The 56636-nt window shown below is 71.0% G+C and carries 50 protein-coding genes and 1 pseudogene (2 of these 51 only partly in view); 15 read left to right on the top strand and 36 right to left on the bottom strand.

Going from position 1 to position 56636, the window contains the following annotated elements:
- The 3 genes from ppdK to ABH941_RS20270 all read right to left on the bottom strand — a co-directional run.
- A protein-coding gene (gene ppdK / locus ABH941_RS20280) for a pyruvate, phosphate dikinase (protein ID WP_370130823.1) crosses the window boundary here: on the bottom strand, window positions 1-1728 show its 5' portion. 1026 nt of this gene lie to the left of the window's left edge; only the first 1728 of its 2754 coding nucleotides appear in the window; the start codon lies at window positions 1726-1728; the stop codon falls past the left edge of the window.
- A gap of 485 nt (window positions 1729-2213) precedes the next feature.
- On the bottom strand, window positions 2214-3422 hold the full coding sequence (gene dusB, locus ABH941_RS20275) for a tRNA dihydrouridine synthase DusB (protein WP_370130822.1): 1209 nt from the start codon (window positions 3420-3422) through the stop codon (window positions 2214-2216).
- 66 nt (window positions 3423-3488) lie between these two features.
- Entirely contained in the window at window positions 3489-4379 is an 891-nt protein-coding gene (locus tag ABH941_RS20270; protein WP_370130821.1) for a helix-turn-helix transcriptional regulator, read from the bottom strand.
- A 102-nt stretch (window positions 4380-4481) separates the two neighbouring features.
- Between ABH941_RS20270 and ABH941_RS20265 the strand changes: the two genes are divergently transcribed.
- From ABH941_RS20265 to ABH941_RS20255, 3 genes are all read left to right on the top strand, one after another.
- Complete coding sequence (locus tag ABH941_RS20265; RefSeq protein WP_370130820.1) at window positions 4482-5969, top strand: MFS transporter; 1488 nt, start codon at window positions 4482-4484, stop codon at window positions 5967-5969.
- 115 nt (window positions 5970-6084) lie between these two features.
- Window positions 6085-6663, top strand: a complete 579-nt coding sequence (locus ABH941_RS20260; RefSeq protein ID WP_370130819.1) for an NADAR family protein — start codon at window positions 6085-6087, stop codon at window positions 6661-6663.
- A complete protein-coding gene (locus ABH941_RS20255) occupies window positions 6660-7409 on the top strand; it encodes a VOC family protein (RefSeq protein WP_370130818.1) in 750 nt (249 codons plus the stop codon). The genes ABH941_RS20260 and ABH941_RS20255 overlap by 4 nt, the downstream gene beginning before the upstream one ends.
- Here ABH941_RS20255 and ABH941_RS20250 read toward each other — a convergent pair.
- Genes ABH941_RS20250 through ABH941_RS20240 form a run of 3 tightly spaced genes read right to left on the bottom strand, consistent with a single transcriptional unit; the run spans window position 7398 to window position 10125 of the window.
- Window positions 7398-8201, bottom strand: coding sequence for a DUF4097 family beta strand repeat-containing protein (locus ABH941_RS20250; protein WP_370130817.1), 804 nt, complete (start codon window positions 8199-8201; stop codon window positions 7398-7400). The two genes, ABH941_RS20255 and ABH941_RS20250, sit on opposite strands and share 12 nt — an antisense overlap.
- The gene (locus tag ABH941_RS20245) at window positions 8198-8845 is read right to left on the bottom strand and encodes a response regulator (RefSeq protein WP_370130816.1); all 648 of its coding nucleotides are present in this window, start codon (window positions 8843-8845) and stop codon (window positions 8198-8200) included. Before ABH941_RS20245 ends, ABH941_RS20250 begins: the two co-directional genes overlap by 4 nt.
- Window positions 8833-10125, bottom strand: a complete 1293-nt coding sequence (locus tag ABH941_RS20240; protein ID WP_370130815.1) for a histidine kinase — start codon at window positions 10123-10125, stop codon at window positions 8833-8835. Before ABH941_RS20240 ends, ABH941_RS20245 begins: the two co-directional genes overlap by 13 nt.
- Before the next feature lie 198 nt (window positions 10126-10323).
- Between ABH941_RS20240 and ABH941_RS20235 the strand changes: the two genes are divergently transcribed.
- The gene (locus ABH941_RS20235) at window positions 10324-10752 is read left to right on the top strand and encodes a hypothetical protein (protein WP_370130814.1); all 429 of its coding nucleotides are present in this window, start codon (window positions 10324-10326) and stop codon (window positions 10750-10752) included.
- Entirely contained in the window at window positions 10749-11180 is a 432-nt protein-coding gene (locus tag ABH941_RS20230; protein WP_370130813.1) for a hypothetical protein, read from the top strand. The genes ABH941_RS20235 and ABH941_RS20230 overlap by 4 nt, the downstream gene beginning before the upstream one ends.
- Before the next feature lie 87 nt (window positions 11181-11267).
- Here ABH941_RS20230 and ABH941_RS20225 read toward each other — a convergent pair whose 3' ends face one another.
- Window positions 11268-12656, bottom strand: coding sequence for a glycine--tRNA ligase (locus tag ABH941_RS20225; protein ID WP_370130812.1), 1389 nt, complete (start codon window positions 12654-12656; stop codon window positions 11268-11270).
- 309 nt (window positions 12657-12965) lie between these two features.
- Between ABH941_RS20225 and ABH941_RS20220 the strand changes: the two genes are divergently transcribed.
- A complete protein-coding gene (locus ABH941_RS20220) occupies window positions 12966-13394 on the top strand; it encodes a Fur family transcriptional regulator (RefSeq protein ID WP_370130811.1) in 429 nt (142 codons plus the stop codon).
- A 179-nt stretch (window positions 13395-13573) separates the two neighbouring features.
- Here ABH941_RS20220 and ABH941_RS20215 read toward each other — a convergent pair whose 3' ends face one another.
- From ABH941_RS20215 to leuA, 4 genes are all read right to left on the bottom strand, one after another.
- Window positions 13574-14407, bottom strand: coding sequence for an isoprenyl transferase (locus ABH941_RS20215; protein ID WP_370130810.1), 834 nt, complete (start codon window positions 14405-14407; stop codon window positions 13574-13576).
- A gap of 19 nt (window positions 14408-14426) precedes the next feature.
- Window positions 14427-15173 (bottom strand): DNA repair protein RecO, encoded by a 747-nt coding sequence (gene recO / locus ABH941_RS20210; protein WP_370130809.1) that lies wholly within the window; start codon window positions 15171-15173, stop codon window positions 14427-14429.
- Window positions 15174-15249: 76 nt separating this feature from the next.
- Window positions 15250-15921, bottom strand: coding sequence for a TerB family tellurite resistance protein (locus ABH941_RS20205; RefSeq protein WP_370130836.1), 672 nt, complete (start codon window positions 15919-15921; stop codon window positions 15250-15252).
- Window positions 15922-16108: 187 nt separating this feature from the next.
- Window positions 16109-17875, bottom strand: a complete 1767-nt coding sequence (gene leuA / locus ABH941_RS20200) for a 2-isopropylmalate synthase (RefSeq protein WP_370130808.1) — start codon at window positions 17873-17875, stop codon at window positions 16109-16111.
- A gap of 337 nt (window positions 17876-18212) precedes the next feature.
- Between leuA and ABH941_RS20195 the strand changes: the two genes are divergently transcribed.
- Window positions 18213-18482 (top strand): hypothetical protein, encoded by a 270-nt coding sequence (locus tag ABH941_RS20195; RefSeq protein WP_370130807.1) that lies wholly within the window; start codon window positions 18213-18215, stop codon window positions 18480-18482.
- 70 nt (window positions 18483-18552) lie between these two features.
- Window positions 18553-19575, top strand: a complete 1023-nt coding sequence (locus tag ABH941_RS20190) for a LacI family DNA-binding transcriptional regulator (RefSeq protein ID WP_370130806.1) — start codon at window positions 18553-18555, stop codon at window positions 19573-19575.
- 42 nt (window positions 19576-19617) lie between these two features.
- Here the strand turns inward: ABH941_RS20190 and era are convergent, their stop codons facing one another.
- The 5 genes from era to ABH941_RS20165 form a co-directional block, all read right to left on the bottom strand.
- Window positions 19618-20613, bottom strand: coding sequence for a GTPase Era (gene era / locus ABH941_RS20185; protein ID WP_370130805.1), 996 nt, complete (start codon window positions 20611-20613; stop codon window positions 19618-19620).
- A gap of 27 nt (window positions 20614-20640) precedes the next feature.
- Complete coding sequence (locus ABH941_RS20180; RefSeq protein ID WP_370130804.1) at window positions 20641-21270, bottom strand: Uma2 family endonuclease; 630 nt, start codon at window positions 21268-21270, stop codon at window positions 20641-20643.
- A gap of 44 nt (window positions 21271-21314) precedes the next feature.
- Window positions 21315-21470 (bottom strand): hypothetical protein, encoded by a 156-nt coding sequence (locus ABH941_RS20175; protein ID WP_370130803.1) that lies wholly within the window; start codon window positions 21468-21470, stop codon window positions 21315-21317.
- A gap of 91 nt (window positions 21471-21561) precedes the next feature.
- On the bottom strand, window positions 21562-21936 hold the full coding sequence (locus ABH941_RS20170; protein WP_370130802.1) for a cytidine deaminase: 375 nt from the start codon (window positions 21934-21936) through the stop codon (window positions 21562-21564).
- A 31-nt stretch (window positions 21937-21967) separates the two neighbouring features.
- Window positions 21968-22399, bottom strand: coding sequence for a nitroreductase/quinone reductase family protein (locus ABH941_RS20165; protein ID WP_370130801.1), 432 nt, complete (start codon window positions 22397-22399; stop codon window positions 21968-21970).
- Between the two features lie 214 nt (window positions 22400-22613).
- Here ABH941_RS20165 and ABH941_RS20160 point away from each other — a divergent pair, with 214 nt between their 5' ends.
- Window positions 22614-23492, top strand: a complete 879-nt coding sequence (locus ABH941_RS20160; protein ID WP_370130800.1) for an LLM class flavin-dependent oxidoreductase — start codon at window positions 22614-22616, stop codon at window positions 23490-23492.
- On the opposite strand, the gene ABH941_RS20155 is transcribed toward ABH941_RS20160, so the two are convergent.
- The 12 genes from ABH941_RS20155 to hrcA all read right to left on the bottom strand — a co-directional run bounded on the left by ABH941_RS20155 (window position 23473) and on the right by hrcA (window position 38274).
- Window positions 23473-24693 carry a M20 family metallopeptidase gene (locus tag ABH941_RS20155; RefSeq protein ID WP_370130799.1) on the bottom strand — a complete coding sequence of 407 codons (1221 nt, stop codon included), beginning with the start codon at window positions 24691-24693 and terminating at the stop codon, window positions 23473-23475. The two genes, ABH941_RS20160 and ABH941_RS20155, sit on opposite strands and share 20 nt — an antisense overlap.
- Before the next feature lie 105 nt (window positions 24694-24798).
- The gene (locus ABH941_RS20150) at window positions 24799-26133 is read right to left on the bottom strand and encodes a hemolysin family protein (protein WP_370130798.1); all 1335 of its coding nucleotides are present in this window, start codon (window positions 26131-26133) and stop codon (window positions 24799-24801) included.
- A 13-nt stretch (window positions 26134-26146) separates the two neighbouring features.
- A complete protein-coding gene (gene ybeY, locus ABH941_RS20145; protein ID WP_134009711.1) occupies window positions 26147-26635 on the bottom strand; it encodes an rRNA maturation RNase YbeY in 489 nt (162 codons plus the stop codon).
- Between the two features lie 14 nt (window positions 26636-26649).
- Complete coding sequence (locus tag ABH941_RS20140) at window positions 26650-27726, bottom strand: PhoH family protein (RefSeq protein ID WP_134009709.1); 1077 nt, start codon at window positions 27724-27726, stop codon at window positions 26650-26652.
- Between the two features lie 154 nt (window positions 27727-27880).
- A complete protein-coding gene (locus tag ABH941_RS20135; protein WP_370130797.1) occupies window positions 27881-28810 on the bottom strand; it encodes a ribonuclease Z in 930 nt (309 codons plus the stop codon).
- 7 nt (window positions 28811-28817) lie between these two features.
- Window positions 28818-29192 (bottom strand): histidine triad nucleotide-binding protein, encoded by a 375-nt coding sequence (locus ABH941_RS20130; RefSeq protein WP_370130796.1) that lies wholly within the window; start codon window positions 29190-29192, stop codon window positions 28818-28820.
- Window positions 29193-29250: 58 nt separating this feature from the next.
- Entirely contained in the window at window positions 29251-30306 is a 1056-nt protein-coding gene (locus tag ABH941_RS20125) for a tetratricopeptide repeat protein (RefSeq protein ID WP_370130795.1), read from the bottom strand.
- A complete protein-coding gene (locus ABH941_RS20120; protein WP_370130794.1) occupies window positions 30303-31544 on the bottom strand; it encodes a 26S protease regulatory subunit in 1242 nt (413 codons plus the stop codon). Before ABH941_RS20120 ends, ABH941_RS20125 begins: the two co-directional genes overlap by 4 nt.
- A 217-nt stretch (window positions 31545-31761) precedes the next feature.
- Window positions 31762-35016: a PDZ domain-containing protein gene (locus tag ABH941_RS20115; protein ID WP_370130793.1), complete on the bottom strand. Its 3255-nt coding sequence runs from the start codon at window positions 35014-35016 to the stop codon at window positions 31762-31764.
- A gap of 260 nt (window positions 35017-35276) precedes the next feature.
- Window positions 35277-36020 carry a 16S rRNA (uracil(1498)-N(3))-methyltransferase gene (locus ABH941_RS20110; protein ID WP_370130792.1) on the bottom strand — a complete coding sequence of 248 codons (744 nt, stop codon included), beginning with the start codon at window positions 36018-36020 and terminating at the stop codon, window positions 35277-35279.
- A gap of 34 nt (window positions 36021-36054) precedes the next feature.
- Complete coding sequence (dnaJ, locus tag ABH941_RS20105; protein WP_370130791.1) at window positions 36055-37200, bottom strand: molecular chaperone DnaJ; 1146 nt, start codon at window positions 37198-37200, stop codon at window positions 36055-36057.
- Between the two features lie 42 nt (window positions 37201-37242).
- Complete coding sequence (gene hrcA, locus ABH941_RS20100; RefSeq protein ID WP_370130790.1) at window positions 37243-38274, bottom strand: heat-inducible transcriptional repressor HrcA; 1032 nt, start codon at window positions 38272-38274, stop codon at window positions 37243-37245.
- 213 nt (window positions 38275-38487) lie between these two features.
- Between hrcA and htpX the strand changes: the two genes are divergently transcribed.
- Genes htpX through ABH941_RS20085 form a run of 3 tightly spaced genes read left to right on the top strand, consistent with a single transcriptional unit; the run spans window position 38488 to window position 40853 of the window.
- Window positions 38488-39408 carry a zinc metalloprotease HtpX gene (gene htpX / locus ABH941_RS20095; RefSeq protein ID WP_370130789.1) on the top strand — a complete coding sequence of 307 codons (921 nt, stop codon included), beginning with the start codon at window positions 38488-38490 and terminating at the stop codon, window positions 39406-39408.
- 45 nt (window positions 39409-39453) lie between these two features.
- A complete protein-coding gene (locus tag ABH941_RS20090; RefSeq protein ID WP_370130788.1) occupies window positions 39454-40038 on the top strand; it encodes a hypothetical protein in 585 nt (194 codons plus the stop codon).
- The gene (locus ABH941_RS20085) at window positions 40035-40853 is read left to right on the top strand and encodes a DUF3097 domain-containing protein (protein ID WP_370130787.1); all 819 of its coding nucleotides are present in this window, start codon (window positions 40035-40037) and stop codon (window positions 40851-40853) included. The genes ABH941_RS20090 and ABH941_RS20085 overlap by 4 nt, the downstream gene beginning before the upstream one ends.
- A 20-nt stretch (window positions 40854-40873) precedes the next feature.
- Here ABH941_RS20085 and ABH941_RS20080 read toward each other — a convergent pair whose 3' ends face one another.
- The 5 genes from ABH941_RS20080 to hemW all read right to left on the bottom strand — a co-directional run bounded on the left by ABH941_RS20080 (window position 40874) and on the right by hemW (window position 47939).
- Window positions 40874-42550 (bottom strand): rhamnogalacturonan lyase B N-terminal domain-containing protein, encoded by a 1677-nt coding sequence (locus ABH941_RS20080; protein ID WP_370130786.1) that lies wholly within the window; start codon window positions 42548-42550, stop codon window positions 40874-40876.
- A 10-nt stretch (window positions 42551-42560) separates the two neighbouring features.
- Window positions 42561-45146: a pectinesterase family protein gene (locus ABH941_RS20075; protein WP_370130785.1), complete on the bottom strand. Its 2586-nt coding sequence runs from the start codon at window positions 45144-45146 to the stop codon at window positions 42561-42563.
- Between the two features lie 114 nt (window positions 45147-45260).
- On the bottom strand, window positions 45261-46064 hold the full coding sequence (locus ABH941_RS20070; protein WP_370130784.1) for a hypothetical protein: 804 nt from the start codon (window positions 46062-46064) through the stop codon (window positions 45261-45263).
- Window positions 46064-46624 (bottom strand): SigE family RNA polymerase sigma factor, encoded by a 561-nt coding sequence (locus ABH941_RS20065; RefSeq protein WP_370130783.1) that lies wholly within the window; start codon window positions 46622-46624, stop codon window positions 46064-46066. Before ABH941_RS20065 ends, ABH941_RS20070 begins: the two co-directional genes overlap by 1 nt.
- A gap of 85 nt (window positions 46625-46709) precedes the next feature.
- Window positions 46710-47939 (bottom strand): radical SAM family heme chaperone HemW, encoded by a 1230-nt coding sequence (hemW, locus tag ABH941_RS20060; protein ID WP_370130782.1) that lies wholly within the window; start codon window positions 47937-47939, stop codon window positions 46710-46712.
- Between the two features lie 109 nt (window positions 47940-48048).
- Between hemW and lepB the strand changes: the two genes are divergently transcribed.
- Window positions 48049-48912, top strand: coding sequence for a signal peptidase I (gene lepB / locus ABH941_RS20055; RefSeq protein WP_370130781.1), 864 nt, complete (start codon window positions 48049-48051; stop codon window positions 48910-48912).
- 21 nt (window positions 48913-48933) lie between these two features.
- On the opposite strand, the gene ABH941_RS20050 is transcribed toward lepB, so the two are convergent.
- Window positions 48934-50877, bottom strand: coding sequence for a long-chain fatty acid--CoA ligase (locus ABH941_RS20050; RefSeq protein WP_370130780.1), 1944 nt, complete (start codon window positions 50875-50877; stop codon window positions 48934-48936).
- A gap of 344 nt (window positions 50878-51221) precedes the next feature.
- On the opposite strand from ABH941_RS20050, the gene ABH941_RS20045 reads away from it, so the two are divergent.
- Window positions 51222-52955 (top strand): ABC transporter ATP-binding protein, encoded by a 1734-nt coding sequence (locus ABH941_RS20045; RefSeq protein ID WP_370130779.1) that lies wholly within the window; start codon window positions 51222-51224, stop codon window positions 52953-52955.
- On the top strand, window positions 52952-54934 hold the full coding sequence (locus ABH941_RS20040) for an ABC transporter ATP-binding protein (RefSeq protein WP_370130778.1): 1983 nt from the start codon (window positions 52952-52954) through the stop codon (window positions 54932-54934). Before ABH941_RS20045 ends, ABH941_RS20040 begins: the two co-directional genes overlap by 4 nt.
- A 63-nt stretch (window positions 54935-54997) precedes the next feature.
- Here ABH941_RS20040 and ABH941_RS20035 read toward each other — a convergent pair whose 3' ends face one another.
- Both ABH941_RS20035 and ABH941_RS20030 read right to left on the bottom strand, forming a co-directional pair.
- The gene (locus tag ABH941_RS20035; protein WP_370130777.1) at window positions 54998-55537 is read right to left on the bottom strand and encodes a sarcosine oxidase subunit gamma; all 540 of its coding nucleotides are present in this window, start codon (window positions 55535-55537) and stop codon (window positions 54998-55000) included.
- Window positions 55527-56636, bottom strand: a pseudogene (locus ABH941_RS20030) (sarcosine oxidase subunit alpha family protein) (it continues 2030 nt past the right edge of the window). Before ABH941_RS20030 ends, ABH941_RS20035 begins: the two are co-directional and overlap by 11 nt.

Here is a 56636-nt window from a genome sequence, read left to right as displayed (position 1 = left end):
CGCGTTGTCGGCGTTGGCCCGTACTCGGAGCTTGCGGCGTACGTCGGCGTGGGCCATCAGCCGGTGCACCGCCTGGACCAGGCCGCCCTCCTCGTCGGCGCCGGCGTGCAGGGTGCCCTCGAAGTACTCCACGACCGGGGAGGGGACGACCGGGACCTCGCCCAGGTAGACCTTGCCGGTGGAGCCGTCGATGGAGATCAGGTCGCCCTCCTCCACCACCTTGCCGTCGGCGGTGGTGAAGCGGCGCTTCTTGGTGTCGACCTCCAGCTCCTCGGCGCCGCAGACACAGGTCTTGCCCATGCCGCGGGCGACCACGGCCGCGTGCGAGGTCTTGCCGCCGCGCGAGGTGAGGATGCCCTCGGCGGCGATCATGCCGTCCAGGTCGTCCGGGTTGGTCTCCCGGCGCACCAGGATGACCTGCTCGCCGGAGCGGGACCACTTGACCGCGGTGTAGGAGTCGAAGACGGCCTTGCCGACGGCCGCGCCGGGCGAGGCGGCGATGCCCCAGGCCACCCGCTCGGCCTTGGTCCGCTCGTCGAAGCGGGGGAACATCAGCTGCGCCAGTTGCGCGCCGTTGACCCGGTGCAGGGCCTCGTCCAGGTCGATCAGACCCTGGTCGACGAGCTGGACGGCGATCCGGAAGGCGGCCGCGGCGGTGCGCTTGCCGACCCGGGTCTGCAGCATCCAGAGCTTGCCGCGCTCGATGGTGAACTCGATGTCGCAGAGGTCCCGGTAGTGGTTCTCCAGGGTGTCCATGATGGACATCAGCTGGTCGTAGGAGGTCTTGTCCAGCCCCTCCAGCTCGGCCAGCTGCATGGTGTTGCGGATGCCGGCGACCACGTCCTCGCCCTGCGCGTTCTGCAGGTAGTCGCCGTAGACGCCGGCGTGGCCGCTGGCCGGGTCGCGGGTGAAGGCGACGCCGGTGCCGGAGTCGGAGCCCAGGTTGCCGAAGACCATCGAGCAGATGTTGACGGCGGTGGCCAGGTCGCCGGGGATGCGCTCCTGGCGGCGGTAGAGCTTGGCCCGGTCGCTGTTCCAGCTGTCGAAGACGGCGTGGACGGCCAGGTCCATCTGCTCGCGCGGGTCCTGCGGGAAGTCACGGCCGGTGTGGTCGCGGACGATGGCCTTGAAGTCCTCGACGATCGACTTGAGGTCGGCGGCGTCCAGGTCCAGGTCGTCGCTGGTGTCCTTGGCCTGCTTGGCCCGCTCCAGCGCCTCCTCGAACAGGTCGCCCTCGACGCCCAGCACGGTCTTGCCGAACATCTGGATGAGCCGGCGGTAGGAGTCCCAGGCGAAGCGGTCGTTGCCGGACTGGGCGGCGAGGCCGCTCACCGAGGCGTCGGAGAGGCCGATGTTGAGGACGGTGTCCATCATGCCGGGCATGGAGAACTTGGCACCCGAGCGGACCGAGACCAGCAGCGGGTCGGCGGAGTCGCCGAGCCGCTTGCCCATCCGCTGCTCCAGCGCGTCGAGGTGCGCACTCACCTCGTCGCGGAGCGAGGACGGCTCGTCGCCGGTCTCCAGGTAGACCTTGCAGGCCTCGGTGGTGATGGTGAACCCGGGAGGGACGGGGAGGCCGAGGTTGGTCATCTCGGCGAGGTTCGCACCCTTCCCGCCGAGCAGGTCCTTCAGATCCTTGTTGCCCTCGGTGAAGTCGTAAACGAATTTCTGCTCTGCCGACACGGGTCTGGTCTCCTGCCGCACGGTTGCCCTGACGACCGGAAACATACCCAGATCAAAGGCGTTTCAGCGCCCCCGTTGGGCCGTCAGTGGTTTGTACCCACCGGTAACCCAGTAGATCGAATGCACCGGATCGGCCTTCGCCTAGGAAACTGAAATCGTCGCCCTGACGTTAGCCCGCCTTCAAAGGTTGAACGGACCGAAACCGCAAGATCACGTGAGCGCTACTCTGCGTTCATGATCGGTATCGCTGCCGTTGCCTTGGCTTGATTGCCTGGACGAAATCGCCTCTCGATGACGCGTGCACGTTCGGAAGACGTTTCGCCCCCCGGGCCACCTGCGCTTTTACGTCCTTCTGACGCAAAGTGAGCACCAATGTGGCCAGAGTCACGTGCCGCCGAGCCCTTCCGGCCACCTGTCGGACGTACCTTTCCTGCGGCTCACCGAGGGGAACCTGTAGACGCCGGACCCGCCGCTGCGGGTTCACGCGGGGGTACGGGGGGTCGCCCCTCGGGAAGCTGGAGCTGTAATCCTCAGCCGCCGCTGGTGTCCAGTTCGGCGTCGGCGCTGGGTACGGCGCAGTCGTAGGGGTCGTCCAGCCACCCCTCCGGGAGCACCACCCGGTTCGCCCCCGAGGTCCGTCCGCGCGGGCCGTCGGCGCTCTCGGGCCAGCGCTGATCCTGGTCGACGGCGGCGAGGTGCTCGGCCAGCTCGTCCAGGGAGGAGGCCAGGGCCAGCGCGCGGCGCAGCTCGGAGCCGACCGAGAAGCCCTTGGTGTACCAGGCCACATGCTTGCGGAAGTCCACGACGCCGTGCTTCTCGTCGCCGATCCACTCGCCCAGCAGCTGGGCATGGCGGTGCATCACGCCGGCCACATAGGAGAAGTCGGGGCGGAAGGTGCGGCGCGGAGCGCCTCGAACAAGGGTGGTGGCGGGCGACGGGCGGGCGTACTCGGTCTGGCCCTCGAACACCGAGACGAGCTCCTTGAACAGCCAGGGGCGGCCCAGGCAGCCGCGGCCGACCACCACGCCGTCGCAGCCGGTCTCGCGGACCATCCGTACCGCGTCGTCGGCCGACCAGATGTCGCCGTTGCCCAGCACCGGGACGTGGTCGGGGACGGACTCGCGCAGCCGGGCGATGGCGGACCAGTCGGCCACCCCGCTGTAGTGCTGGATCGCGGTGCGCCCGTGCAGGGCGATGGCGGACACGCCCTCCTCGGCGCCGATCCGCCCGGCGTCCAGGTAGGTCATGTGGTCGTCGTCGATGCCCTTGCGCATCTTCATGGTGACCGGCAGCCCGCCGGCGTTGCCGACCGCCTGGCGCAGGATGTCCCGCAGCAGGTTCCGCTTGTACGGCAGCGCGGAGCCGCCGCCCTTGCGGGTGACCTTGGGCACCGGGCAGCCGAAGTTGAGGTCGATGTGGTCGGCCAGGTCCTCGTCCGCGATCATCCGGACGGCGCGGCCGACGGTGACCGGGTCCACCCCGTACAGCTGGATGGAGCGGGGCGTCTCGGAGGCGTCGAAGCCGATCAGCCGCATGGTCTTCCGGTCCCGCTCGACCAGGGCCCTGCTGGTGATCATCTCGGAGACGAACAGCCCCTTGCCGCCGGACTGCTCCCGGCAGAGGGTGCGGAACGGGGCGTTGGTGATGCCCGCCATCGGCGCCAGCACGACCGGCGGCCACACCTGGATGCCGCCCAGCTTCAGCGGGGCGGTGGTGAGGGCTTCGACGGTCGTGGTCATCTCTGGCTCTTCCTGATCACTGGGCAGACCCCCCATTGTCCCACCCCGGACCGTCAGCCCCGGCCGTCAACCCTCGGTGGCCAGCTTGTGCAGCCGCTCGATCCGGTCCCGGGTCTCCTCGTCGGAAGGCGTGTAGCTGATCAGCCGGGTGCTCGGGCCCGGGCCCAGCCAGAGCGTGGTGAAGTCGAAGTGCAGCAGGCCGACATGGGGGTTGAGGAAGCGTTTGTCGCCGTTGCCGGACATGCCGACCTCGTGCTGCTGCCAGAGCGCGTCGAACTCGGGCGAAGCCAGCCGCAGCCGCTTGAGCAGCGCCTTCCAGGCCGGCTCGGCGACATGGTCGGCCATGGAGCTGCGGAACTTGGCCACCATCAGCGCCGTCGCCTGCTGGTAGTCGACCAGGCCGCGCTTCCAGTCGGGGTGGGTGAAGGCGAGCAGCATGATGTTGCGGTCCTCGGGCGCGACCTCGTCCAGATCGGTGATCAGCAGCCGGTAGGTGCTGTTGTAGCCGAGGACGTCGTACCGGTTGTTGACCGCCACGCAGGGGAAGGGCTCCAGCTGCTTCATGATCGCCTGCACCGACGGGGTGACGGTCGGGCAGCTCGCCGCGGGGGCCGGGTCCACGTTTCCGGCGAGGACGAAGAGGTGCCGGCGCTCGTTGGGGTCCAGCAGCAGCGCCCGGGCGATGGCGTCCAGCACCTGTGGGGAGACCTGGATGTCCCGGGCCTGCTCCAGCCAGGTGTACCAGGTGACTCCGACAGCGGCGAGCAGTGCCACCTCCTCGCGGCGCAGCCCCGGCGTCCGGCGGCGGCCGACGGCGGGCAGACCGACCTGCTCGGGCGAGATCCGCTCGCGCCGGCTGCGGAGGAACCCGGCCAGCTCGCGACGGCGGACGTCCTCGGGGGCGGCGGAGGGGACCAGTTCGAGGGGGGCGGCGGCGGAAGCTGCTGGGGTGGCCATGTCTACCAGGATGCGCCTTTCGGCATCCCTGTGCCAGGTACTCCTGATACCTGGATAAGTAGACACTGGTACCAGGCTAATGAGGAGCGGAAAGTAGTGGCCATGGCTACTCCACTGACCGCACCCGCAACCCGGGCGAACGTCCTGCCAACCGTCACCAGGCTCGGCGGCACCGCCGGCGGCACCACTCCCAAGCCGACGCCTGCCGCACCCCGGCTCAGCACCCTGGGCCTGTTCACCGTCCTGCTCGGCGCCTTCCTGCCGATGCTGGACTTCTTCATCGTCAACGTCGCCCTGCCCACCATCGACAAGGACCTGGTCGCGGGCCCGGCGACGCTGGAACTCTTCGTGGCCGGCTACGGCATCGCCTACGCCGTCCTGCTCGTCCTCGGCGGACGGCTCGGCGACCTCTTCGGACGCCGCCGGCTGTTCATCGCCGGCTCCCTCGCCTTCGGCCTCACCTCGCTGGCCTGCGGCCTGGCCCCGACCGCGCTGGCGCTGGTCGGCGCCCGGGTGCTGCAGGGCGCGGCGGCGGCGCTGATGCTGCCGCAGGCGCTGGCCACCATCCAGTCCGCCACCCAGGGCGAGCGCAAGGCCCGCGCCATGGGCATCTACGGCGCGGTCGGCGGGATCTCGGTCGTCATCGGCCAGGTCCTCGGCGGGGTGCTGCTCTCGGCGAACCTGTTCGGCACCGGCTGGCGCTTCATCTTCCTGGTGAACGTCCCGGTCGCGCTGGTCGCCGCGGTGCTCGCGCTGCGCTCCGTCCCGGAGACCCGGTCCGCCAACCCGGCCAAGGTCGACCTGCCCGGCACCGGCCTGCTGGCCGCAACGCTGCTGGCGCTGCTGATCCCGCTGATGGAGGGCCGCGCCGTCGGCTGGGCCTGGTGGACCTGGACCCTGCTGGCCGCCGTCCCCTTCCTCGGCTACGCCTTCGTCCGCACCGAGCGCCGCTCGGAGCAGGCCGGCAACATCCCGCTGATCCCGCTCTCGCTGCTCCGCATCGACGGCCTGCGCACCGGCCTCACCATGGCCGTCCCCTTCTTCACCGGCTTCGGCGGCTTCATGGTGGTGATGGCCGTGGCACTGCAGGTCGGCCTGCACGAGGGCCCGATCGCCTCCGGCGTGGCCATGGTCCCGATGGCCGTCGGCTTCTTCGTCGCCTCGCTGGCCGGTCCGCGGCTGCTGACCCGCTACGGCAGCAAGGTGATCCGCACCGGCGCGGTCATCCAGGCCCTGGGCCTGCTGGTACTGGCGGTCACCGTGGCCACCGACTGGTCCGGCCTCAGCCCGCTGGTGCTGCTGCCCGGAATGGTCATCGCCGGCACCGGCCAGGGACTGGTGATGCCCCCGCTGATCCGGCTGATCCTCTCCGAGATCCCGGCTGAACGGGCCGGCGTCGGCGGCGGCATCCTCGCCACCACCCAGCAGTCCAGCCTCGCCCTCGGCGTCGCCACCCTGGGCACCCTCTTCCTCACCCTGTCCCCCACCCACGGCATGCACGACGCCCTGACCCTTGTGCTGGCCCTCCAGTTCGTCCTCACCCTGGCCGTCATCGCCCTCTCCACCCGCCTCCCCCGCCGCATCGGCTGACCCGCCGAGCGGTCCGTAGCCACCAGGCCCCCTGCCGAGTCCGCTCGGCAGGGGGCCTGCCGCATGCCGGAAACCGCATGGCCGGGTGTCGGTGGCGGGTGGAAGGATCTCGGGTATGACGACGAGTGAGTTGGGGCACCCGGCGCGGGCGCGCAGCCGGGAGGGACTGGCTGCGCTGATGGCGGCCGGGGCGCGGCCGAAGTGGCTGATGTTCTGGGGGCATCGGGCGCAGAAGGACGGTTCGGTGGGGGCCGGGGCGCTGAGTCAGTGGTGGCCGTCGGTGTTCGAGGTGGACGGGGTGGCGTATGCCTCGGCGGAGCACTGGATGATGGCGGGCAAGGCGCGGCTGTTCGGGGACGAGGAGTCGGTGCCGGGGATCCTGGCCGCGCGGACGCCTGCCGGGGCGAAGAAGCGGGGGCGGCTGGTGCGCGGCTTCGACGACGCGGTGTGGACGGCGGCGCGGTTCGAGCTGGTGGTGGAGGGCAATGTGGCCAAGTTCGGACAGGATCCGGCGCTGCGCGACTACCTGCTGGGCACGCGCGACCGGGTGCTGGTGGAGGCCAGTCCGGTGGACCGGGTGTGGGGGATCGGGCTCGCAGCCGACGACGAGCGGGCCGCCGACCCGGCGCGCTGGCGCGGGCTGAACCTGCTGGGCTTCGCGCTGATGGAGGCACGGGAGAGGCTGGCGCTGTGATCCGCTGGCTGTATGCGTTCATCGACCGCCCGCTCGACCGCTTCGAGGAGAGCTGTGCCTTTTGGACGGCTGTCACCGGGACGACCCTTTCGGCCGCACGCGGGGAGCGGGGCGAGTTCGTGACGCTGCTGCCGCAGCGGGCGGGCGGGGACGCCTACCTCAAGCTGCAGGGCGTAGGTGGAGGCGGGGCCGGCGGCGCGCATCTGGATCTGGGCGTCGACGACTACGAGCCGTTCCGGGCCCGGGCGGTCGCCTCGGGCGCCGTCGTCGTGGACGACCACGGCGGGTGGGTCGTGCTGCGCTCCCCCGGCGGCCAGCTGTTCTGCGTCATGCCCTGGGACGGCGGGGCCGAGCGCCCGGAGCCCGATGTCGGCGTGCGCCTCGACCAGGTGGCGATCGACCTCGCGCCGAGCGTGTTCGACGCCGAGGTGGAGTTCTGGGCCGGGCTGACCGGTTGGGGCTCGTACCGGGGCGCCCTGCCGGAGTTCCATGTGGTGCGGCCCCCGGCGGAGGCCGGGCTCCCGGTGCGGATCCTGCTGCAGCGGCTGGACGAGGAGCGTCCGACCTCGGCCCACCTGGATCTGGCCTGCGCCGACGTCCCGGCGACCACGGCGTTGCATCTGCGGCTCGGGGCCGAGGAGGTCCGTCGGGAGCGGCTGTGGACGGTGATGCGGGATCCGGCCGGCGGGACGTACTGCCTGACCTCCCGCGATCCCTGGACCGGCACTCTGCCCTCAGCTTCGTGACCGGTAGGCGATGTCCACCGGGCCCGAGCGGCTGGTCGCCCTGACCGTGCCGGTGCTGCTCGGGTCGTTCAGGCCGTCGTCCACCGAGGCCGGCCCGCTGCGCGAACTGGCGGTCGCCTGGTAGCGGGTGTTCCGGGGCAGGGCGATGTCGATCGGGCCCGAGGTCGACTCGGCGGTGACCGCCTCCGGTGCGCTCGCGAAGTTCAACGACTGCGGCCCCGAGGAGCTGTGGGCGGTCACGGTGGAGGAGCGCAGCCCGTCGGCCTCGATCGGCCCCGAGCCGGACCACAGCGTCACCGGTCCGCTGAGATTGCTGAGGGTGAGCGGACCGGAGTGCGAGCGGAGGCTCACCGCACCCGACATTCCGTTGACGACGACGGCGCCCGAGCCGGTCTCCGCGTCGACGGCGATGCCCGCCGGAACCTGCAACCGCACATCGGCCTGGCAGTTGAGCGATCCCAGCAGGGCGACACCGGAGCAGGACACCGATACCACCAGGGTGTCCTGGTCCCAGGAGTACGCCACGACCGGCTTGGCGGTGACCCAGCCGATGTCCTGCCGCACCGTCACCCTGCCGCCGGTCGAGCCGCCGTCGACCTCGAACGTGCCCCCGGCGGCGTGGATCTTCAGCAGCGAGATCGGCCGGCTGAAGGACCGCGTCGCCGTGGCGTCCCGCCGGGCCAGTTTGCCGACCAGCACCAGCCCGGTGGCCGAGACCACCGCCAGCGCGGTGAGCAGCGCGACGATCCACCACAGCGTCCGCTTCAGCGAGTCCGGCGGTCGGTCGGTCATGACCGCTGGTCCAGGAAGCGCAGGACCGCCATCACCCGGCGGTGCTCCCCCTCGGTCGGGGAGAGCGCCAGCTTCATGAAGATGTTGTTGATGTGCTTCGCCACCGCGCTCTCGCTGACCACCAGGAACTGCGCGATGGCCGCGTTCGACCGGCCCTCCGCCATCAGCGACAGCACCTCGCGCTCGCGTGGGGTGAGCGAGTCCAGCGGGCCGCTCTGCCGGCGCAGCAGCAGCTGCGAGACGACCTCGGGGTCGAGCGCGGTGCCGCCGGCCGCGACCCGCTCCAGCGCGTCGAGGAAGTCGTCCACATTGGCCACCCGCTCCTTCAGCAGATAGCCGACGCCCCGTGTGTCGCCGACCAGCAGGTCGGCGGCGTAGCGTTCCTCCACGTACTGGGAGAGCAGCAGAACGGCCACCGCGGGCCACTGCTGACGGATCATCAGGGCTGCTCGCACGCCCTCGTCGGTGAATCCGGGCGGCATCCGGACGTCGGTCACCACCACATCGGGGCTGTGCTCCGCCACCGCGGCCAGCAGGGCCTCGGCCTCGCCGACGGCGGCCACCACCTCGTAGCCCACCGCCTCCAGTACCTTGACCAGTCCGACCCGCAGCAGGACCGAGTCCTCGGCGATCACAGCACGCACGGCAACTCCACGGTGAGTGTGGTGGGGCCCCCTGGGGGGCTGCTGACGGCCAGGGTCCCGTCCACCGAGGCGGCGCGCTGCCGCAGCCCGGAGAGCCCGGTCCCCTTCGCCGGGTCCGCACCGCCGATCCCGTCGTCCAGGACGGTGATCACGATGCGCGGGCCACTCTGCCGCACCGACACCTCGGCCCGCGAGGCGTGCGCGTGCTTGGCGGTGTTCGCCAGGGCCTCGGAGACCACGAAGTAGGCCACCGCCTCGACCGCGGGGGACGCCCGCTGCCTCAACTCCACGGTCAGCCGCACCGGGATCGGGGCGCGGGCGGCGATGCCGGACAGCGCCGCGTCCAGGCCCCGGTCCTCCAGCACCACCGGGTGCAGACCGCGGACCAGCTCCCGGAGTTCGACGATGGCCGCCTGCGCCTCGCGGTGCGCCTCCTCGATCGCCTCCATCGCGCGCGGCGCCTGTACGTCCGCCGGGAGTCCCTTGAGCATCCGCCGGGCCAGCCCCAGGTTCATCGCCAGGGACACCAGCCGCTGCTGGGCGCCGTCGTGCAGATCCCGCTCGATCCTGCGCCGCTCGGCGTCCGCCGCGTCGACCACCTCGCTGCGGCTCTCCGCCAGCGACTCGACCCGGCGCTGCAGCTCCCTGGCCCGGTTCGGGCCGAGCAGCGCGGCCGCCGCCCTGGTGTCCAACTCGCGTACCAGCAGCGCCGCCCAGGGCATCAGCCAGAGGAGCAGCACCCCCGTCACGGTCATCCAGAGGTTGCCCTTGCCCGGCTGGGAGGCCATCACACTGTCCGACGGCACCAGCATCCACCAGGCGTAGACCGTGGACAGCACCAGCCCCACCGTCCACCCCGCCAGTACGAGCGTCGCCAGCACGGCCACCAGTGGGCCGGCCAGCAGGTGGTAGGCCAACTGCCGCCAGGTGCTCTCGGCCCGGAGCACCCGTAGTCGGCGCCAGCCGCGCAACGGCTGGTCGGGGCCGGGGATCTCCGGGATGTCCAGGCCCAGCATGGCCCGGAACCGGCTCCGTTGCAGCCGGGTGAGCAGCGGCTGCAGCGGCAGCAGGAGCAGGAGCACCGGCACGGCCCCGATGAACAGCAGCCTGGGCATCGACGCCGCCGCCCACCCGGTCGGCACCGCCAGCGGCACCCCGGCGGCGATGAACCCGGTCTCCCGCCAACCCCAGAGCAGCACCGGGCCGCCCAGCACCCGCAGCACCGTTCGCCACCTCGGGAGCGGAACGGCCCGGGGCGCGTCGGGGGTTGTCGTTGCCATGGGCCAGAGCCTAGGAGAGAAGATCAGCCCCGGCCATGGCCCCTGAGTCCCTGTCAGGGTGTACCTGGCACCACCCCCAGGTCGGATCCGCACGCTACCGACTCCGGGGGCCCGTTCCGGGAAGCTCGTCACTGTGACCGGGAACCACCTGCCGCACGGCTCTCTTGCAGGTGGCTCACAGCTTGGGGAGGGACCCTGATGACCATGCCGCAGCCGCACCCGACGCTCGACCTCGACCTCGACGACCTGCCTCTGCTCGACTCCCCGTGGTCGGTGCGGTTCGCGCTGGGGACGAAGGGGCGGACCGCCCTGGAGGTCTACAACGCGGGTCTGCTGCTGGACATCCTGGTCGCCCGTCCGCTGGCCGCGGACCTGCTCCGGGGCGCCCGCCGGGCCTCGTCCAACGGGCGTCCCTCGGTGCTCGCCTGGGGCCATCTGCCACCCGACGGGACACCACCGGCCGTGCTGTGCACCCAGCGGAGCCACACCCGGCAGCCCGCCGAGGCGATCGCCGCCGCCGGATCGTTCTGGCTGGCCACCCTGGAGGGCTGCTTCGACCGGGTCACCGCGACCCGGTCCGACGGCACGAGCGAGCGGCTGCGGGTGCGCGCGGGGTGGTCGCGATGAGCCTGGCCCTCGCCGCCACGACCCGCCCGACGGCGCGCACCGCGCCCGCACTCCCCCGGCCCACGCTCCCCCGCCCCGACCTGATCGCCCTCGCCCTGGTCGGACTCGGCCTGGCGCTCGTGCCCTGGCTCGGCGTCCTCGCCGCCTCCGGCGCGTGGAACTGGGTCGGCCTGGACTCCCTGGAGGCGGCCGGCCTGGCCGTCACCGGTCTGCTGCTGCGCCGTGCCGACCCGCGGCACTGCCTCACCGCCGCGGGCACCGCGATGCTGCTGCTGACCGACGCCTGGTTCGACATGAGCACCGCCGCCCCGGGCCAGGCCCTGGCCACCGCCCTGGCCATGGCCGTCTTCGCCGAGCTCCCGCTGGCCTGCCTCTGCACCCGGCTGGCGCTGCGCTCCCTGCCGCAGCAGGTGCCGCAGCGGGCCTGAACCACTCCGACCAGCGACACGGCGCCGCCCCCGTACCGGATCGTCTCCGGTACAGGGGCGGCGCCGTGTGCGGCTGCGGGTGAACTCTCAGCAGCCCAGCAGCTTGCCTGCGAGGAAGCCCTCGACCTGGTCCAGCGAGATCCGCTGCTGCTCCATGGTGTCGCGCTCGCGCACGGTCACCGCGTTGTCGTCGAGGGTGTCGAAGTCGACGGTGATGCAGAACGGCGTGCCGATCTCGTCCTGGCGGCGGTAGCGACGGCCGATGGCGCCGGCGTCGTCGAACTCGACGTTCCAGTGCTTGCGCAGGTCCGTGGCCAGGCCGCGGGCCTTCGGCGAGAGCGCCGCGTTGCGCGACAGCGGCAGCACGGCGACCTTGACCGGTGCGAGGCGCGGGTCGAGGCGCATCACGACGCGCTTCTCCATCACGCCCTTGGCGTTGGGCGCCTCGTCCTCGCGGTAGGCGTCCAGCATGAACGCCAGCATCGCGCGGTTGACACCGGCCGCGGGCTCGATCACGTACGGGAACCAGCGCTCGCCGGACTCCTGGTCGAAGTACTTGAGGTCCTGGCCGGAGTGCTCGCTGTGCTGGGTCAGGTCGTAGTCGGTGCGGTTGGCGATGCCCTCGAGCTCGCCGAACTCGTTGCCGCCGAAGTTGAAGCGGTACTCGATGTCGACCGTGCGCTTGGCGTAGTGGGAGAGCTTCTCCTTGGCGTGCTCGTAGAAGCGCAGGTTCTCCTCACGGATGCCGAGGTCGGTGTACCAGTTCCAGCGCTCCTGCAGCCAGTACTCGTGCCACTTCTCGTCCTCGCCCGGCTTGACGAAGAACTCCATCTCCATCTGCTCGAACTCGCGGGTGCGGAAGATGAAGTTGCCGGGGGTGATCTCGTTGCGGAAGCTCTTGCCGGTCTGGGCGATGCCGAACGGGGGCTTCTTGCGCGAGGTCTGCTGCACCAGGTGGAAGTTGATGAAGATGCCCTGCGCGGTCTCCGGACGCAGGTACGCCAGACCGGCCGGGTCGTCCGCGTTGAACGCGCCCAGGTGGGTCTGCAGCATCCCGGACATCGGCTTGGGCGTGGTGAAGCCGCCCTTGTTGCCGCAGTTGGGGCAGTTGACGTCAGCGAGGCCGTTCGCCGGGACGTGGCCGTGCTTGGCCTCGTATGCCTCCTCCAGGTGGTCGGCGCGGTAGCGCTTGTGACAGGAGGTGCACTCGGTCAGCGGGTCGCTGAAGGTCGCGACATGGCCGCTGGCCTCCCAGACCTCACGGGCGAGGATGACGGACGAGTCGAGGCCGACAACCTCCTCACGGCTGGTGACCATGTTGCGCCACCACTGCCGCTTGATGTTCTCCTTCAGCTCGACACCCAACGGCCCGTAGTCCCAGGCGGCCTTCTGGCCACCATAGATCTCGCTGCAGGGATAGACGAAGCCACGGCGCTTGCTCAGGCTGACGATGGTGTCGATCTTGTCGGCGGCCACAGTGCTCTCTTCAGTACGACGAATGCGGTCAGTGATGGATTTCATTGCACGCGGGGCGCGTCACGGCCATGGGAACGGGACCGGGGGACGCGACCGAATACCTCAGGTTACCGGTGCTGGCGCAGGGGTTTCACATCCGTTGCGACGACGGGGGTCCGCCAGTGGAGTTTGACAATGGTTTCCAGTATAAATGAATATGGTTTTCATGACTGTGGGTGTCCATGGCGCGTGCGCGCACCGGAAAGCCGGTCCCGGCTGGCACAATGGCGGCGGCAGTCCTGTTCGAAAGCCCGCCCCTGAGGAGTCCCGGTGACGCCGTCGCCCGCGCAGCAGTCATCACCGCAGCCGTCGTCCCCCGCCCGGTCGACCCGGCAGCGCACGGCTGTCTCCTCACTGCTCGCCGAGGTCGACGACTTCCGCAGCGCGCAGGAGCTGCATGATCTGCTGAAGCACCGCGGCGACTCGGTCGGGCTCACCACCGTCTACCGCACCCTGCAGTCGCTGGCGGACGCCGGTGAGATCGACGTCCTGCGGACGAACGAGGGCGAGGCCGTCTACCGACGGTGCAGCAGTGGGCACCACCACCACCTGGTCTGCAGGTCCTGTGGACGGACGGTCGAGGTGGAGGGGCCGGCGGTGGAACGCTGGGCGGAGGGCGTGGCCCGCGACAACGGGTTCGTGGACGTGGCCCACACGCTGGAGATCTTCGGGACGTGCGCGGAGTGCGCAACGCAGTGAGGGCCGCCCGCTGCTGGGGTTGCTCACCGTCAGCGGGCTCTACCACCGCGGGTGGTTTCTGTTCGCGCAGTTCCCCGCGCCCCTAACACGTGCAACTGGCCCAGTTGCAGCACCTCAGGGGCGCGGGGAACTGCGCGAACATCAGCCACCCGCCGACGAAGAGCCCCTCGCGCGACCGGTCACCCCTGTTTGGGGAGGCTCACCTCGTTGGGGAGTGCCCCGCCGTAGCGACGGTCCCGAGAAGCGAACTCCTCGCAGGCGCGCCACAGGTCGCGCCGGTCGAAGTCCGGCCAGAGCACGTCCTGGAAGACCATCTCCGCGTACGCCGACTGCCAGAGCAGGAAGTTGGAGGTCCGCTGCTCTCCGCTGGGGCGGATGAAGAGGTCCACGTCCGGCATGTCGGGGTGGTACATGTACTTGGCGAGGGTCTTCTCGTTGACCTTCTTCGGGTCCAGCTTTCCAGCGGCGACGTCCGCCGCCAGCGCTGCCGCCGCGTCGGCGATCTCCGCGCGGCCGCCGTAGTTGACGCACATGTAGAGCGTCATCGCGTCGTTGTCGCGGGTCATCTCCTCGGCGATCTGGAGCTCCTGCACCACGCTCTTCCAGAGCTTGGGCATCCGCCCGGCCCAGCGGATGCGGATCCCCATCTCGTTCATCTCGTCGCGGCGGCGGTGGATGACGTCGCGGTTGAAGTTCATCAGGAAGCGGACCTCGTCCGGCGACCGCTTCCAGTTCTCGGTGGAGAAGGCGTAGAGCGAGAGGTTCCTCACACCCAGCTCGATACAGCCCTTGAGCACGTCCAGCACGACGCTCTCACCGACCTTGTGGCCCTCGGTCCGCGGCAGACCGCGCTCCTTGGCCCAGCGGCCGTTCCCGTCCATGACGACGGCCACATGCTCGGGGACCAGCTCGCCCGGGATCTTGGGCGGCAGGGCGCCACTGGGGTGCGGGGACGGGGGCAGGTACTCGCGCTGCCGACCGCCGCCGAAGAGACCGCGCCGTGCTGTTGCCATGAGCTCTCTGTTCTCCAACTCAACGATCGACGTACCGGAGCGAGCGAAGCCCCCGCTCCAGATGCCACTGGACGTACGCCGCGACCAGGCCGCTGCCCTCGCGGGCGTGCCGGGGTTCGGTCGCGTCCGCCGTCTCCCAGTCGCCGGACAGCAGCGCCCCCAGCAGTACCAGTGTCTCAGGGGAGGGTACGACACTGCCGGGCACGCGGCAGTCGGGACAGAGCGCCCCACCGGTCTGCACCGAGAAGAAGCGGTTGGGGCCCGGTATCCCGCACTTGGCGCAGTCGCCGAACGACGGGGCGTAACCGTTCACGGACAGTGAGCGCAGCAGGAAGGCGTCCAGCACCAGCGGGGAGTCGTGCTCGCCGGTGGCCAGCGTCCGCAGCGCGCCGATCAGCAGCAGGTACTGCTGGACCGCCGGCTCGCCCTCGTTCTCGGTGAAGCGCTCGGCGGTCTCCAGCATGGCCGTGGCAGCGGTGTAGCGGCCGTAGTCGTCGACGATCCGGCTCCCGTACGGAGTGATCGTCTCGACCTGGGTGCACAGCGCCAGATGGCGGCTGACCAGTTCCTCGCCGCGGGAGAAGAACTGCACGTCGACATGGGAGAAGGGTTCCAGCCGGGCGCCGAACTTGGACTTGGTGCGGCGTACTCCGCGGGCGACCGCGCGCACCCGGCCGTGCTGGCGGGTGAGCAGGGTGATGATGCGGTCCGCCTCGCCCAGTTTCTGGGTCCGGAGCACCACCCCGTCGTCGCGGAACAGACTCATGCCGTCATTGTCGCGCACGCGACCGACAGTCTCAGTCTCTGCCGTGTACGCGACCGACAGCCCGGGCCAGGACCGCTCAGGGGTGCGGCTGCCGGGTCGCCGCCGCCAGGGTCGCGTCGATCTCCGCAGGGGTGAGCTTGAGGCAGCGCCCGGCGGCGCGGAGCACCTCGCGCTCGGTGGGGCGGTACGGGCCGTCGGCGAGCGCGACCAGGGCGCCCTGGGTGAGCAGCCGCTCCCGCCCCGGGCCGATCAGGTGCGGGGCCAGCGGCTCCAGCGCGGTGTGGAGTTCCACCGCCAGCCCGCTGCCGCAGCCGTACAGCTCGACCAGGTCCTCGTCGCCGCCGGTGAGCGCGGCGAGGGCGGCCAGCACCTGGGGCTCGTCCAGTTCGGGGTAGCCGGCGTCGTGGATCACGCCGAGCGCGGTCTCGCGGGTGCCGCGGGCGGTGCCGCCGGCGGCGAGGACGGCGAGGACGACGGTGTACTGGGCGGTGCGGAGCATCGCCAGCAGATTGCTGGAGGTGGGGCGTTCCAGGGCGTCCAGGCCGTAGCGGGTCCGGCAGGCGGTGCACTGGAGCGTGGTCCCGGCGTCGCCGACCGGCAGCAGCGGGAGGCCGAGCAGCCGCAGCCATCTGCGTCCGCCCTGGCGACGGTAGTTGCGGTCGCCGCCGCAGCCCGCGCAGAAGAACTCCCCGAGCGACTCGGTGCGCCAACGCGCCCGGAGCTCGACCAGTTTGGGGGTCACCACCATCGTCACGGCACACTCCCCTGCCTGCAGCACCGACTCCTCTGTCGGTTGCACCGATGCTGCCATGCGCGATGACACCCTGTCAGTACCCCGGGCGGCTACCGGATCAGAAATTTGTGGCCGAGATCACCGGCCCCCGCCAGGTTTGGCGCGGGGGCCGGTGCTCACCAGCACTGATGCGATGCGGGTGTCAGCCGCGGTGCGCCCGGTTGACAGCGCTGACGACGGCCTTGATGGAGGCCCGGACGATGCTGGTGTCGATGCCGACCCCCCACAGCACCTGGCCGTCCACCGCGCACTCCCAGTAGGAGGCGGCCTGGGCGCCCGAGCCCTGGCTCAGGGTGTGCTCGACGTAGTCCAGCAGGCGGGCGTCGACGCCGATGGAGGCCAGCGCGCCGAAGAAGGCGTCGAGCGGGCCGTCGCCGGTACCGGACAGCTCGACCGGCGAACCGTCCACCACGGCCTGGACGGTGATCGCGTCCTTGCCCTCGGCGGTGGTGCCGGTGGCGTAGGCGCCCAGCTGGATCCGGCCCCAGGGGGCGTCCGGGGTGGGCAGGTACTCGTCCTCGAAGGCGGCCCAGATCTCGGCCGGGGTGACCTCGCCGCCCTCGGTGTCGGTCTTGGCCTGGATGATCTTCGAGAACTCGATCTGCATCCGGCGCGGCAGGTCCAGCTTGTGGTCGTTCTTCAGGACGTAGGCGATGCCGCCCTTGCCGGACTGGCTGTTGACCCGGATCACGGCCTCGTAGGAGCGGCCGACGTCCTTGGGGTCGATCGGCAGGTACGGCACACCCCAGGTGTGCTCGCCGACCGGGTGGCCGGCCGCGGCGGCGTCGGCCTCCAGGGCGTCGAAGCCCTTCTTGATGGCGTCCTGGTGGGAGCCGGAGAAGGACGTGTAGACCAGGTCGCCGGCGTAGGGGTGGCGCTCGGGGACGACCATCTGGTTGCAGTACTCGTACGTGCGACGGATCTCGTCGATGTCCGAGAAGTCGATCATCGGGTCCACGCCCTGGGAGAACAGGTTCATCCCGACATTGACCAGGTCCAGGTTGCCGGTGCGCTCGCCCTGCCCGAACAGGCAGCCCTCGACCCGGTCGGCGCCGGCCATCACGGCCAGTTCGGCGGAGGCGACGCCGGTGCCGCGGTCGTTGTGGGGGTGGGTGGACAGCGCGATGAACTCGCGGCGGGACAGGTTCCGCGACATCCACTCGATCTTGTCGGCGTAGACGTTGGGCGTGGAACGCTCCACCGTGGTCGGCAGGTTGAGGATGATCTCGCGGCCCTCGGCGGGCTGCCAGACGTCCATCACCGCCTCGCAGACCTCCAGCGCGAAGTCCAGCTCGGTGTCGATGAAGATCTCCGGCGAGTACTGGTAGCCGAAGACGGTGTCCTCGTCCAGCAGCTTCTCGGCGTACTCCATCACCAGCCGGGTGCCGTCCACGGCGATGTTCCTGATGTCCTCCCTGGACCCCTTGAACACCACCCGGCGGAACAGCGGAGAGGTCGCGTTGTAGAGGTGGACGGTCGCCTTGGGGGCGCCGACCAGGGACTCCACAGTGCGCGCGATCAGGTCCTCGCGGGCCTGGGTCAGCACGCTGATGGTGACGTCCTCGGGGATCGCGCCCTCTTCGACGATGGAGCGCACGAAGTCGAAGTCGGTGGCGCCGGAGGAGGGGAAACCGACCTCGATCTCCTTGTAGCCCATCCGCACCAGCAGGTCGAACATCGCCCGCTTGCGCGCCGGGGACATCGGGTCGATCAGGGCCTGGTTGCCGTCGCGCAGATCCGTGGACAGCCAGCGGGGGGCCTTGGTGATGACCTTGGACGGCCAGGTGCGGTCCGGCAGGTCGACGGTGCCGAAGGGTACGTAGCGCCGGAACGGCATCCCGGACGGCTGCTGGCGCACGGTGGCGGCGGTGACAGGGGTGGGCCGCTCATGGAAGGGCGTGTCGGACATGGGTTCATGCTCCCTGAGAGATTCGGGACGGAAGAAACCGACGACCGACGCTCCATACAAGCGCACAGCACAGCTCCCCGCGGCGAGGGAGTCGGCCTTATATGAACTACAGGCCCTCGCCGCGGCAGCTAAGAAGAAGCAGCCGGGCACGCATGATGTTTTCCACCATAACCCAGCCTCCCGAACCGCCACAGCAGAACCCACAGATGTTCCACCCTTTGAGACGCGCCCCATAGGGGCGCGGGGCTCTGCTTGATCAAAGGCGGGCGCAAACAGCAAGCACCCGCCAGCGTGCACCTCTGGCCGAATGGTAACCCTGTGCCCCACACTGACAACCATGCGTATCCAGGTGACCCGCTCCAGCGGCCCCCTCGGCGCCCCGCAGGGGTCCGTGCTGGAGACCGAGGGGCGCCCGGACGCCCCCCACATCCACGCGCTGGCACGCGAGGCCCTCGGGGCCTGCACCCGGACGCCGGCCTTCGGAGTGCCGGACGGGTGCCACTACACCATCAGCATCGACGGCCGCAGCCCGCGACACTGCGCCGAAACCCAGCTGACGGACAGTCAGTCCGACCTGATCGCCCTGGTGCTGGCCCAGGGCCAGTAGCCCCACCGTATGTCAAACACCTCATAACGCCCCCGCGCCAGGCTTCTGCTCTGGAAGGATGCCGAATGAGATGACTCAGCAATCAGCCGCCCGCACCGGCACACCCACCAGCGCCGACGTCGCCCGCCGCGCAGGCGTCTCCCGCGCCACCGTCTCGTACGTGCTCAACGACACCGCCGGGGGCCGCGTCAGCGAGCAGACCCGGCAGCGGGTCCGCGCCGCGGCCGACGAACTCGGCTACATCCCGCACGCCGCCGCGCGCTCGCTCCGCGCCGGGCACAGCGGAATCGTGCTGCTGACCACCCCGGACATCACCTTCGGCCCGCTGTTCAACGACTTCTACGCGGAACTGCGCTCGGGCCTGCGCGCCCACGGCTACACCGCCGTGCTCTACGGGGACACCGGCAACGACAGCGAGACCGCCGCCCGGCTCTGGGCGGAGCTGCGCCCCTCGGCCGTGATCGCCGGCCTGGGCACCGCGCTCACCCCGCGCTCGGCCGACCTGCTGAAGCGTTCCGGCACCCGCGCGGTGCTGACCCTGGGCGGGCCGCCGGTGCAGGGCGTGCACGCCCTGGTCATGGACCAGCGCGGGGTCGGCGCAGCCGCCGGAGCGCACCTGCTGGAACGCGGCCACCGCTCGATCGGCGTGATCGTCCCCACCGACCACTCCCTGGACCTGTTCAGCCTCCCCCGCCTGGCCGGGGTCCGCGCCGCCGCGGCCGCGGCGGCCAACGGCGGCCTGGTCGAGCGCCTGGACCTGGACTACACCGAGGAGGCCGCCGCAGACCTCGCCGCCCGCTGGCGCGGCCTCGGCCACACCGCGCTGTTCAGCTACAACGACGAGTTCGCGATGCTGCTGATGAGCGCCTTCCAGGACGCCGGGGTCGACATCCCCGGCGAGCTGGCGCTGGTCGGCGCCGACGATCTGCTGCTGGCCCGGCTGCTCCGGCCCAGACTGTCGACAGTGCGTCAGATCCTGCCCGGAGGAAGGCAGTTGGCGGACCTGATCGACCACCTTATCCGCCACCCGGACTCCCCGCCGGAGGTCGTCGACCTGCCGACGGCGACAGTCGTGGTCCGCGACTCGGGCTGACTGCCCGTTTCTGCCGACCTGCCGGCCCCTGCCGACCTGCCGTCAGAACCCCAGCTTGCGCAGCTGCTTGGGGTCGCGCTGCCAGTCCTTGGCGACCTTGACGTGCAGGTCGAGGAAGACCGGGGTGCCGAGCAGCGCCTCGATCTGCTGGCGGGCGACCGTGCCCACATGCTTCAGCCGGGCGCCCTTGGAACCGATCACGATGGCCTTCTGGCTCTGCCGCTCGATGTAGACATTGGCGTGGATGTCCAGCAGCGGCCGGCCCTCCGGACGTCCCTCGCGCGGCAGCATCTCCTCGACCACGACGGCGAGCGAGTGCGGCAGCTCGTCCCGCACGCCCTCCAGCGCGGCCTCGCGGATCAGCTCGGCGACCATGATCTGCTCGGGCTCGTCGGTGAGGTCGCCCTCCGGGTAGAGCAGCGGGCCCTCCGGCAGCAGCGGCACCAGCAGGTCCGCGAGCAGCTCCACCTGCGTGTTCGCGACGGCCGACACCGGAATGATCTCGGCCCACTCGAAGCCCAGTTCAGCGCCCAGCTGGGAGACGGCGATCAGCTGCTCGGCGAGCTGCTTGGAGTCCACCAGGTCGGTCTTGGTGACGATGGCGACCTTGGGGGTCCGCTTGATCGCGGCCAGCTCCTTGGCGATGAACTTGTCACCGGGGCCGAGCTTCTGGTCGGCGGGGAGGCAGAAGCCGATCACGTCGACCTCGGCCCAGGTGGAGCGCACCACGTCGTTGAGCCGCTCGCCCAGCAGGGTGCGCGGCTTGTGCAGCCCGGGGGTGTCCACCAGGATCAGCTGCGCGTCGGGCCGGTGCACGATGCCCCGGACGGTGTGGCGGGTGGTCTGCGGCCGGTCGGAGGTGATCGCGACCTTGGTGCCGACCAGGGCGTTGGTGAGGGTGGACTTCCCCGCGTTGGGGCGCCCGACGAAGCAGGCGAAGCCCGACCGGTGCGGGCGGGCCCCCAGAAGGGCGTCGTCGTCGGCAGCGGTGGCGGGCCTGGCGGACTGCTGGGTGGGGCGAGAGCTCATGGGGACCATTCTCCCCTATGCGGGGGAGCTGGATGGTCAGAGCCAGCGCAGCGGGTCGGCGAGGTCGATGTCCACCGGGAACGGGAGGTCGAGGGCGAGCCGCTTGCGGTGGACCCCCATCGGCGCATACGCGCCGATGGCCGCGTCCAGTTCGAAGACATGGACGGCCGGCTCCCCCTTCTCGTTCTCCACGCGCCAGAAGTGCGCGAAGCCGGCCCCCGCGTACTTGCGCGGCTTGACCTCACGGTCGCGCTCCTCGGACTCGGCAGAGACCACTTCGATCGCCAGCAGCACGTCCGACGGCTTGAAATCGGTCTGCCCGAGCCCGGAGACCGCCGACCGGGGCACCACCATCAGATCCGGCTCCGGGCGGTTCCTCCGGTTGAGGGTGACGGTCATTTCCCTGATGAGGGCCAGATCCGACGGCTTGGCTGCGCGCAGGCCGTACGCCAGCAGCTCAATCACGCAGTAGTGGAAAGTGGACTGCGCGCCCATGAAGGTCAGGCTCCCGTCAAGCAGCTCCGTGTGCGGAGGCAGGTTGGGAAGCCTGTCGAGGTCTTCCGCGACCCAGCCGTCTGCTGGCGGAGTGGGCCAGGTGACCTGAGGTTCGACGGTCATTAGTGCTCCCATGGGCAGGATCCTCGCCGACGGGTCAAGCGTACCCATAGCAGTTTCCTGATCACTCATCCGAACGAGGGAGCGTGCACGTACTACTTGCGCTTGAACAGCGCCCCTATGCCCCCCACCACGGTGAACAGCGCCACGATGATCGAGGCGGCGAGCCAGCCGGGATTCCGGTCCTCCTGCCAGTGCCCCATCCCCATCAGCACGAACAGGACCCCCGCGATGAAACCTATGCCCCCCACGGCACCCCTCCCTGAAAGACATCCGCCCCGACCCTAGCGGGGTCGGGGCGGATGACAAGACGTCCGTTCGAGGATGGCGTCGGCGGACGGCTCAGCTCGCGGGGGTGGTGAGCCGCAGGGTGCCGTCGGGGCCGGCCAGCAGCACCGGGGTACCGGCGCCGCCGAGGTCCCGTACCGCGGCGAGGTCGTCGGCGGCGACCGCCTCGGCCGCGCTGACGACCGCCGCCGCCTCCAGCCCCTTGGCGCCGCTGGCCACGGCCATCGCCACCGCCGTCTGCAGGGCGCTGAGCCTCAGCGACTCCAGCGCCACCGACCCGGCGACGTAGGTCCGCCCGGTCTCGTCGCGCACCGCCGCACCCTCGGGCGCGCCGTTGCGGGCACGGACCGACCGCGCCAGGGTGATGATCTTTTTGTCCTCGGGATCGATGGAATCCGCCGGAGTTTGGGGGGCCGCCTCGTCGCTCATGCGTCCGAGGATAAGGCCCGGCCGGGGTCCCTCACTGCCTGGTCAGCACGACCACCGGGATCGGCCCGGGCGCCGTCGCCTGGAAGTCGTCCAACGACGGCAGCCGCTCCAGCATCACCGCCCACAGCTGCTCCCGCTCCGCGCCCGTGGCGTCCTCCGCCACGGCCTGGAAGCGCTCCGTCCCGACCTCCACCGTCACCACCGGATCGGCCGACAGGTTGTAGTACCACCCCGGCCGCATCGGCCGCCCCCCGTTCGCGGCGAACACCGCCCACCGCCGCCCCGCACCCCCATCAGCCGAAACCGCCGCCAACGGCGACACCCGCAACTCCCCACTCTTCGCCCCGCGCGTGGTGAGCAGGAGCAGGGTGTGCCCCGCGAACGAACCGCCCACCACCCCCTCGTTGGCCCGGAACTCCTCGATGACCTTCTCGTTCCACTCACGTCGCTGCGCCTGGTCCATCCGGGCAATCCCCTTGTCACATCGTTCAGTTCGAGCACGGCGCGCGCGGGTGCGAGCGCCGTGGTGACCATCCTGCCCCTCGCGGGCGGTCGGAAGCTGTAGGTGGCTTGCATCGCGCCACCGATGCCGCCCACCAGCGGAGCCACCCCGCCTCCCCCGACCGCCACCCCACCCCCGTTGATAAATACCCGCCTCCCTGCATAGCGTGCGCGGCATGACGACTCATCGGATCGGCGTGATGTACGACCGTGACTGGGCACCTGAGGGGCTGCTGCCGTTCGCCCGGGACGTGGAGGCGCTGGGGGTCGAAGACCTGTGGGTGGTCGAGGACCTGGGGTGGACCGGTTCGATCGCGTCCGCTGCTGCGGCGCTCGCGGTGACCGAGCGGTTGCGGGTCGGGATCGGGATCACCCCCGCGCCGTTGCGCAGTCCCGCGCTGCTGGCGATGGAGCTGGCCGCGCTGGCGCGGATGTTCCCCGGGCGGTTGACGGCGGGGGTCGGGCACGGGGTGCGCGAGTGGATGGAGAAGGCGGGGGTGGCTCCGCGCAGTCCGCTGGCGCTGCTGGAGGAGACGGTGCAGGCCGTGCGCGGGCTGCTGCGCGGTGAGGAGGTGACGGTCCAGGGGCGGGAGGTGAGCCTGGACGGCGTACGGCTGGTGCATCCGCCCGCCGTGGTGCCGCAGGTGCTGGCCGGGGTGGTACGGCCCCGCTCGCTGGAGCTGGCGGGGCGCGTCGCCGACGGGGCGATCATCGCCGAGGGCCATGGGCCCGACGATCTGTCATCCGCCATGCAGCACATGCTGAAGGGACGCGACGAGAAGGCGGCGCGGCCCAACCTCACCGTGTTCGCCTTCCTCTGCGTCGAGGACGACCCTCAGCGGCTCCGGAGCACCGTCGGCCCCGCCCTGGACGGCCACGCCGCCTGGCTCGGCCGCTCCCCCGAGGACGTGTTCGCTGCGGCGGGCCCGGCCCCCACCGCCGCCACCCGGGTGCGGGAGTTGTGGGCGGCGGGGGCCGACACGGTGGTACTGCGGGCGGTCGGCCCGGAGCCGTTCCGGCAGATCGAGGCGGCCGTCAGGGAGTTGCGCGGCTGATCCGGCGCAGCGCCAGCTCGGCCAGCAGGGCCGCGCCGTCGGCCAGGACGGAGTCGGCGAAGGCCGCCTCCGGCGAGTGGTTGTACGGGGCGGTCTCCGGGTCCAGGCCGTCCACGCAGGCGCCGAGGAAGAAGTAGCCGGAGGGGATCTGCTCGGCGACGTAGGAGAAGTCCTCGGCACCCGCCAGGGGCTGGTCCATCGTCGTCCAGCGGTCCTCGCCGAGCAGGGCCTTCGCCGTCTCCTGCACGAAGGCGGCCTCGCCGCCGTCGTTCACCGTGACCGGGTACATGTCGCTGAAGACGGCGTCGACCTCCAGCCCATGGGCCTCCGCGACGCCCCGCACCACCCGCAGTGCCTCCTCGCGTACCCGTTCCCGCGCCTCCGGGGAGAAGGAGCGGACGGTGGTCTCGAAGAACGCGTCGTCCGGGATGACGTTGTTGATGGTTCCGGCCCGCAGCAGCCCCGTGGTGAGGACGACCGGGTCGAAGACGCTGAAGCGGCGGGTCACCATGGTCTGCAGCGCGAGCACCGCTTCGCAGGCCGCCGGGACCGGATCGAGGGCGGCGAACGGAGCCGACCCGTGACCGCCGCGGCCCCGCATGGTGACGGTGAGGGTGTCTGCGGCGGCCATGATCGTCCCCGGGCGGCCGAGGACCTGCCCCTGCGGCATCGCGGAGGAGACGTGCAGCGCGTAGGCGGCGACCGGGGTGCTGCCGGAGGCGGCCAGCAGCCCCTCGTCCAGCATCACCTTGGCGCCGCCCAGGCCCTCCTCCCCCGGCTGGAACATGAAGACCACGTCACCGGCTATCTGCTCGCGCCGCTCGCAGAGCAGCCGGACCGCGCCCATCAGCACGGCCACGTGCAGGTCGTGGCCGCAGGCGTGCATCACTCCGGGGACGGTCGAGGCGAAGGGCAGCCCGCTGGTCTCCTGCACCGGCAGCGCGTCCATGTCGCCGCGCAGCAGGACGGTCGGGCCGGGGCCGGCGCCGCCGCGCAGTACGGCCGTGACCGAGCCGAGTTTCTCGCCGAGGGTGATCTCCAGCGGCAGCCCGTCCAGCACGGCGAGCACCTTGGCCTGGGTGCGCGGGAGTTCGAGGCCGATCTCGGGGTCCTGGTGCACGGCGTGCCGCAGGGCGACGAGGTCGGGCTGGAGGGCGTGGGCGGATTCGAGCAGGGGCGGGAGGGGCGCGGTGGAGGTCATGGGGTCAGGAGTATCACTGGACGGCGTGTGGTCACCAGGGCGCGGGGACCTGTTCGATTGGTGCTCTACCGCCGTTTCGCGCAGTTCCCCGCGCCCCTATCGGGCTCAGTCGGATTCGGGGCGTTCCTCGTCGTCGTCCGGGGCGTCGCGGAGGACGGGTTCGGCGAGGAGGGTGCCGATGCGGTTGCGGCGGCCGGCGGTGCTCTCGGCGGTCAGGCGGATGGCGCTGATGGGGAGTTCCTCGTCCTCGGGTACCGGGACCTCGACGCCGGAGCCGGGAATCGGCACCCGGCCCAGGGCCTTGGCCAGCAGGCCGCCGACCGTCTCGACGTCCTCGTCCTCCAGCTCGATGCCGAACAGCTCGCCCAGCTCCTCGACCGGCAGCCGCGCGGTGATCCGGAACGCACCGTGGTCGAGCTGCTCCACCGGCGGCGACTCGCGGTCGTACTCGTCGGTGATCTCGCCGACGATCTCCTCCAGGATGTCCTCGATGGTGACCAGGCCGGCCGTGCCGCCGTACTCGTCGATGACGACGGCGACATGGATCCGGTCCCGCTGCATCTCCCGCAGCAGGTCCGCCACCGGCTTGCTGTCGGGGACGTAGGTGGCCTGCCGCATCACCGAGCTGACCGGCTCGTTCTCGGCCTCCCGGTTCACATGGGTGCGCCGGACCAGGTCCTTGAGGTAGACGATGCCGACGACGTCGTCCTCGTTCTCGCCGACCACCGGCATCCGGGAGAAGCCGCTGCGCAGGGCCAGGGTGAGCGCCTGACGCACGGTCTTCTCGCGTTCGATCATCACCAGGTCGGTCCGGGGGACCATCACCTCGCGGACGATGGTGTCGCCGAGTTCGAAGACCGAGTGCACCATCCGGCGCTCCTCGTCCTCGATCAGCGAGTCCTTCTCGGCCAGGTCGACCAGCGCCCGCAGCTCCGCCTCCGAGGCGAAGGGGCCCTCGCGGAAGCCCTTGCCGGGGGTGAGCGCGTTGCCGATCAGGATCAGCAGCTGCGGGATCGGGCCGAGGATCCGGTTCAGCGGCAGCAGCACCACGGAGGCGGCCGTGGACACGTTCATGGGGTGCTGGCGCCCGATGGTGCGCGGCGACACGCCCACCGCCACGTACGAGACCAGCACCATCGCTCCGATGGCGACCAGCAGCGCGGCCCAGGTCTCGTGGAAGGTGCGGACGCAGACCACGGTCACCAGGACAGCCGAGGCCATCTCGCAGGTGACCCGGATCAGCGTCGCCAGGTTGAGGTAGCGGATCGGCTCCGCCGCCACCGTGAGCATGCCCTTGGCCCCGCGCCGGCCATGGCGGACGGCCTCCTCGGCCCGGAACCGGGACACCCGGGAGATGGCCGCCTCGGCGCAGGCCGCCAGCCAGGCGAACACCACCAGCAGGACGGCCAGGACGAGGAAGCCGGTACTGTTGCCGCTCATTTCCGGCGCCCGCTCACCGGGTCGTCGGGGCCGGGGACGGCCCCGTCTCGCCGCGCTCGGCGCGCCAGTCGTCCAGGATCCGCTTCTGCAGCCCGAACATCTCGCGCTCCTCGTCCGGGTCCTCGTGGTCGTATCCGAGGACGTGCAGCACCCCGTGGACGGTGAGCAACTGCAGCTCGGCGTCCATGGAGTGGCCGTTCGCCTTGCCCTGGGCGGTGGCCACCTCCGGGCAGAGCACGATGTCGCCGAGCAGGCCCTGCGGCAGCTCCTCGTCCTCCTTGCCCGGACGCAGCTCGTCCATGGGGAAGGACATCACGTCGGTCGGTCCTGGCTCGTCCATCCACTGGATGTGCAGCGCCTCCATCGCCTCCGCGTCCACCACGATGACGGAGAGCTCGGAGAGCGGGTGGATGCGCATCCGGTCCAGGGCGAAGCGGGCGATGTCCAGGATCGCCTGCTCGTCCACCTCCGTGCCGGACTCGTTGTTGATGTCGATCGACATGGGGAGTTCGGATCTCAGCTTTCGTTGCGTCGGGGCGTTCGGGGCTTGCGCGGGGGTGCGCTCTCCTGAGCGGCGTCGTACTGCCCATAGGCGTCCACGATCTTCCCGACCAGCTTGTGGCGGACCACGTCCTGGCTGGTCAGACGGCTGAAGTGAATGTCCTCCACCTCGCCGAGAATCTCCTGGACGATCTTCAGCCCACTCGTGGTACCGCCCGGCAGGTCGATCTGGGTGACGTCACCGGTCACCACGATCTTGGAGTTGAAACCGAGCCGGGTCAGGAACATCTTCATCTGCTCGGCACTGGTGTTCTGCGCCTCGTCCAGAATGATGAACGCATCATTCAACGTCCTACCCCGCATGTATGCCAGCGGGGCGACCTCGATCGTTCCGGCGGCCATCAGGCGGGGGATGGAGTCGGGGTCGATCATGTCGTGGAGGGCGTCGTAGAGGGGGCGGAGGTAGGGGTCGATCTTCTCGTAGAGGGTGCCGGGGAGGAAGCCCAGGCGTTCGCCCGCCTCGACGGCGGGGCGGGTGAGGATGATCCGGGTGACCTGCTTGGCCTGCAGGGCCTGGACGGCCTTGGCCATGGCGAGGTAGGTCTTACCGGTGCCGGCCGGGCCGATGCCGAAGACGATGGTGTGGCGGTCGATGGCGTCGACGTAGTTCTGCTGGTTGAGCGTCTTGGGGCGGATCGAGCGGCCGCGGTTGGACAGGATGTTGGCGGTGAACACCGACGAGGGGCTCAGGGTGCCCTCGGGGCTGGTCGGGTCCTCTTCGGCCTTGCGCAGCATGGCGATGGAACGCTCCACGGAGTCCTCGGTCAGGGGCTGGCCGGTGCGCAGCACCAGCATCATCTCGTCGAACAGGTGCTGGACCAGGCGGATCCCGGTCCGGTCGCCGGTGGCGGTGATCTCATTGCCGCGGGCGTGGATGTCGAGGTCCGGGAAGGCCTTCTCGATCACCTTCAGGAGCGAGTCACCGGCGCCGAGGACGCTCACCATCGGGTGCTTCTCCGGGATCACGATCTTGGCCTGGGCCTGCGCCGGCACCTGCTGGGCGCGCTGTGCTTGGGGTGTCGTAGAAGTCATGGGTCGGCGCTGAGGCCTGCCTCATCCCATCTCTCTATCGGGTCCGCCAGCCTCTGTGGCATCGCTGAGGCCTGGTGTGACAAGGGTACGACGGCCGGTAGGGCCGGAGAGAACGATGGTCCGCCCGTGGCGCGGGCGACGCCAGTGGTTTTGTTCAGACATCGTGCCGCCGCGGCGGGACCGGGACCCGCAGCAGGTCCTCGGCGAGGACGATCTCGCCGTCGAAGTGCTGCCGGGCCTCGGCGAGGTGGCCGGCGGTGTCGGGGTAGCGCTGGGAGAAGTGGGTGAGCACCAGGGTGCGCACGCCCGCCTCGGCGGCGGCACGGGCCGCCTGGGCGGCGGTGAGGTGGCCGTGGTCGCGGGCCAGGGCGGCCTCCGGCTCCAGGAAGGTGGCCTCGATGACCAGCAGGTCGACTCCCTGGGCCAGTGCGGCGACCCCCTCGCACAGCCTGGTGTCCATCACGAAGGCCGCGCTCTGGCCCTGCCGCACCTCGCTGACCTGGTCGAGGGTCACCGTGGAGCCGTCGTCGAGGGTGAGCGCGCCGTCCCGCTGGAGCCGTCCGACGGCCGGTCCGGCGATGCCGTGGGCGGCCAGCCGGTCCGGCAGCATGCGGCGCCCGTCGGGTTCGGTGAGGCGGTAGCCGAAGGACTCGACCGGATGGGAGAGGGGTTCGGCGGTGAGGATGAACGGTGCCCCTGCGGCCTTGAGCTCACCCGCGGCGGCGATGGGTTCGGGCAGCAGTTCGACGGTCTCGTGGAAGGCGCTGGCGTGGCGCAGCCGGTCGAAGAACTGCTGGCCGGAGGCGGGGTAGTAGGCGCTGACGGCATGCGGTGCCCGGTCCAGGTTGATCCGCTGGATGATGCCGGGCAGGCCGAGGCAGTGGTCGCCGTGGAAGTGGGAGACGCAGATCCGGGTGACGGCGTGCGAGCTGACTCCGGCGTACAGCAGCTGCCGCTGGGTGCCCTCGCCCGGGTCGAACAGCAGTCCCTCGCCGTCCCAGAGCAGCAGGTAGCCGTTGTGGTTGCGGTGCCGGGTGGGGACCTGACTGGCCGTCCCCAGCACCACCAGCTCGCGTTGCGACATCCGGTGGTCAGACCAGCTTCTCGCGCAGCCCGTCCCCGCCGCCGAGGACGTGGACGTGTGCGTGGAACACGGTCTGACCGGCGCCGGCACCGGTGTTGAAGATCAGTCGGTAGCCGGCCCCGCCGGTCGACTCGGCCACCTTCTCCTCCTCGGCGACCCGGCCGGCCTCGGCCAGCAGCGTGCCGGCCAGGACCGGCTCGGCCTCGGCGAGGGCCGCCGCGTGCGGGTAGTGCGCCTTGGGGACGACCAGCACATGGGTGGGGGCCTGCGGGTTGATGTCGCGGAACGCCAGCGTGGTCCCGGTCTCCCGGACCACGGTCGCCGGGATCTCCCTCGCCACGATCCTGCAGAACAGGCAGTCCGCCTGCGGCTCACCCGACACGTCGCGCTCCTCGTGCTCGTTGCGGTCCTCCGCATCGTAGCCCGGTCACTCCATCCGCTCACTCCACCCGCCGCTTCGCCCGCTGGACCAGCACCGCCGCCGTCCGCAGCGCGGTCAACTGGACGGCCACCGCGGCGAACACCATCTCGCCCCAGTACGACGCCAGGGCCGGGACCAGCAGCAGCGCGAAGGCGGCCAGCGAGAAGGCCGCGACGCCGAGCAGGACCAGCAGGACGTAGGCGCTGCCGCGGACGGTGCGCAGCAGCGGACCCCGGAGCTGCGGCGGTACCTGGCGGGCGGCCCAGACCGCCCAGACCGCCCAGCCGGCGAGCAGGACGGCCATCAGCGCGCCCCGCACCACCCAGCCGCCGTGGGGCACGGCGATGACGCCCACCTCGGCGACGACCAGGGCCGCGACCGAGATCCAGCGAGCCTTGGAGATCAGCCGCACCGCGACGACCTTGAGGTTGTGGATGCCCAGCTCCGCGCCCTTGGCGGAGGCGGCGACGGCGGCGAAGCCCTGGGCCGCCGCGTAGTTCTCGCCGCGTCGCATCTGGATCAGGGCGAGCTGGTTCCTGGCGGAGCGCTGCTCGGGGTTGAGCCGCAGCGCCTCCCGGTAGCAGGCCTCGGCCTCGTCCTGGTGTCCGGCGCGCTCGGCCACCCGGCCGGCGTAGAAGTGGGTCTCCGCCTCGTGCGGGGCCAGTTCCCTGGCGCGGTGCGCGGCCTCCCGTGCGCGCCGGTCGTCGCCGCCGCGGCCGGGGTCGGCGAGCAGCCCCCGGGCCATGATCATGTGCCCGGACCAGTTCAGCGGCTCGCGGCTGACCGCCTCCGACGCGGCGCGGTGGGCCTCCTGCCAGCGCTTCAGCTCGGCCAGCGAGAGCGCGCGCCAGCGCCAGGCCGCGGCGAGCGCCGGATTGTGCGCCAGCGCCTGGTCGGCCGCGTGCAGGGCCGCCTCGAAGTCGTCGGTGCGGTAGCAGCAGCGAGCCATCGCGGACCAGGCCTGGGCGTCCCCCGGCACCTCGGCGAGGGCCTCGGCGAGCAGTCCGCGGGCCTGGTCGTGGCGGCCGAGGTCCATCAGCGCACGGGCCCGGGTCACCCGGTCCGCAGTGGTCACAGGCGGCGGGTCCGCTTCAGGAAGGCCAGCAGTTCGTCGTAGGTGCCGCCCTCGTTGGCGAACATGGCGACGTTCCGGGCGGCGGTGAACCAGGACTCGATGGAGGGCCTGACCTCCTTGGCCGCGGCCAGCAGGTCGGGCATCCCGATCATGCGGACCCTGCCGCTGGCGGCGGAGTCCAGCAGGGCGGCCTCCGCGGCCGTCTCGCAGAGGTGGGCCAGGTCGGCGCCGGACCAGCCGTCGGTCTTCTTCGCCAGCTTGGAGAGCTCGACGCCCTCGATCGGACGGTCCCTCAGGTGGTAGCGCAGGATGGACTCGCGGGCCTCCTGGTCCGGCGGGAGCACCAGCAGGGTGCGGTCCAGGCGGCCCGGGCGGCGCAGCGCGGTGTCCACGTCCCAGGGCGAGTTGGTGGCGGCGAGGACGAACACGCCGTCGTTGTCGTACTGTGCGCCGTCGAGCTCCAGCAGCAGCTGGTTGACGGTGCCGCGCATGGCGTTGTGGCGCATGCTGCTGCGCTTGCCGCCGACGGCGTCGATCTCGTCCAGGAAGACCACGCAGGGCGCGTTGGCGCGGGCGGCGGCGAAGACGTCGTGGAGGTTGCGCTCGGACTGGCCGATGTACATGTCGAGGATGTCGCTGAGGCTGACGGAGAGGAACTTCGCGCCCAACTCCCCTGCCACGGCACGGGCGATGAAGGTCTTGCCGCAGCCCGGCGGACCGTAGAGGAGCAGGCCGCCGCGGAGCGACTTGCCGTACAGGCGCCGGAGTTCGGGGTTGCGCATGGGGGCGAGGAAGGCCGCTTCGAGCCGCTTCTTGACCTCGGTCATGCCCCCGACGTCGGCGAGGACGACGTGGCTGCTCTCGATGTCCCAGGCCGGTTCCTCGCCGGGGTCGTCCTCACCGTCGGCCGCGGCGGGCTCGACGAAGCGGGGCTGGACGGTGTCGCTGAGCTGCTGCTCGGCCGAGGCCCAGTCGAAGGAGACGACGGGCGGCGGATCGGTCGGCGACGGCGGGGGCGCGGTGTCGGGCGCGGGGGCGCCCATCGCGCGCAGCATCAACTTCCTTGCCTCGGCGCTCCCGGGCTCGTGCTGGAGCGCCGCGGCGATCTGGGTGACGGCCTGATCGGACTCGCCGTCGTCCAGCAGCAGCGCCGCAAGATGCAGGCGCAGCGGGACATCCGCCGGGGCCGCCTCGACGGCGGAGCGCAGACTGCGTATCAGCGGAGTGTCTTCAGCCATGCCGCTGACCCTAACCGGCCGGTCAACCCCGTTGCGGGGCGGGGGGATCGCCCCGTGGGCGAACGAGTTCTTCGGGTGCGGGCCGTGCATGGCTGGTCGCGCAGTTCCCCGCGCCCCTAGGGGGCTGCAACTTCCCCACTGCGGTTCAGTTGCAGCTACCCAGGGGCGCGGGGAACTGCGCGACAAGCCATGCACAATCCGCAGCCGAAAACGGGCCCTACAGCCCCGGGATCGGCGGCGGCACCGCAGCCGGGTTCCGCTCCAGCGCGGCCAGCGCCGTGCGGATGGCCTCGTCGAGCTGGGGGTCGCGGCGGGCGGCCCAGTCCTGCGGGGTGCAGACCACCTCGATGTCGGGGTCGATGCCGTGGTTCTCCACCCCGAAGCCGTAGCCGTCCAGCCAGAAGGCGTAGCGGGGCTGGGTGACCCCGGTGCCGTCCACCAGGGAGTAGCGGCCGTCGATGCCGATGACTCCGCCCCAGGTGCGCACGCCGACGACCGGGCCCAGCTTGAGGGCCTGGAAGGCGGCGTTGACGATGTCGCCGTCCGATCCGGCGAACTCGTCGGCCACCGACACCAGCGGGCCGCGCGGGGCGTCCATCGGGTAGGCGACCGGCGGGCTGGTGCGGACCAGGTCCCAGCCGACGATCCGGCGGTTGAGCTTCTCGATGATCAGCTGTGAGGTGTGGCCGCCGCGATTCTCCCGGACGTCCACGATCAGGCCCTCCCTGGCCATCTCGGCGCGCAGGTCGCGGTGGATCTGCGCCCAGCCGTTGGCCACCATGTCGGGGACGTGGAGGTAGCCGAGGCGCCCGCCGGACTGCTCGCGGACGTGGGCCCGGCGGCCGGCCACCCAGTCGTGGTAGCGCAGCGGCTCCTCGGTGGCGAGCGGGAGCACCACGACGGTACGGGTCGCCTCGCCCGCGCCGTCGGCCTGACCGATCGTCAGTTCCACCGGCTTGCCGGCCGTGCCGACCAGCAGCGGGCCGGGTCCCGCGGTGCTGTCCACCGGGACGCCGTCCACGGCCAGCACCGACTCACCGGCCCGGACGCTGACACCGGGCGCGCCGAGCGGCGAGCGGGCCGCCGGGTCGGAGGACTCGCCGGGCAGCACCCGGGCGACCCGCCACACCCCGGCCGGGTCGCGGACCAGGTCCGCGCCGAGCAGCCCCTGGCGGCGGTTGCCCGCCACGCCCTGGCCGGCGGGCTGGACGTAGGCGTGCGAGGTGCCCGGCTCGGCCTGCAGCTCCCAGAGCAGGTCGACCAGGTCGCTGTGGCTGCCGACCCGTTCCACCAGCGGGCGGTAACGGGCCTGGATGCCGGTCCAGTCGATGCCGTTCATGTCGACGCGCCAGAAGTTGTCACGCATCAGCCGGGCGGTCTCGTCGAACATCTGCCGCCACTCGGCGGCGGGGTCGACGGTGACCCGGACCCGGGAGAGGTCCACGGTTACGGCGTCGTCCTGCTCGTCCTTGCCGACCCTGCGGTCGGCCGGGACGATCCGCAGCTCGCCGCGGTCGACCACGGCGAGGCGGCTGCCGTCGCCGCTGACGGCGAACCGGTCCAGCTCGTCGACCAGGGTCTCGGCCCGGCGGGTGCCGAAGTCGAACCGCTCCAGGCTGCTGCGCTCGGCCTCGCCCTCCGGGGTGGCCTTGGCATTGCCCAGCTCGCCGGTGAGCGGGTGCTCCAGCCACACCACGCCGCCCTTGACGGCGCGCAGATGGGTGTAGCGGCCGCTGGACACCGGGAACGGGACGATCCGGTCGGAGAGGCCCTCCAGGTCGAGCCGGGTGCGGTCGGGAGCGTCGGTGTCGCCGGTGTCGCCGTCGTCGGCGGAGCTGTCGGCGGTGTCCTCGCCCGCGTCCTTGGCCGAGGCCGAGCCGGCGTCGTCGTCCTTGTCGTCGCCCTTGCCCAGGGCGCGGCCCAGCGGCTGCGGGCCGAACGGGGAGAGCGTGTCCGCCGCCAGAGTCAGCAGGTAGGGGCGGCAGGCGAGCGGGAAGGACAGGTCGAAGACGTGCTCGTCGTAGACCGGGTCGAAGTCGCGCATCGACAGGAAGGCGAGGTGCTTGCCGTCGGTGGTGAAGGTCGGCGCGTAGTCGTTGAAGCGGGGCGGGGTCAGCTCGGTGACGGTGCCCTCGGGGAGCTGGGCCAGCCGCAGCTGGCGCGGCACCTCCTCGGAGTTGGTCGAGTGGGACCAGACCAGCCACTGCGAGTCCGGCGCGAAGGCGAGGCCGCTGGCCTGCGCGGCGCCGCTGCGGTCCAGTTCGCGTACGGCGCCGTCGGCGACGGTGACCAGCAGCACCAGGCCGTCGCGGTTGGCCACGGCGAGGGTGGCGCCGTCCGGGGAGGCGGTGAGCTCCTCGACCCGGCCCAGGGCGCCGACGGCGACCCGGCGGCCGTCGGAGAACTCCAGCCCGTCCTCGCCCTCGGCGTCGGTGACCCAGACCGACCCGCCGTCAGGAAGCGCCTGCGGCAGACGGTTGCGCACGCCCGGCGTGGCCGAGAGCGTACGCGCCGGTCCGTCCCGGTGGGTGACCTGGTGGATGCTGCCGCGGACCTCGATGACGCTGGCCCGGGCCCCGGCGTCCGGGGAGATGCGCCCGAGGTGGCGGGCGGCGTTGATCGGGTACGGCTGGCGGTCGACCCGCGGGCCGCCGAGGCGGATGTCCAGACGGCGGGGCGGGGCGCCATCCGTCAGGTCCTCGACCAGGTGGAGCTCGCCGCCGCTGTGGTAGACCACCCGGGCGCCGTCGGTGGAGGCGTTGCGGGCGTAGAACTCGTGGTCGCTGTGGCGGGTGAGGTCGGAGCCGTCGGGCAGGCTGGACCAGAGCTGGGCGACTCCCTCGTGGTCACTCAGGAAGGCGACACGGTCGCCGACCCACATCGGGGAGTCGATGTTGGCACGGCCGTCGAGGTCGGCGTGCAGGCGGCTGAAGTCGCCCTCGGTGCCGATCCACAGCTTGCCGGCGGTGCCGCCCCGGTAGCGCTTCCAGTGGGCGGGCTCGCGGCCCATTCCGGCGCTGGACAGCAGGACGCGCTCCCCGCCGGGTTCGGCGGCGACGCCGCCGACACGGCCGTACTGCAGTTCCCGGGCCGGGCCGCCGTCCAGGGGGACGGCGTAGGCCCAGGGGTGTGCGCGCGACATCCGGCCGACCGAGCTCAGGGCGAGGACCTCGCCGTCGGCGGTCCAGCCCAGCACTGTGGTCTGCTGGCTGCCCCAGTAGGTCAGCCGCCGCGAGGGGCCGCCGTCGGCTGGTGCGAGGTGCACCTCCGGTGCGCCGTCCCGGGTCGAAGCCCAGGCGATCCACTCGCCGTCCGGCGAGATCCGTGGGCGGGCCACGGGGACCTGGTCGGCGCTCACCCGCCAGGCGCGGCCGCCGGCCACCGGGGCGAGCCAGACGTCGTCCTCGGCCACGAAGGTGACCAGGTCAGCTTGGATGTGGGGGTAACGGAGGTAGCTGTCGGCTTGAGTCACGCGGTCACCCTAGCTGTCACCCCGGACAGTGGAACGGGGTTTTGGCTGACGGCGATACGTGCGGGCTGGAGCGGGGTTCTCGCGCAGTTCCCCGCGCCCCTTGGGTGGGATTGTGGCTGAGGCCGGTGGGTGAGTGCGGGTCAGCGTGGGTTTTTCGCGCAGTTCCCCGCGCCCCTGAGCAAGTGCAACTGGGCCAGTTGCAAACGTGTAGGGGCGCGGGGAACTGCGCGACAAGCCGACTACGGTCCGTCAGGGGTGCTCTAGGCCCAGCGACCGGTGCGGGCGAGGAGGACCGAGCCTGCCGCCACGCCTGCCGTGGAGGTGCGGAGGACTGACGGGCCCAGGCGGTAAGGGGCGGCATTGACGGCTGCGAAGTGGGCGAGCTCCTCGGGGGAGACGCCGCCTTCGGGGCCCACCACCAGGATGATGTCGCCCTTGGTGGGGAGTTCCGCCGTAGCCAGGGGCAGGGAACCCTCCTCGTGGAGGACCGCACCGAGGGCCGCGCCGGAGAGGAGTTCGGCGACCTGACGGGTGGTCATCGGGTCGCGGACCACCGGGAAGCGGAGGCGGCGGGACTGCTTGCCCGCCTCCCGTGCCGTGGCGCGCCACTTGGCCAGGGCCTTGGCCCCGCGCTCGCCCTTCCACTGGGTGATGCAGCGCGAGGCCGCCCAGGGCACCACCTCGTCCACGCCCGCCTCGGTCATCAGCTCGACCGCGAGCTCCCCGCGGTCCCCCTTGGGCAGCGCCTGGACCACCACCACCCGCACCGCGGGCTCGGGTTCGGTGAGCAGCGCGTCGACCCGGACCTCCAGCACGTCCTTGCCGACCACCCCCACCACCGAGCCCGAAACGGCCGCTCCCGCGCCGTCCGCGAGCACCACCGGCTCGCCCACGGTGAGCCTGCGTACGGCGACGGCATGACGGCCCTCGGGGCCGTCCAGCCGCACCACCGCCCCGACCGGGGCCAGCTGCGCGCTGTCGACGACGAACACCGGGGCTGTCATGCCGTACCTACTCCAGAACTGTGCTGACGGGCGCTCAGGCGCGACCGTTGAAGGCGTCCTTCAGGCGGGAGAACAGGCCCTGCTGCCCGGGCGCGAAGGTCCCCTTGGGGCGCTCCTCGCCGCGCAGCTTGGCCAGCCGCCGCAGCAGCTCCTCCTGCTCGGGGTCGAGCTTGCTGGGCGTCTGCACCTCGACGTGCACTATGAGGTCGCCGCGTCCGCCGCCGCGCAGGTGGGTGATGCCGCGTCCGTGCAGCGGGATGGACTGGCCGGACTGGGTGCCGGGCCGGACGTCGATCTCGACGGTGCCGTCCAGGGTCTCCAGCGGGACCTTGGTGCCGAGCGCCGCCGCCGTCATCGGCAAAGTGACCGTGCAGTGCAGGTCGTCGCCGCGGCGCTGGAAGGTGGAGTGGGCGTTCTCGCTGATCTCGACGTAGAGGTCGCCGGCCGGGCCGCCGCCGGGGCCGACCTCGCCCTCGCCCGCGAGCTGGATCCGGGTGCCGTTGTCGACACCGGCCGGGATCTTGACGGTCAGCGTGCGCCGCGCGCGGACCCGGCCGTCCCCGGCGCACTCCGGGCAGGGGGTGGGCACGACCGTGCCGAAGCCCTGGCACTGCGGGCAGGGGCGGGAGGTCATGACCTGGCCCAGGAAGGACCGGGTGACCTGGGACACCTCGCCGCGGCCGCGACACATGTCACAGGTCTGCGCGGAGGTGCCCGGGGCCGCGCCCTCGCCGTTGCAGGTGGTGCAGACGACGGCGGTGTCGACCTGGATGTCCTTGGTGGTGCCGAACGCGGCCTCTTCGAGGTCGATGTCGATCCGGATCATCGCGTCCTGGCCGCGCCGGGTGCGCGAGCGCGGCCCGCGCTGGCCCCCGGACGCGCCGAAGAAGGCGTCCATGATGTCGCTGAAGCCGAAGCCCGCGCCGGCGCCGAAGCCGCCGGGGCCCGCGCCGCCGCCGCTCGCGGAGAGCGGATCGCCGCCGAGGTCGTAGACCTGCCGCTTGTTGGGGTCGGAGAGGACCTCGTAGGCGGCGTTGATCTCCTTGAACCGCTCCTGGGTCTTCGGGTCGGGGTTGACGTCCGGATGGAGCTCGCGCGCCAGTCGGCGGAACGCCTTCTTGATCTCGTCCTGACCCGCGTCACGCCGGACGCCGAGTACCGCGTAGTAGTCCGTGGCCACCAAAATGCTCCGCTTGTCTTCGTTTCCAGGGCTTGGGACTGCTTAGGACGCAGCCAGGATCTGACCGACGTATCGTGCCACCGCCCGGACGGCGCCCATGGTGCCCGGGTAGTCCATCCGCGTCGGCCCGACCACGCCCAGTTTGGCGACGGTCTCGTCGCCCGAACCGTAGCCCACCGACACGACCGACGTGGAATTCAGCCCTTCGTAGGCGTTCTCATGACCGATCCGAACCATCATGCCCGCGTCGGCGGTCTCCCCGAGCAGCTTCAGCAGGACCACCTGTTCCTCCAGCGCCTCCAGTACGGGGGCGATGGTGAGCGGGAAGTCGTGCGGGAAGCGGGTCAGGTTGGCCGAGCCGCCGATCACGACCCGCTCCTCGGTCTGCTCGGCCAGCGCCTCGAACAGGGTGCTGAGGACGGCCGTGACCGTGCCCCGGTCCTCCCGCTCGAAGCTGTCGGGCAGGTCCTGGAGCAGGATCGGCACCTCGACGAAGCGCTGCCCGCCGGCCCTGGTGTTCAGCCGGGAGCGGAGATCCGCGAGAACGGTCTCGCCGACGGCCGTGGGGCAGTCGATGAGCCGCTGCTCGACCCGACCGGTGTCGGTGATCAGCACCAGCATCAGCCGGGTCGGCGTCAGCGCGACCAGTTCGACGTGGCGGACCGTGGAGCGGGACAGCGAGGGGTACTGCACCACCGCGACCTGCCGGGTCAGCTGCGCCAGCAGCCGTACCGTGCGGGCCACCACGTCGTCCAGGTCGACGGCGTGGTCCAGGAAGCTGCCGATCGCCCGGCGCTCGGCCCCGGACATCGGCTTCACCTCGGTGAGCCGGTCGACGAAGAGTCGGTAGCCCTTGTCGGTCGGCACCCGGCCCGCACTGGTGTGCGGCTGGTGAATGTAGCCCTCGTCCTCCAGCGTCGCCATGTCGTTACGCACCGTGGCCGGCGACACGCCGAGATTGTGCCGTTCCACCAACGCTTTGGAACCGACCGGCTCCTCGGTGCCGACATAGTCCTGGACGATGGCACGCAGAACCGCCAGCTTGCGGTCGTCGAGCTTGCGCTCCTCAAGCACGGGGCACGCACCTCCTACCTACCGGTCCTGCCGGGCGCCGGGCGGAACTCTCTGGCCAGAACTGGCACTCTGGATGAAGGAGTGCCAGGAGCTGTCCGGCCAGTGTAAGGCGCGAGGGTACGCGACCGGAACGCCTGGGCCGTCCCGTACGTACCTGTTGGTAGGCCCGAACAGGGCAGAATTGGATAGCACGCACATTTTCGAGGAGGGGCCATGGCCAGGACACGCTTCGCACCGGACCGCGGGCTGACGAGCCGGATGCTGGCGACGATGTTCTTCATCGGCCTGCTGTACGTCGTGTTCGTGGGCGCACTGATCGTGCTGTTGAAGGGCGCCTGGCCGTTTGTGGTGATCATCGCCGGCGGCCTGTTCATCGCCCAGTTCTGGTTCAGCGACAAGATCGCGGCCTTCAGCATGGGGGCCCGCGAGGTCTCCGCGGAGGACTACCCCGAGCTGCACGGCACCGTGGACCGGCTCTGCACGCTCGCGGACATGCAGAAGCCCAAGGTCGCCGTCGCCCAGAGTGACATCCCCAATGCCTTCGCCACCGGACGCAACGAGAAGAACGCCGTGGTGTGCGTCACCACCGGTCTGCTGCGCCGGCTGGAGCCGGAGGAGCTGGAGGGCGTGCTGGCGCACGAGATGTCCCACGTCGCACACAAGGACGTGGCCGTGATGACCATCGCCGGCTTCCTCGGTGTGCTGGCCGGGATCATCACCCGGGTCGGGCTCCAGTTCGGCCTGTTCGGCGGCTTCAGCAGCCGGGACGACCGCGACGGCGACAACACCGCTGTGGCGGCCCTGATCGTCATCGGCGTCAGCGCCGTGGTCTACACCCTCAGCTTCCTGCTGACCCGGCTGCTCTCCCGCTACCGCGAGCTCTCCGCCGACCGCTCGGCCGCGCTGCTGACCGGCCGCCCCTCGGCGCTGGCCTCCGCGCTCACCAAGGTCAGCGGCCAGATGGCGGCGATCCCCACCCAGGACCTGCGCCGGGCCCAGCCGTTCAACGCCTTCTACTTCGCCCCGGCGGTCTCCGCCCGCCAGGCCGCCAGCCAGGCCTTCTCCACCCACCCCTCGCTGGAGAAGCGCCTGGAGCAGCTCGGCCGGATCAGCGCCGAGCTGGGCCGTCAGTAACCCCTCCCAGTCCCCCAGCACGCCTGCCCTCTGAGGAGCGAACCCATGGGCTTCCTGGACGCCCTGCTCGGCCGCACCAAGCCCGTGAAGCCCGACCTCGACCAGCTGTTCGGGCTGCCCTCGGCGGCGATCACCCTGGAGGCGGCGGCCGGGTTCAAGCCCACCGGCGTCGGCTCGGTGTGCTTCGCCTCCGTGGAAGGCGGCGCCTTCGCCCAGGTCCAGCAGGACGTGCAGGCGCTGCTCGACGCCGATGTCGCACGCGGCGGCATCGCCATCGAGTCGAGCCGGGACAGTTACGGCTACTCCTGGATGACCGTCCGTCAGCCCCCCGAGGACATCGTCTCGCTGGTCAACGACGTCCATGCGATCAACTCGGCGCTGGAGAGCACCGGTTTCGGCCCGCAGCTGCTCTGCTCGCTGGTGAACTTCACCGACGCCCAGAACCGTCCGCTCGCGCTGGTCTACATCTACAAGCGCGGCAGCTTCTACCCCTTCGCCCCCAGGCCCGGCGGCGGGGAGCGGCGCGACAACGCGCTGGAGCTGGAGATCAAGGCGATGCTCGGCAACGACCTGCGGGTCGAGCAGGACCTGACCCGCTGGTTCCCGGTCTGGGGAGCGCCCGGCCTGTGACCCGCACCTACGATCTGACCCCGCCCTGGAAGCGCTCCACCCCCGCCCGCGAGCTGCCCGCCGAGCGGGACCTGGTGGTGGAGGAGGTGGTGACCGGGTTCTGCGGCGCCGTGGTGCGCTGCGAGAAGACGGCCGAGGGCTTCACCGTCACCCTGGAGGACCGGCACCGCAGGCTGCGGGTCTTCCCGATGACGCCGAGCGGCTTCCTGGTGGACGGCAGGCCGGTCACCCTGGTGCGCCCCGGATCGGTCGCCCCGCCGGCGCCGGTCGCCCCGTCCCGGACGGCCTCGGGCTCGGTGGCGGTCCAGGGCGTGCGGGCGCGGGTGGCGCTGCCCAGCCGGATCTACGTCGAGGGTCGCCACGACGCCGAGCTGGTCGAGCGGGTCTGGGGCGACGACCTGCGGATCGAGGGCGTGGTGGTGGAGTACCTGGAGGGCATCGACGACCTGCCGGCCATCGTCGCCGGGTTCGCGCCGGAACCGGGGCGGCGGCTGGGCGTACTGGTGGACCACCTGGTGCCGGGCAGCAAGGAGTCACGGATCGCCGACCGGGTCAGCGGCGCCGACGTGCTGGTCGTCGGCCACCCCTACATCGACGTCTGGGCGGCGGTGAAGCCCGCCTCGGTGGGCATCGCGGCCTGGCCGGACGTGCCCCGCGGCGAGGAGTGGAAGGAGGGCGTCTGCCGCCGCCTCGGCTGGCCGGTGGACACCCCGGCGGCCTGGAAGCGCATCCTCGCCTCGGTGAACTCCTTCAAGGACCTCGACCCGGCCCTGCTGGGCCGGGTCGAGGAGCTCATCGATTTTGTGACTTCGTGACGGTCAGTCAGTAGGAGTGATCAGGCCAGCAGTTCCACACAGTCGTAGGCGAAGCCGGGGCTCAGGTAGCCGGTCCCGGTGGAGCCGCTGACCACGTCGATCCGCAGGGTGTTGGCGCCGGTCTTCAGCGCGCTCGCCGGGACGGTCCAGCTGTAGCTGTGGTTGTTGCCCCGGTAGGAGCCCACCGTCAGCGAGCGGGTGGCGGGCTCGCTGACGGCAGCCGGAATCGCCGAGGTCCAGCCGTTCACCGTGGCCCTGGGGCGGCCGTTCAGGAACGCCGTGCTGATCCCGATGGTGAGCGTGTGCGCGGTCGCGGCCTGGGCGGCAGTCAGGGTGAAGTCGACCAGCAGGCCGTCGTTGACGTCCCGCCACTGGTACGCCGGGAAGGCGCTGGTGGCGGAGGTGCCCACGGTGTAACTCCCGGTCCAGGCGGCCGCCCTGACATCCGAGGGGTGGGCACAGGTCATCAGCGCGGCGTTCTTGAACCCGGTCGGCGCACCGTTCCAGTCGCCGATCCGCCAGATCGCGGCCGAGTCGCTGGGGTCGGCCGTGACCGCGATCGTGTGGAGCATCGTCGTGCCACCCGCGGTGACCGTCACCGATCCGGTGTGGACCGCCAGTTCACCCTTGTAGACGGTGTAGGCGTAGGTCCCCGGCAGCATTCCGGTGCAGGAGAAGTAGCCGCTGCCCGCACTCGCCGAAGCCCAGTACTGGGCCTCGCTGTTGGCGAAGCCGACGGTGTACGGGACCGCGGTGTCCCGCCCGGTGATGCCCACCCCGGTCACCCGGCCGCGTCCGGCACGGCCGGTCCAGCCGACCAGGCCCAGGCCGTCCACCCAGGAGGTGTCCAGCCGGTCGTGGTACAGCGAGGCGGCCGGCGCACCGCCGTCGGTGAAGGCCAGGACGTAGGGTCCCTGCAGGCCGAAGCGCTCCGCCTCGGTCTGGTTCTCCCCGTAGTGCAGGATCTCGTAGAGCCCGGCCCCGTCGGTGTAGTGATGGCGCATCAGCGACCGGTAGAAAGGGCCGCCGGAGGCCTTCTCGTGGTTGCTGCGCACCATCCACATGCCGACCGAGCCGGTGCACCAGCCGACGTAGTCGTAGTCGATCACCCGCTGGTTGGAGTAGTGCTTGGAGCGGGTGGTCCCGTCCGGCTTCACCCGGATGTCCTGGGCCTCGATGAGGGTGTCGGTGGCGCTGTCCCAGCTGTCGGGGTTGTTGTTGGGGAACAGGCCCGGCCGCACCCGGACGATGTAGCGGGTGGCGGTGATCGAGGCGTCCGCCTTGTTGGTCCACATGTAGACGTTGTTCTCGCCGCTGCGGGCCGCGTAGTAGTGGTGCATGGTTCCGTGCACCACGGTGATCAGGATGGTGCCCGCGCTCTGCGCGATGCTGACGGCCGAACTCCCCAAGCCCGACTCCACCTGGGAGTTCTGTCCGCCGTAGCCCTGGTACTGGGTGCCGTCGTAGACCAGCGACGTCAGGTCGCCGTTGGTCCGGTGCACCTTGAAGACCAGTCCGCCACCGGTGGTGACGGTGTAGTAGCTGCCGTCGTCGGTGTAGCCGAAGGCGGCGGGGGCGGCCTGGGCCGAGGCGAGATAGGAGCCGACGCCGGCTCCTGCCGCGCCCAGCGCCAGACTCGCCCCGCCCGCGCGGACCAGGAGCTCCCGACGGCCGAGCCGGTGCTTGGGGTTGCTCATGACCAGATCCTCACAGGGTCGGGTAGCTGGGGAAGGTGCAGCTGGGAACGGAGCCGGCGGCGGCCATCGGGCTGGTGCTGGTGCTGGCGCCGACCCCGGTGCCGCTGGGCCTGAGGTTGCTGTTGTAGAGCCCGACGGTCGCGTAGGACGAAGTGGCGGCGGTGGTGTCCAGGCTGACGTTGGCCAGGGTCAGGCCCAGCGGGTAGCCGGCGTTCAGGCCCACCAGGGTGGACTTGGCGCCGCTCACCGAACTGGTGGACCTCAGCCCGTTGATGACGATCCCGGTGAAGTACGGGGTGTAGGAGCCGCTGCCCGAGGAGTAGTGGGTGTCGAAGACCAGCGGGGCCTTGACCGCCGTCAGGCAGTTGTTGAGGTAGCCGACCTGGGAGACCTTGCCGCCGCTGGCCGCCGAGGACTTGATCCGCAGTCCGGTGCTGCTGCCGCTGGCCGTTCCCGAACTGTCGGTCCCGGTCACGGTGTTGTTCTCGATCAGGACGTTGGTGACGCCGCTGTAGGTCTCCGAGCCGATGGAGATGCCATGGGTGCCGTAGAAGTGGCTGTCCTTGACGGTGATGTTGCTGCTGGCCTTCGAGCCGCCCTTGATGGCGATGCCGTCGTCGCCGTCCTGGATGTAGGAGTCCGCGATGGTGACGTTGGTGGCGCCGGCCGGGTCGATCCCGTCGGTGTTGCGGGCCGTGGCCGGGGTGTGGATCCGGACGCCCCAGGCGGTGAAGCCGTTGCCGCCGTTGTAGACCACGTGGAAGTTGGTGGAGTTGACCAGGTCGATGTCGTAGAGGGTGAAGTTGTCGGAGCTGTTGGCCTGGATCAGCCGCGGGTTGTTCTGGTTCTTGCCGGCCGACTGCGCGGCCGTGGCCAGACCCCACCAGGTGGTGCTGCTGCCCAGCATGGTCTGGTCACCGCGGCCGTCGATCCGGCCCTGGCTGCCGTTGCTCGAACGGACCGCCTCGACACCGGCGTTGGCGCCGGACACGGTGATCAGCGGGTAGCAGCCGTTGTTGGAGCTGGACAGGGTGCCGCAGGTGGACTTGCCGCTGATCTGGTAACTCGCGGGATTGCGCGAGCCGTAGAGGGTGACTCCGCTGTCCAGCAGCAGCACCTCCCCCTTGTGGACGGTCAACGGGCCGCTGAGGAAGGCGTTGTGGCTGCTGTCGGGGGCGGTGAGTTTGACCGCGACCGTGGCCGAGCCGGTCTGCGCGCAGGAGTTCAGCGCCGACTGGATCCGGGCGGTGTCCGGCGGGGTGGTCTCGTTGGCGGTGGTGGACAGGCGGCCGCTCATGGCCAGCGTGGAGCTGACCGTGGCGCAGACGGTGCCGGGGACGGTCGGCTGGGTGACGGTACGGGTGTCACCGGTGGCGCCGACGGAGACGCCCGAGCCGCCGGCCGTGGCACTGGCTGACGCCGTCGCGGTGGGAGCCGTCGTGGGCGTGGCGGTGGCGGTCGCAACCGCGGTCGCGGTCGCTGATGCGCTGCCGCCGGCGGTCACGGTCGGGTTCCAGCCGTCGGTGCCGGCCAGGTACTTCCGCACGGTGTAGTCGGCTGCCTGAGCCGCCGTCAGCTGCGGGGTGCTGGCATTGGTGGCCGCACCCGCACCGGTGTTGAGGTAGGAGTGGAGCCTCGCCGAGGTCCAGGAGAATCCGCTCATGTCGGTCCAGGGCGTGGCCTTCTTGACCGCGGCCGGCAGCACGGTGTTGCGGAAGACCACCTGGGCCACCGCCGTGCTGGTCGGGTGCCAGGGGCGGCCCAGGTAGTAGGTGTTGGCGGCGGCGCTGCTGGAGACCGTGCTGTTGCTGATCAGGAAGCCGTAGGTCTTGGACGACTCGGTGTTGGCCGCCGTGATGAAGCCGTTGAGGCCGCCGGCCGCCGCACCCTCGTCGATGGCCTGGATGTTGGCGTGGTCGAAGACCGCGGTGGCGTTGCCGAAGATGAAGTCGGTGTCGCCCTTGATGAAGACCGAGCTGAAGTACTGCCGGGTCTGCGCGGTGGCGCTCGGCGACCAGGCCAGCAGGGTGTCCTGGTGGCCGATGAACCGGTCGTTCCGGTAGACCTGCTTGTCGCCCTCCGCCGCCAGGGCCACGGCCTGGCCGTTGGCGACGGTCGGATGGGCGGCCTTCGAGAAGGAGTTGGTGATGGTGACGTTCGCCACGGTCATCCCGGCGGCGGCGAAGGTCGCGGTGGCGCTGCCGAGGGTGCCGTAGCTGGAGCCGTCGGACTTGGTCGTGCCCGCGGCGTTGCCGTAGCTGATCACGACGTCCTCGGCGTTGCCGGTGGCGCCGATGATGCTCAGCCCGGTCTTGCCGGAGGGGACGTTCACCGTCTCCTTGTAGGTGCCCTTGGCGATGCTGATGGTGTCGCCGGCCTTGGCCGCGTTCACCGCGGCCTGCACGGTGGTGTACTTCGCGCTGCCGTCCTTGGCCACGGTGAGGGTGGAGGCGGTGGACGTGCTCGCCGCGTCCGCGAACAGCGGCACGGCCGCCGCGCCGCCGAGCGCGACCAGCACGCTGCCCGCCGCGAGAAGGCGTCGGGTGGTGCGGGAACGGCGGTGCTGCTGCTGGGGAGTTCGGCTGTGGGATGGCACCGGAGCGGCCCTTCGTACGGGGGTCGGGGCGGCACCACCGGCGCATCGGTGGTGCCTTTACCGCTCAGTGGTTCGACTCCCGCAAAAGGTTGCCCGGTTCGCCGAACCTTTTCTTCAGCCGTTCGGGTGGGTCGCCGCGAAGTTCCCGTAGACCTCGACGGAGGAGCCATGGCCGGTGGCGGTGGCCCGGTAGCTGTCCCCGCCGGCGTCGCGGCCGACGGCGGCGTGGTTGTACTGGCCGGCGAACACATAGGTGCCCGGGGCCAGGGTCGCTCCCGGCTTCAGGCTGAACTCGTAGACCAGGGTGCCGCCCTGCTTGGTGACCGTGGTGACCAGGTCGGCGGCCGGGACGGTGGACCAGGAGCCGGTGCTGGCGAGACCGGGGGTGAACGCCAGGGTGACCTTCACGTCCAGCGCGGTGACGGTGTAGTGGTTCTTGAGCGTGATGTCGCTCTGCGACCAACCGGTCGTGCTGTACGGGTCGATGGAGCCGTCCGACCAGAGGAATCCCTGCTGGACCCGGGTAGCCCCAGCAGAAACCGACGGCGTGGACGGGGAGCCGGACGTCGTGGGCATGGGCGGCGTCGGCGTTGGCGCGGCACTCTCCGAGGGACTCGGCGAGACCACGGTGACCACCGGTTCCGTCGGCGCGGGAGCGCTGAACACCCCGACCGCCGCCCAGGTGCCGGCGACGCTCAGACCGAAGCCGACCGCGCTGGCCATGACGATCCCGGCGAGCCGCAGACCGCTCCGCCGCGAAGTCCGCCTGCGCCGACCGCGTGCCGGCGCGGGCGCGCTGAACTGCCCGCGTTCGATCCTGGCCAGCATCGCCGCACGGTCCGGCTGGTGGCCGTCCGCCTCGGCGCGCAGCACGGCGCCGAGGCGTTCCAGGTTCAGCTGCTCGTTCTGCCGGGACATCAGCCCTCCTCCCCTGCCGCGACGAGCCATTGTGCCTCAGGGCGTCCGGCCAGCAGCTCGGCGAGCTGCGCGGCGCCCCGGGACGTCTGGCTCTTCACCGTGCCCACCGATATACCCAGCGCCGCCGCGGTCTCACGCTCGGACAGGTCGAAGGCGTAGCGCAGCACCACGCAGGCCCGCCGCCGGTGCGGCAGCCGGCGCAGCGCGCCGCGGACGTCGACGACGGCCGGGACGTCCGCGGCGTCGACCGACTCCCGGTCCCGCCACAGCGCGCCCCAGCCGCGCAGCCCGGCCCGCTCGCGGGTGAGCCTGCGGATGCGGTTGCGGCAGAGGTTGGCGAGCACACCGCGTGCGTACGCCGCCGGGCTGTCGGCCGCGTTGACCCGGTCCCAGTGCCGCCAGACCTCCAGCAGCGCTTCGGCCGCGAGGTCGTCGGCGGCGTCGGCCTCACCGGTGAGCAGGTAGGCGAGGCGGGACAGCTCGCGGTGGCGTTGCTCGAAGAACGCGTGGAACGCCGCGTCGGTGGTGGCATTGCGCGGTGTCGTCGTACCGAAAGCCACCCCAGCCCCTCCCGGCTCTTGTCGCACCATAGGACAACAAGTGAGAAACAGTAGCGGATCCCGTCACGCGCTCAGTCCACCGGTCTCAGTCCGTAAGATCCCGAACCACCGCGTCGGCCAGCAGCCGTCCACGGAGCGTCAGCACCGCCCGCCCGGCGGCGAACGGCCCTGCCGCGAGCAGCCCGTCGGCCAGGGCCAGGTCGGCGGCCTTGCGTCCGGCTTCGAGCAGCAGGTCGAGCGGGCAGCCCTCGGACAGCCGCAGCTCCAGCAGGATGCGCTCCACCCGACGGTCCTCGTCCGTCAGCCGCTCGCGTCCCTGCGCCGGGGTGCGCGCCTCGGCGAGCGCCTGCGCGTACGCCGCAGGGTGTTTGACGTTCCACCAGCGCACGCCGCCGACATGGCTGTGCGCGCCGGGGCCGGCGCCCCACCAGTCCGCGCCGGTCCAGTAGAGCTCGTTGTGGCGGCAGCGGGCCTCGGGAGTGCTGGCCCAGTTGGAGACCTCGTACCAGTCGAGACCGGCGGCGCTGAGCAGTTCCTCCGCGATGAGGTAACGGTCGGCGTGCACGTCGTCGTCGGTCATCGGGATCTCGCCGCGGCGGATCCGGGCCGCCAGCCTGGTGCCCTCCTCGACGATCAGCGCATAAGCCGACACATGGTCCGGCTCCGCGCCCAGCGCCGCCTCCAGCGAGGCGCGCCAGTCGTCATCGCTCTCCCCCGGGGTGCCGTAGATCAAATCCAGGTTGACGTGCTCGAACCCGGCCGCCCTGGCCTCGGCGACGCAGGCCTCGGGACGGCCCGGGGTGTGCCGGCGGTCCAGCAGCTCCAGGACGTGCGGGCGGGCGCTCTGCATGCCGAAGCTCAGCCGATTGAAGCCGCCCTCGCGCAGCTCCGCCAGATAGGCCGGGTCGACCGACTCCGGATTGGCCTCGGTGGTGACCTCGGCCCCGTCGGCGAGCCCGAACTCCGCCCTGATCGCGGCCAGCATCCGGACCAGGTCGGCGGCCGGCAGCAGGGTGGGCGTCCCGCCGCCCAGGAACACCGTTTCGACCGGCAGCTCGGCGTCGCCGAGGACCCGGCGGGCGTGCCGGATCTCGGCGACCAGATTGTCCGCGTAGGTGTCCTGCGAGGCGACGGCCCCGGAAGAGCGCAGCTCGGTGGCGGTGTAGGTGTTGAAGTCGCAGTACCCGCAGCGGGTGGCGCAGTACGGGACATGGACGTAGAAGCCGAAGGGCCGCCGTCCGAGCTCGCTCAGCGCGTGCTCGGGCAGGGCCCCGTCGGCGGGGACGGCTTCGCCGTCGGGAAGTGCGGAGGGCATGCGCCCATTGTCCGGCATCGCGGACCACCCCTGCGGCGCCGTCCGGTGCGGCCGGGAACTCCCGCTCGTTGGGGTGATGGGTGTGGCGGGTATCGGAGGGGGCGTGGCGATGGGCCAGCAGGTTGCGGGCGGGGTGTCGGCGGAGCGGGGGACGGCCGGACCGGCGGGGCGTCCGCGCCGGCCGCTGTGGAAGGAGCTGCCGCTGCTCATCCTGGTCGCGCTGGTGCTGTCCGTGGTGATCAAGACTTTCTTCGTGCAGGCCTTCTCCATCCCCTCCGACTCGATGAACAACGCGCTGGTGCGGAACGACCGGGTACTGGTGGACAAGTTCAGCCCCTGGCTCGGGGTGACCCCGCAGCGCGGCCAGGTGATCGTCTTCCACGACCCCGGGAACTGGCTGAACCCGTCCGAGCTGCCGAAGCCCAGCAGCAGCGCGACGGTGCGCGGCCTGCAGTCGGCGCTCAGCTGGATCGGGCTGATGCCGTCGGCCGACGAGGCGGACCTGATCAAGCGGGTGATCGCGGTCGGCGGCGACACCGTGGTGTGCAACGCGGGCGCACCGGTCTCGGTCGACGGGGTGGCCCTCAGCGAGCCCTACCTCTACCCCGGGGCCACGCCCTGCGACAACGACCCGGTCGGCACGGTGACGATCCCCTCCGGCTACCTCTGGGTGATGGGCGACCACCGCAACGACTCCGAGGACTCCCGCTACCAGCGGCTGCACAACACCGGCGGCGGCCTGGTCCCGCTGAAGGACGTGGTGGGCCGGGCGTTCGTGGTGGCCTGGCCGGTCAGTCACTGGGCCACCCTGTCGGTGCCGTCGACCTTCAACCAGCGGGCCCTGCCGGCCGAGCACGGCAGCGCCGCCCCCTACGCCCTCACCGGCCTGACGGCCCTGGCCGGCGCGATCCCGCTGACGCTGTGGCTGCGCCGCCGCCGGGACGGATCGTCCTCCCCGGCGGCGACCGACTGACCGTGCTGAACCGACGAGCCGTCAGGCCTCGTTGGCGCCCTCGTACATCTTCGCGATGGCGTCGGCGTTCTCCCGCTCCACCACCGGGCGCTTGACCTTGAGGCTGGGCGTGAGCTCGCCGTGCTCGATGTCGAGGTCCCGCGGCAGCACGGTGAACTTCTTGACGGTCTGCCAGCGCTGCAGGTCGCCGTTGAGGCGCTGGACGAAGCCGTCGATCAGCTCGTGCACCTGCGGCGAGGAGCAGACCTCGGCGTAGGACTTCCCGGTCATGCCGTGGGCCCCGGCCCACGGCATGATGACCGGCTCGTCCAGGGTGATCAGCGCCGTGCAGAAGTTGCGGCCGTTGCCGATGACCAGGATGTTGCTGACGAACGGGCAGACCGCCTTGAACTTGCCCTCGACCTCGCTGGGGGCCACGTACTTGCCGCCGGAGGTCTTGAACATGTCCTTCTTGCGGTCGGTGATCTTGACGAAGCCGTCCTTGTCGATCTCGCCGATGTCACCGGTGTGGAACCAGCCGTCGCTCTCCAGCACCTCGGCGGTCTTCTCGGGCTGGTTGTGGTAGCCGCGCATCACGCCCGGTCCGCGCAGCAGCACCTCGCCGTCCTCGGCGATCCGCACCTCGGTGCCCGGGAGCGGGGTGCCCACGGTGCCGATGCGGTAGTCCTCGCCGGGGTTGACGGTCGATCCGGCGCTGGACTCGGTGAGGCCGTAGCCCTCCAGGATGTGCACGCCGGCGCCGGAGAAGAAGTAGCCGATCTCGGGGGCCAGCGCGGCGCTGCCGGAGACGCAGGCCCGCATCCGTCCGCCGAAGGCCTGGCGGATCTTGGCGTACACCAGCTTGTCGGCGACGGCGTGCTGGAGCCTGAGCCCGAGCGGGACCGAGCGGGTGCCGGTCGCGGTCAGCGACTCCTGGCCGGTGCGGGCGTAGTCGCGGGCGACCTTGGCGGCCCAGAGGAAGATCTTGTACTTGGCGCCGCCCTCGGCCCGGGCCTTGCCGGCGATGCCGTTGTAGACCTTCTCGAACACCCGCGGCGCCGAGGCCATGTAGGTCGGCTGGACCACCGGCAGGTTGTGGATGATCCGGTCCACCCGGCCGTCCACCGCGGTGACCGATCCCAGCTGGATGTGCCCGGAGGTGAGCGTCTTGCCGAAGACGTGCGACAGCGGCAGCCACAGGTACTGGACGTCGTCGGCGGTGAGCAGCCCGGTGCTGGACTGGGCCGCCGCCTGGTAGGACCAGCAGTCGTGGACCAGCCGCACGCCCTTGGGGCGGCCGGTGGTGCCCGAGGTGTAGATCAGGGTGGCCAGCTGTTCGCGGTCGATGGCCGCGACGGTGGAGGTGACCGCATCGGGGTGCTCCTTGAGGTGGGCGGCGCCGCGCTCCTCCAGCTCGGCCAAGGTCAGCACCCCGATGCCCTCCGGCGCCGGCTGCGACTCGTCCGGCCTGCTGCCGTCGACGGTGACGATGTACCTGAGCTCGGGCAGCTGCCCGCTCACCCCGAGGATCTTGGCGAGCTGGACGCCGTCCTCGGCGATGACCGCCCGGCTGCCGGAGTCCGCCAGTATGTAGGCGGTCTCGTCCGCGTTGGTGCTGGGGTAGACCGCGGTGACGGCCGCTCCGGCGCACATCACGCCGAGGTCGGCGAGGATCCACTCGATCCTGGTCGAACAGGAGATCGCGACCCGCTCCTCGGGACGGATCCCCAGCGCCATCAGGCCGCCCGCGATGGTCGTGACCTGCTCCGCGGCCTGGCCCCAGGTCATCGTGCGCCACTGCTCCGCACCGGGCGCGCCGTCGGCCGCGTGCTCGTCCACCGGCACCGGGTAGCGGTAGGCGACCCGGTCGGGGGTCTCCGCCACCCGGGACAGGAACAGCTGGGCCACCGAGTCGGGGCGGTTGTCGATCAGCGACGTCGCTTGCGGGGTCACTGCGGTGGGGGCGGGAGTGGGGGTGGGGCTCACGGCTACCTCCGAGGGCCCTGCGGCCGGGCCGAAACAGTAGTTAACTCACGAGTAACTAGCGGGCAACGATCAGAGTAGGACGTTCCGGACCTGTGCGTAAGGGGGGAGCCCTCATAACGGTCCGACCTGCGGTTCAGCCAGGGGCAAAGTTGCTTGCCGGTCGACAAGTAAGGAACCTAGGATGGCGGTCCTGAAGCGATGCCCTGCCTGCGCCCGAAAAAACCGGGTACGGCGTACGCAGATTGTGTCTATGCTCTGCCTGTAAGCGCTCTCCCTGTAACGCCGTCACCCCTTCGGGCGATGGCCCACCGCCACCCCTCCCGCCCTCGTCCTGAGAGACTCGCGTGCTGATCCGACTCCTGCGGACCCATCTGGGCCCCTACACCAGGCCCATGGGCGTGCTGGTGCTGCTGCAGCTGATCCAGACCATCGCCACCCTCTACCTGCCGACCCTGAACGCCGACATCATCGACCAAGGCGTGATCAAGGGCGACACCACCTACATCCTGCAGACCGGCGGGATCATGCTGGGCGTGACGGTGGCCCAGGTCGTCTGCGCCATCGGCGCGGTGTACTTCGGGGCCCGCACCGCCATGGCGCTCGGCCGGGACATCCGGGCCTCGATCTTCGACCGGGTGCAGTCCTTCTCCGCCCGCGAGGTCGGCGGCTTCGGGGCGCCCTCGCTGATCACCCGCAGCACCAACGACGTGCAGCAGGTGCAGATGCTGGTGCTGATGACCTTCACGCTGATGGTCTCCGCGCCCATCATGTGCATCGGCGGCATCATCCTGGCGCTCAACCAGGACGTCCCGCTGTCCTCGCTGCTGGTCGCCATCGTGCCGATCCTCGGGGTGATCATCGCGCTGATCGTCACGCGGCTGCGCCCGCTGTTCCGTGCCATGCAGGTCAAGATCGACTCGGTGAACCGGATCCTGCGCGAGCAGATCACCGGCCTCCGGGTGATCCGCGCCTTCGTCAAGGACGATCACGAGCGCGAACGCTTCGAGGAGGCCAACGCCGACCTCACCGAGACCGCGGTGCATGTCGGCAAGCTGATGGCGCTGATGTTCCCCATGGTCATGATGGTGGTCAACATCTCCAGCGTCGCCGTGATGTGGTTCGGCGCGCACCGTATCGACAGCGGCGGGATGCAGATCGGCGCCCTCACCGCCTTCCTCAGCTATCTGATGCAGATCCTGATGTCGGTGATGATGGCGACCTTCATGTTCATGATGGTCCCGCGCGCCGAGGTCTGCGCCGAGCGCATCGAGGAGGTCCTGGACACCGAGACCACCGTGCTGCCCCCGCTCGCCCCGGTCCGCGAACTGCGCCGGGCCGGCTTCCTGGAGCTGCGGGACGCCGAGTTCCGCTACCCCGGCGCCGAGTCGGCGGTGCTGCGCCATGTCAGCCTCAGCGCGCGGCCCGGCGAGATCACCGCCGTGATCGGCAGCACCGGCAGCGGCAAGACCACCCTGCTCACCCTGATCCCCCGGCTCTCCGACGCCACCGACGGCAGCGTGCTGGTGGACGGCGTGGACGTCCGCGACCTGGACCCGGCGCTGCTGGCGAAGACCGTCGGCCTGGTCCCGCAGAAGCCCTACCTCTTCACCGGCACCGTCGCCACCAACCTCCGCTACGGCAACCCCGACGCCACCGACGAGGACCTCTGGGCCGCGTTGGAGACCGCGCAGGCCAAGGACTTCGTCGAGGCGCTCGCCGAGGGCCTGGACGCGCCGATCGCGCAGGGCGGCACCAATGTCTCCGGCGGACAGCGCCAGCGCCTGGCCATCGCCCGGGTGCTGGTCCGCCGCCCGGAGATCTACCTCTTCGACGACTCCTTCTCCGCCCTGGACTACGCCACCGACGCCCGGCTGCGCGCCGCTCTCGCCCACGAGACCGCCGACGCCACCGTCGTCATCGTCGCCCAGCGCGTCTCCACCATCCGTGACGCCGACCGCATCATCGTCCTCGACGAGGGCCAGGTCGTCGGCACCGGCACCCACCGCGAGCTGATGTACAGCAACGAGACCTACCGCGAGATCGTCCTCTCCCAGCTCACCGAGGAGGAGGCGGCATGAGCGACTCCGAACAGGCTTCCGAGGAAGCAGCGGCGGCCAAGCGCCGAGGCCCCGCCCCCCTGCCGGGCCCGGGACGTTTCATGGGCGGCGCGCCCGTCGAGAAGTCCATGCACTTCAAGGCCTCCGGCAAGCGCGTGCTCTCGCTGCTGCGCCCCGAGCGGCATCTGATCGCCGCGGTGCTGGCCCTGGCCGCCGTCAGCGTCACCCTGTCGGTGATCGGCCCCAAGATCCTCGGACATGCCACCGACCTGGTCCTGGCGGGGGTCTTCGGCAAGCAGATCCCGGCGACCACCACCCAGGCGCAGGTCATCGCGGGCCTGCGCGCCAAGGGCGAGACCAAGCAGGCCGACCTGCTGGCCTCGATGAACATCCACCCCGGCCACGGCATCGACTTCAACGCCGTCGGTACGGTGCTGCTGTGGGTGCTCGCCATCTACGTCGTCGCCGGCATCTGCGGCATCATCCAGGCCCGGCTGGCCAACCGGGCCCTGCAGCGCGCCGTGAAGCGGCTGCGCCGCGACGTCGAGGAGAAGATCGGCCGACTGCCGCTCAGCTACTTCGACCAGCAGCCGCGCGGCGAGGTGCTGAGCCGGGTCACCAACGACATCGACAACATCAGCCAGACCCTGCAGCAGACGCTCAGTCAGATCGTCACCTCGCTGCTGACCATCGTCGGCGTGCTGACGATGATGTTCTACATCTCCTGGCTGCTCGCCCTGATCGCCCTGATCAGCGTCCCGGCCTCGGTCGTCGTCGCCGCCAGGGTCGGCAAGAAGGCCCAACCGCAGTTCGTGGCCCAGTGGAAGACCACCGGCAAGCTCAACGCCCACATCGAGGAGATGTACAGCGGGCACGCGCTGGTCAAGGTCTTCGGCCGGCAGGAGGAGTCCGCGGAGATCTTCAGGGAGCAGAACGAGAAGCTCTACGCCTCCAGCTTCAAGGCGCAGTTCATCTCCGGCCTGATCCAGCCCTGCATGATGTTCATCGGCAACATCAACTACGTCCTGGTCGCCGTCGTCGGCGGCCTGCGGGTCGCCTCCGGCGCCTTGTCCATCGGCGACGTCCAGGCGTTCATCCAGTACTCGCGGCAGTTCAGCCAGCCGCTGACCCAGGTGGCGAGCATGTCCAACCTGGTCCAGTCCGGTGTCGCCTCCGCCGAACGCGTTTTCGAACTCCTGGACGCCAAGGAGCAGGCCCCCGAGCCGGTCGAGCCACTGCGCCCGACCGAGCTCCGCGGCGAGGTCGCCTTCGAGAACGTGGCCTTCCGCTACCAGGCGGACAAGCCGCTGATCGAGGACCTCTCGCTGACCGCCGAACCCGGCCACACCGTCGCCATCGTCGGCCCCACCGGCGCCGGCAAGACCACCCTGGTGAACCTGCTGATGCGGTTCTACGAGGTGACCGGCGGCCGGATCACCCTGGACGGGGTGGACGTGGCCCGGATGGACCGGGAGGAGCTGCGCGCCAACATCGGCATGGTGCTCCAGGACACCTGGCTCTTCGGCGGCACGATCGCCGAGAACATCGCCTACGGCCGGGCCGGGGCCACCCGCGAGGAGGTCGTCAACGCAGCGAAGGCGGCCCACGTGGACCGCTTCGTCCGCACCCTCCCCGACGGCTACGACACCGTCATCGACGACGAGGGGACGGGCGTCAGCGCGGGCGAGAAGCAACTGATCACCATCGCCCGGGCGTTCCTGGCGGAGCCGTCCATCCTGGTCCTGGACGAGGCCACCAGCTCGGTCGACACCCGCACCGAGGTCCTGATCCAGCGCGCCATGGCCACCCTCCGCAGCGGCCGCACGGCCTTCGTCATCGCCCACCGCCTCTCCACCATCCGTGACGCGGACACCATCCTGGTGATGGAGAACGGCGCGATCGTCGAACAGGGCAGCCACAGCGAACTGCTCGCCGCAGAGGGCGCGTACGCGCGGCTGTACGCGGCACAGTTCTCGCAGGCTGTGGCGGAGGTGGACTGACCCGGCGTCAGCAATGCTGTTTCGACGGCCCGGTGGCGCATGAGCGCCGCCGGGCCGTCGGCTTCAGAGCCCCGCTGCTGCGTCGGCGAGCCAGGCCGCGAGGTACGGGGCGTACGAGGAGCGGACGAGCAGGCGTACCGCTGGGGCGGAGGCGTCGTGGACCTGCAGGATCACGCCGGTCTGTGCCAGCAGGGTCTGGACGCAGGTGCCCGTCGGGCTGGCGCTCGGGTGCAGGTCGATGGCGCAGCCCTGGGCGAGGACGTCGCGGACGTGCGGGCCGGTGAGGTCGAAGGCGGTGCGCTGGGCGGAGACGTCGGTGAGGGTGGCGAGTTCGGCGCTACCGGCGCCTACCGCCTCCCGGAGCAGGGGTTCCAGCTCGCCCGCGGCCTCCGCCGGTGCGACCAGCAGCCATTCGTCGGGGCCCAGCCAGAGCACGTCGGCTGCCCCCGCCGTACGAAAGGTGCACGGGGTCGTCGGGAGCTCGCCGTCGAGGGCCTTGGCCACGATGGCAGCGGCCGGGCCGGTCGGGTCGAGGCGTAGGGAGAGCTGGGTGAGGCGCGGAACTTCCACCACTGCTACGTCGCTTGCTGTGTCAGCCGTCACGGCGGGCTCCTTCCTTGTCGTAGAGCACCGGGTCGGTGATCAGTACCGCATGGACGCCGTCCTCCAGCGGGACGTAGATCGTGTCGCCGATGCGCTCGCGGCCCGCCTTGACCAGGGCGAGGGCGAAGGTGCGCCCGAGCGCCGCACTTCGGTAACTGGAGGTGACATGGCCGTGCATGGGGACGGGTGGCGCCGGAACCGTCTCGCCGCTGATGAGTTGGGCGCCCTCGGGCAGCAGCAGGTCCGGGTCCTCCGGGAGCAGGCCGACCAACTGCTTGCGGTCAGCGCGCAGGTTCTCCGCCCGTGCGAAGGAGCGCTTGCCCAGGAAGTCGGGCTTCTTCTTGGAGACCGCCCAGCCCAGCCCGAGGTCCTGCGGGGTGACCGTGCCGTCGGTGTCCTGGCCGATGATGGGGTAGCCCTTCTCGGCGCGCAGGACGTGCATGGTCTCGGTGCCGTAGGGGGTGATGCCGTACGGCTCCCCGGCGGCGATCAATACCTCCCAGACCCGCAGCCCCTCCCAGCCCCGGACGTTGACCTCGTACGCCAGCTCGCCGGAGAAGCTGATCCGGCACACCCGGGCCGGAACCCCGGCGACCGTCGCATCGCGCCAGGTCATGAAGGGGAAGGCGGCGTTGGAGACGTCCAGGTCCGGCGCGACGGCGGCGAGCACCGCTCGGGAGCGCGGGCCCACCAGCGGGATGGTCACCCAGTGGTCGGTGACCGAGGTGAGGGTGACCTTGAGCTCCGGCCATTCGGTCTGGAGCCACTCCTCCATCCAGTCCAGCACCTTGGCGGCGTTGCCGGTGGTCGTGGTGAGCAGGAACTCCTCCTCGGCCACCCGGATGACGGTGCCGTCGTCCAGCACCATGCCGTCCACGCCGCACATCACGCCGTAGCGGGCCGCTCCCGGCTTCAGCGTGCTCATCAGATTGGTGTAGACGCGGTCGAGCAGTTCGCCCGCGTCCGGTCCCTGGACATTGATCTTGCCGAGGGTGGAGCCGTCCATCAACGCCACGGACTCCCGCGCCACTCGGCACTCGCGCAGCACCGCCGCGTCCATGGACTCGCCCGGCCGCGGGAAGTACCAGGGGCGCTTCCA

It is taken from the genome of Streptacidiphilus sp. EB103A (assembly GCF_041261405.1).
GTDB lineage: Bacteria > Actinomycetota > Actinomycetes > Streptomycetales > Streptomycetaceae > Streptacidiphilus.
This window is presented reverse-complemented; position numbering and strand designations above follow the sequence as displayed.

What these genes read in the sequence shown, in the direction of transcription:
- ABH941_RS20230 (WP_370130813.1), top strand. Translation starts at nt 10,749, where the DNA reads ATGAGCCTGGCCCTCGCCGCCACGACCCGCCCGACGGCGCGCACCGCG.
- hemW (WP_370130782.1), bottom strand. Translation starts at nt 47,939, where the DNA reads ATGCCCTCCGCACTTCCCGACGGCGAAGCCGTCCCCGCCGACGGGGCC.
- ABH941_RS20265 (WP_370130820.1), top strand. Translation starts at nt 4,482, where the DNA reads ATGGCTACTCCACTGACCGCACCCGCAACCCGGGCGAACGTCCTGCCA.
- ybeY (WP_134009711.1), bottom strand. Translation starts at nt 26,635, where the DNA reads ATGTCGATCGACATCAACAACGAGTCCGGCACGGAGGTGGACGAGCAG.
- ABH941_RS20205 (WP_370130836.1), bottom strand. Translation starts at nt 15,921, where the DNA reads ATGGTGGTGACCCCCAAACTGGTCGAGCTCCGGGCGCGTTGGCGCACC.
- ABH941_RS20235 (WP_370130814.1), top strand. Translation starts at nt 10,324, where the DNA reads ATGACCATGCCGCAGCCGCACCCGACGCTCGACCTCGACCTCGACGAC.
- ABH941_RS20160 (WP_370130800.1), top strand. Translation starts at nt 22,614, where the DNA reads ATGACGACTCATCGGATCGGCGTGATGTACGACCGTGACTGGGCACCT.
- ABH941_RS20090 (WP_370130788.1), top strand. Translation starts at nt 39,454, where the DNA reads ATGGGCTTCCTGGACGCCCTGCTCGGCCGCACCAAGCCCGTGAAGCCC.
- ABH941_RS20110 (WP_370130792.1), bottom strand. Translation starts at nt 36,020, where the DNA reads ATGACAGCCCCGGTGTTCGTCGTCGACAGCGCGCAGCTGGCCCCGGTC.
- ABH941_RS20120 (WP_370130794.1), bottom strand. Translation starts at nt 31,544, where the DNA reads ATGGCTGAAGACACTCCGCTGATACGCAGTCTGCGCTCCGCCGTCGAG.
- ABH941_RS20150 (WP_370130798.1), bottom strand. Translation starts at nt 26,133, where the DNA reads ATGAGCGGCAACAGTACCGGCTTCCTCGTCCTGGCCGTCCTGCTGGTG.
- ABH941_RS20040 (WP_370130778.1), top strand. Translation starts at nt 52,952, where the DNA reads ATGAGCGACTCCGAACAGGCTTCCGAGGAAGCAGCGGCGGCCAAGCGC.
- ABH941_RS20080 (WP_370130786.1), bottom strand. Translation starts at nt 42,550, where the DNA reads ATGAGCAACCCCAAGCACCGGCTCGGCCGTCGGGAGCTCCTGGTCCGC.
- ABH941_RS20250 (WP_370130817.1), bottom strand. Translation starts at nt 8,201, where the DNA reads ATGACCGACCGACCGCCGGACTCGCTGAAGCGGACGCTGTGGTGGATC.
- ABH941_RS20180 (WP_370130804.1), bottom strand. Translation starts at nt 21,270, where the DNA reads ATGGGTACGCTTGACCCGTCGGCGAGGATCCTGCCCATGGGAGCACTA.
- ABH941_RS20070 (WP_370130784.1), bottom strand. Translation starts at nt 46,064, where the DNA reads ATGTCCCGGCAGAACGAGCAGCTGAACCTGGAACGCCTCGGCGCCGTG.
- ABH941_RS20195 (WP_370130807.1), top strand. Translation starts at nt 18,213, where the DNA reads ATGCGTATCCAGGTGACCCGCTCCAGCGGCCCCCTCGGCGCCCCGCAG.
- lepB (WP_370130781.1), top strand. Translation starts at nt 48,049, where the DNA reads ATGGGCCAGCAGGTTGCGGGCGGGGTGTCGGCGGAGCGGGGGACGGCC.
- ABH941_RS20190 (WP_370130806.1), top strand. Translation starts at nt 18,553, where the DNA reads ATGACTCAGCAATCAGCCGCCCGCACCGGCACACCCACCAGCGCCGAC.
- ABH941_RS20140 (WP_134009709.1), bottom strand. Translation starts at nt 27,726, where the DNA reads ATGACTTCTACGACACCCCAAGCACAGCGCGCCCAGCAGGTGCCGGCG.
- ABH941_RS20155 (WP_370130799.1), bottom strand. Translation starts at nt 24,693, where the DNA reads ATGACCTCCACCGCGCCCCTCCCGCCCCTGCTCGAATCCGCCCACGCC.
- ABH941_RS20215 (WP_370130810.1), bottom strand. Translation starts at nt 14,407, where the DNA reads ATGGCAACAGCACGGCGCGGTCTCTTCGGCGGCGGTCGGCAGCGCGAG.
- recO (WP_370130809.1), bottom strand. Translation starts at nt 15,173, where the DNA reads ATGAGTCTGTTCCGCGACGACGGGGTGGTGCTCCGGACCCAGAAACTG.
- ABH941_RS20240 (WP_370130815.1), bottom strand. Translation starts at nt 10,125, where the DNA reads ATGGCAACGACAACCCCCGACGCGCCCCGGGCCGTTCCGCTCCCGAGG.
- ABH941_RS20270 (WP_370130821.1), bottom strand. Translation starts at nt 4,379, where the DNA reads ATGGCCACCCCAGCAGCTTCCGCCGCCGCCCCCCTCGAACTGGTCCCC.
- ABH941_RS20260 (WP_370130819.1), top strand. Translation starts at nt 6,085, where the DNA reads ATGACGACGAGTGAGTTGGGGCACCCGGCGCGGGCGCGCAGCCGGGAG.
- dusB (WP_370130822.1), bottom strand. Translation starts at nt 3,422, where the DNA reads ATGACCACGACCGTCGAAGCCCTCACCACCGCCCCGCTGAAGCTGGGC.
- ABH941_RS20135 (WP_370130797.1), bottom strand. Translation starts at nt 28,810, where the DNA reads ATGTCGCAACGCGAGCTGGTGGTGCTGGGGACGGCCAGTCAGGTCCCC.
- era (WP_370130805.1), bottom strand. Translation starts at nt 20,613, where the DNA reads ATGGTCCCCATGAGCTCTCGCCCCACCCAGCAGTCCGCCAGGCCCGCC.
- htpX (WP_370130789.1), top strand. Translation starts at nt 38,488, where the DNA reads ATGGCCAGGACACGCTTCGCACCGGACCGCGGGCTGACGAGCCGGATG.
- ABH941_RS20170 (WP_370130802.1), bottom strand. Translation starts at nt 21,936, where the DNA reads ATGAGCGACGAGGCGGCCCCCCAAACTCCGGCGGATTCCATCGATCCC.
- leuA (WP_370130808.1), bottom strand. Translation starts at nt 17,875, where the DNA reads ATGTCCGACACGCCCTTCCATGAGCGGCCCACCCCTGTCACCGCCGCC.
- ABH941_RS20165 (WP_370130801.1), bottom strand. Translation starts at nt 22,399, where the DNA reads ATGGACCAGGCGCAGCGACGTGAGTGGAACGAGAAGGTCATCGAGGAG.